This window comes from Hydrogenophaga sp. L99 (genome assembly GCF_058731905.1).
Map to the genome: position 1 here is coordinate 2,116,690 of NZ_CM178972.1, position 55,759 is coordinate 2,172,448.

Consider the following 55,759-nt stretch of genomic DNA (forward strand, 5'->3'; position numbering starts at 1 on the left):
TCGCCCTGAAAGCCGCCTTGGCGGTAGGTCAGCACCAGCGTGTCGCGCCAGCCCAGGGTGCCCGGCTCCACCGGCTGAATCGGCGTGGTCTCGTGAATCACGCGCTGGTCGTCCAGCAACAGCAGCGACCACGGTTCCTGCAGCGTGAAGCGCTGGCCGCTGGGTCCCTCGGCCTCAAACACCCGGCTTTCGCCCCCCTTGATGCGGTGGCGCCCGAGCATGAACACGGCCACCAGATCGACCCCGTCGCGGTGCGCGCCCTCGGGCGTGGGGCGGCCAATGCCGTCGGTGGTGTCGATGCGGAAGCTGTGCGCCTCAACAAACCAGGGCCGGCGCCCGCGCAGCGCAGACACCGCCTCGCCAACTTGCGCCAGCAACCGGCTCCATACCGGCAAGGCCAGCAGCTCGGGCTGCATGGGTTCGAACCAGCGCTGCATGCCGCCGTGCAGGGCGTTGTATTCCAGCGGCTGCCAATGCGCGCGGTGCGGCACTGCGCCCACCTCGGCGCCATCCACCACAAAGCAGCTGTGGCGCCGGCGGCGGTAGCGGCCACCGTCTTTCAGGTAGGCGTCGGGCGGCAGATCGTTCCAGCCAGCGTGCAACGCGTCCAGCTCAGCGGTCGAAGCGGGCAGCCACTGCTGCACATCGGACGCACTCATCAAGGCAAAGCCCCCGGTTTGCAGGGCGCTGGGCACCCCGGACAAGGGCACGTAAGGGGGTTGAAATTCGCTGGTCATGGGCGGGCAGTGTACCGGGCCGGCGCCACCCTCCGGCCCCGCGCAGGCGCATCGTCCGACTGCAGCAAGGGGTTGCGTGCACAGATGCTGCGCTGGATCAAAACGGCGGCGTTCTCTCGGTGTCAAGCTGTGTTTCACCCACACATGTTGATCATGTGGTGACGCACAGGAGATGGCCGTGAACACAATTGAATGGACCGATGCGCTGGTGCTGGATTTCGAACCCATCGATACCCTGCACCACACGTTTGTAGACCTGCTGGCCCGCGCCCAGCAAGCCCGAGACGACGACCTGCCGCAAGCCTGGACGGCGCTGGTAGACCACACCATGGCGCAGTTTGAATGGGAAGACGATTGCATGCAGCGCACCGGTTTTTCGTCGGCAGCCAACCACTCCCTGCAGCACCGGGTGGTGCTCAACCTGCTGCGGGAAGGGTTGGCGAAGGCGCGCAGCGGGCAGCTCGCTGCGGTGCGCGAAATGGCCTTTGAGCTGGCCGCCTGGTTTGCCCGGCACACCCAGGCACAGGACGCCGCCCTGGCCCTGCACCTGCGCCGACACCCGGCGCCGCCTGCGCGCCGTGGCGCCAACCCACGAGCCCCCGCACAGCGCGGCGGCCGGGCGCCACACTGAGCCGCACCGAGGCGGGCGAAAAACCCTGACGGGCATGGGGTAAACCATGTGAAATCAATATTCGGCGGTGGTTATATTGCTCCGATACGAGGAGAGTTCCATGGCCGAAGCCATTCACGCCGCTGCAAACGACCTGCCTGACAGATCCGAGGCGCCAGCGGACACCCCCCAGAACGACAACCCGCCCGCAGAAAGTCCACGCGGGCCCTCGGTGTTTTCGCTGCAGCTGGCCCATTTGAAGCCAGCAGACCCGTTTCAGTGGCTGCAGTTGGGCTGGGCCGATTTCAAACGCTGCCCCCGCATTGGCCTGTTTTACGGCTTGTGCTTTTTCGCCATGGGCCATGCCCTGCTGGCGGTGTTTCAGAGCGCGCCGGCCTATGTGCTGGCGCTGAGCGCCGGGTTCTTGCTGATGGGGCCGTTCCTCTGCCTGGGCCTGTACGACGCCAGCAAGGCCATGCAGACCCATTCACACCGCCCCAGCTTGCGCGCCTCGCTCCAGGCATGGCGGCCCACCAAGGGCACCATGGGCATCTTTGCTGGCGTGTTGCTGATCCTTGAACTGATCTGGGGCCGCGCCTCGCTGGTGGTGTTTGCCGTCACCTTCAACACCATGCCGTCCACCGAAAAGCTGCTGCCGCAGTTGCTCAACCCGGAAAACATCGGGTTTCTGATCACCTACACGGTGGTGGGCGCCTTCTTTGCCGGCCTGATTTTTGTGACCAGCGTGATCTCCATCCCGATGATCATGGACCGCAAGACCGACGCTGTGTCGGCCGGGCTCACCAGCATCCGCGCTTGCCTGCAAAACCCCGGCGTCATGCTGGTTTGGGGTGCGCTGATCACGGTCTTGATCGGCCTGTCCATGCTGCCGGCGTTTCTGGGCCTGATCGTTGTGGGCCCGGTCATTGGACACGCCACCTGGCACGCCTACCGGCACATCGTGCCCCAAAAGACCGAAGACAGCGCCTGACGAACCCAACGCGCTGGCGATCCCGCAGGCATCGCCAGCGCGTTTTCAGGCGTTCACGTTCACCACCAAGCGCCCGCGCACCTGGCCGGCCAAAATGTCGCGGCCCGCAGCCACGGCCTCGGCCAGGCCAATCTCGCGGGTGATCGTTGCGAGCTGCTGGCGGTCCAGCGTGCTGGCCAGCGCGGCCCACGCGGCCTCGCGTTTGCCGATCGGAGCCATGACGCTGTCAATGCCGTACAGCGTGACGCCGCGCAAAATAAACGGTGCCACGCTGGCCGGCAGGTCCATGCCCTGGGCCAGGCCACAGGCAGCCACCGCGCCGCCATAGCGCGTGCTGGCGCAGGCATTGGCCAGGGTGTGGCTGCCGACCGAATCCACCACCCCCATCCAGCGCTCTTTTTGCAGCGGTTTGCCAGGCGCGCTGAGGGCACCGCGGTCGATCACCTCGGCCGCGCCGAGGGACTTCAAATACTCGGCCTCCTGCGGCCGCCCGGTGGACGCCACCACCGTGTGACCCAGCCCGGCCAGCAAAGCAATGGCCACACTGCCCACGCCGCCGTTGGCGCCCGTCACCAGCACCTCGCCGCTGCCCGCAGTCATGCCGTTGTCGGCCCAGTGCCGCTGCAAGGCCGTCACACACAGCATGGCGGTGTAGCCGGCGGTGCCCACCGCCATGGCGTCGCGGGCACTCAGGCCAGCCGGCAAAGGCACCAGCCAGTCGCCTTTGACGCGTGCCATTTGCGCCAGGCCACCCCAGTGGTTTTCACCCACGCCAAAGCCATTGAGCAGCACCTCGTCGCCCACCTTCCAGCGCGGGTGGCTGCTGGCGGTCACGGTGCCGGCAAAGTCGATGCCCGGCACCATGGGGAAGCTGCGCACCACCGGTGACTGGCCGGTGATGGCCAGTCCGTCTTTGTAGTTGAGGGTGGACCAGCCCACCCGCACCGTCACGTCGCCCGTGGCGGGCAACTGAGACTCATCCAGCTCGGTCAGCGCGCAGCGGTAGCCAGCGTCATCGGTTTTGGTGATCAGCAGAGCTTTGAACATGGGTTTCTCCGTTTGAAGGGGTTTCGTTCCACAGCCGCCACAGCAGCCACCAGCCCATGCCGGCGTTGGCCAGGGCCAGCAAGGTCAGCACCACCAGCAAAGCCCCTTCGGGCTCGGCCAGGTGGAGGCCCCAGGCCATGGCCGAGGACAACACGTTGAACGCGATGACCAGCCAGAACAGGGGCTTGCGGGGCTGCCAGAGGCGCTGCACAGAAGGGGCCAAAAATTGCATACCGCATTGTGCCGCGCGGGTGGCCGTGCAGCACCTTCAAGTTGCAGCAACGGGTTTGGGCTCCTGCTCTTGCAACAGCCGCCACATCACCTTGCCGCTGCCGCTCTTGGGCAGAGCCTCGACAAACTGCACCACGCGCGGGCATTTGTACACCGCCATGTTGTCGCGGCACCAGTCCATGATGTCTTGCTCGCTGACCTGGCCGCGGGCGCTGTCACGCAGCACAACCACCGCCTTCACGCTCTCGCCGCGGTAAGCGTCCTGCGTGGAAATGACGCAGGCTTCGGCGATGGCGGGGTGGCGGAACATGAGCGCTTCCACCTCGGCCGGCCACACCTTGAAGCCGCTGGCGTTGATCATGCGCTTGAGGCGGTCGGTGATGAAAAAGTAACCGTCTTCGTCCACCCGGCCCAGGTCCCCCGAGCGGAAATAGCGCTGACCTTCCAAGGTGATGAAGGCCGCTTCGGTGGCGTCAGGCCGCTTCCAGTAGCCCGAAAACACCGAGGGCCCACGGATGATGATTTCGCCCGCCTCGCCCTGGGGCATTTCTTGCAAGGTGTCGGGGTCCACCACGCGCGCGTCCACGCTCATGAACGGTATGCCCAGGCACTGCTGCTTGGGCGCCTCGGGCGGGTTGTTGTGCGAGGGCGCTGCGGTTTCGGTCAGGCCATAGCCTTCAGCGTAGCGCAGGCCGTACTGTTCAAACAGGCGCTGCGCCACCGCCTGGGGCATGGCGGCACCGCCACCACCAATGAGCACCAGGCTGGACAGGTCGTACTGCGCAAAGTTGGGGCTGGCCAGCAGGTCGATCACCATGGTGGGGATGTTGGACCAGTGCGTGACACGCCATTTTGAAATGAGGCGACCGGCCAGCTCGCGGTCCCAGCGCGGCATGACCACCAGCGTGGCGCCGGTGTAAATACCCGCGTGCATGCCCACCACCATGCCGGTGATGTGAAACATGGGCACCACCACGAGCGAGACGTTTTCAGGCGTGCTGCTGCCCCACAGCGAACCGGCCACCGCGTTGTGCATCAGGCTGGCGTGGGTGTGCATGCAGCCCTTGGGCAAGCCGGTGGTGCCGCTGGTGTAGGGCAACACGCTCAGGTCGGTGGGCTGGCGGTTGTGCAGCGGTGGCGCAGCGCTGCCGCTCAGCGCATCGGCCCAGTCCACCACCGTGCCGCCGGGCAGGCTGGGCAGCGGGTGGCGGGCGGCCAGCCACTCGGTCCAGGCGGGGGGAATGTCGGCCTGCGGCCCAATGGCGTCGTGGTAGTGCGCCACCACCAGGTGCTGGAGTTGCTGGGCGGCAGGCAGCTCGGCGTTGGCCTTGAGCAATTCGCCGGCCAGGTCGGCGGCACAAATGGCCACCTTCACGTCCGGGTCGGTGATGTAGTGGCCCAGCTCGGCCGCGCGGTTCATGGGGTTCACCGGCACCACCACGGCGTTGGCGCGCAGGATGGCGAAATGCGCCACCACCCACTGGGGCGCGTTTTGCATCAGCAAGATCACTCGGTCGCCGGCCTGCACACCCTGCGTGTGCAGGTGAGCCGCCAGGCGCTCGGCCTGCGCCAGCAGTTCGCGGTAGGTGGTTACCTGGTCAAAAAACACCAGCGCAGGCTTGTCGGGGTAGCGGCGCGCGCTGACCACCAGGTTGTCCCACAACGAGGTGGCGGGTGGCGTGATGCGGTGCGGCAGGCGCTTGGGCCAAAACCGGTGGTGCGGACGCTCGGCCGGTGGTGCTGCATCGGCGGCGGTGGTGTGGCTGTTCATGGGTTTGTCTCCAGCAGCGGGTCTTGTGCGGCAAAGCATACGAGCCACACGCCAGATGGGACAACACGGCATGTCGCCCGTGGGACCACGCAATGTGGCACGGAACGTGCGAGTACCAACGGGCGAACGTGGACAGGTTTGTAACGCCATAGTGTTATGAATTCATTGCATAACCTGCCCACGTAAACCCCGATGCCTTCGCCCTGGGGGCACGGCTACAGACGCTGAGCGGTCGCAAAGAGCACCCCTGTGGTGCACAAGCGCCGAAATATGTGCATCCAACCAACGTATGGAGAAACCCCTGATGAAGATGACTTCCCTGAACCTGACCGCCCTGGGTCTGAGCGCTGCCGCGGCCTTGGTGAGCCTGCCAGCCCATGCCGGCAAAGACCTCGACGCGATCAAGAAACGCGGTGAACTCATCTGCGGCGCCAGCACCGGTCTGGCGGGTTTCTCGGCTGCCGACAGCCAGGGCAAATACGCCGGTCTGGACGTGGACACCTGCCGTGCCGTGGCCGCCGCCGTGTTGGGTGACCCCAACAAAGCGCGCTTTGTGCCGCTGACCGCACAACAGCGCTTCACCGCCCTGCAGTCGGGTGAGATCGACATGCTGTCGCGCAACACCACCTGGACCATGACCCGTGACGCGTCGCTGGGTCTGCACTTTGCGGGCATCAACTTCTACGACGGCCAGGGTTTCATGGTGCCAAAGAAGCTCAAGGTGACGAGTGCCAAACAGCTCAAGGGCGCCACCGTGTGCGTGGAAGCCGGCACCACCACCGAGCTGAACCTGACCGACTATTCGCGCGCCAACAACCTGAACATCAAGCCCGTGGTGTTCAACAACGCCGAAGCCACCACGGCGGCCTATTTCAGCGGGCGCTGCCAGGCGTTCACCACCGACGCGTCGGGCCTGGCGTCTTACCGCTCCAAGCAGGCCGCCAACCCGGCCGACCACGTGATCCTGCCCGAGCTCATTTCCAAAGAGCCACTGGGCCCCATGGTGCGCCGTGGTGACGACGACTTCTTTGCCATCGTCAAGTGGGTCGGCAACGCCCTGCTGGAAGCCGAAGAGTTTGGCATCACCCAGGCCAACGCCGACAAAATGCGCGCCGAGAGCAAAAACCCCAGCGTGATGCGGCTGCTGGGTGCCGGCAACGAAGACACAGGCAAACTGATCGGCCTGGACAAAGAATGGGCGCTGCGCGCTATCAAGGCCGGCGGCAACTACGGCGAGCAGTTTGAACGCCATGTGGGCCCCAAAACCACCATCGGCCTGCCTCGCGGCATCAACAACCTGTGGAACAAGGGCGGCGTGATGTACGCACCACCGGTCCGCTGATGCTTTGAACCACCAAACCGGGACTGGACTGGCTCCATGTCTCGGTTTTTTTATACCTCTCTATTCCCTTGAAAGGCGGTTGTGAGCACTGTTCCACCTCCTCATGCACGAAAACGCTGGTCTCTCAACAGCCGGGCCACCCGTGGCGTGCTGTTTCAGTTGCTGGCCCTGATCCTGGTGGCGCTGTCCATCTGGTTTCTGTCACACAACACCCAAGTCAACATGGCGGCGCGGGGCATCCCCAGCGGCTTTGACTTTCTGGGCGCGCCTGCCGGCTTTGACATCGGCGAAACCGTTATCCCCTACGACCCGAGCCAGAGCTACGCGGTCGCGATTGGTGTGGGCGTGCTCAACACGCTCAAAGTGGCCATTCTGGGCATCGTGTTCACCACCCTGATCGGCGTGGCCATTGGCGTGGGGCGCTTCTCGCGCAACGGTCTGGTACGCGGCCTCTGCTACGGCTACGTCGAGGTTTTTCGCAACATTCCCGTGCTGCTGCAACTGCTGATGTGGTACCTGTTCATGCTGGAGGTGCTGCCTCCGTCCAACGAAGCCTGGAACGCCTTTGGTGGCTTTTTCCTGAGCAAAGGCGGCTTCTCCATGCCCTGGCCCAGCGCGGGTGTGGGCTGGGGCTGGGTCGTGCTCGGCGCCGTAGCCGGCTTGGTGGCCGCCGGCGTGTGGCGCCGGCGCATGCTGAGCCGGTTTGAACGCACGGGGCAAGAAGGCGACCGCCTGTGGGCACCGCTGGCCCTGGTGCTGGTGCTGGCCGTGGTGGGCTGGTTGCTGGGCGGCATGCCCAGCCAATGGGACCTGCCCGAGCAAATGGCCTTCATGGTGGACGGTGGCGCCAGCGCCACGCCCGAGTTCCTGACCGTGTTGATCGGCCTGGTCACGTACACCGCGGCTTTTGTGGCCGAGGTGGTGCGCGGCGGCATCCAGTCGGTCAGCCGCGGCCAGACCGAAGCGGCCAGCGCGCTGGGGCTCACGCCCAAGCACACCATGCGGCTGGTGGTGTTGCCCCAGGCCATGGGCGTGATCATTCCACCGCTGACCAACCAGTACCTCAACCTGACCAAAAACTCGTCGCTCGCCGTGGCGGTGGGCTACCCCGACGTGGTGTCGGTGGCCAACACCACCATCAACCAGAGCGGCCGTGCGGTCGAGTGCATCGCCATCATCATGCTGGTCTACCTCACCACTTCGCTGAGCACCTCGTTGTTCATGAATTGGTACAACGCCCGCAGCGCGATCAAGGAGCGTTGAAACCATGAACAACCAACCATCCAACGCGGTTTTCACCCCCATCGCGCCCCGCCCATCGCCGGTGCGCACCACCGGTTTGGTGGCCTGGGCCCGGCGCAACCTGTTCAGCAGCATCGGCAACACGCTCACCACGCTGTTTGTGCTGACACTGGGCATTTACGCGCTGCCGGGCATCTTGCAATGGGGCGTGGTGCAAGCCGTTTTTGCCCCCGACGCCAGCGCTTGCCAGGCCGCCCGCGGCACCGGGGCCTGCTGGGGCGTGGTGGCTGAAAAGTACCGCCTCATCCTGCTCGGGCGCTATCCGTTTGAAGAACACTGGCGCCCGGTGCTGGCCACCAGCCTCATGCTGGCCGGGCTGGTGGTGAGCTGCATCCGCGTGTTCTGGAAGCCCTGGCTGGCCATCATGTGGGTGGGCATCATGGCGCTGTTCTTTGCGCTCATGGGCGGCGGCGTCATGGGCCTGTCGTCCGTGCGCACCGACCTGTGGGGCGGCCTGCCGCTCACGGTGCTGCTGGCCACGGTGTCCATCTTTCTGGCCTTTCCGCTGGCCATTGTGGTGGCGCTGGGCCGACGCAGCAACCTGCCCGCCATCCGCTCGGTGTGTGTGGTGTACATCGAGCTGGTGCGCGGCGTGCCGCTGATCTCGGTGCTGTTCATGGCCTCGTTCATTTTCCCGCTGTTCATGCCACAGGGGGTGTCCATTGACGTGCTGACCCGCGTGGTGGTGGGCATCACGCTGTTTGCCGCCGCCTACATGGCCGAGATCATCCGCGGTGGTCTGCAAGCCATACCCAAAGGACAGCTCGAAGCCGCCGACACCCTGGGCCTGAGCTACTGGCAGACGCAGCGCAAGGTGGTGCTGCCCCAGGCGCTGGCCATGGTAGTGCCCAGCATCATGAACAACTTCATCTCGATCTTCAAAGACACCTCGCTGGTCACCATCGTGTCCATGTACGAGCTCACCGGTGCGCTGTCGCTGGCTTTGAATTCCGATGTGGAATGGCGCCCGTTCAAGATCGAAGCCTACCTGTTCATCACCCTCGTCTATTTCGCTTTCTGCTTTGCCATGTCGCGCTACAGCCTGTGGGTTGAAAAGCAATTGAGCAGCAGCAAAGCCCGCTGAAGGCGCCCCAGAAGGAACAACAACATGACCGCATCAACCGCCGCTGAACCCATCATCCGTTTCGACAAAGTCAACAAGTGGTACGGCAACGACTTCCATGTGCTGCGCGACATCGACCTCGATGTCGCCAAAGGCGAACGCATCGTGGTGTGCGGCCCGTCGGGCTCGGGGAAGTCCACCCTGATCCGCTGCATCAACCGCCTGGAAGAGCACCAGCAAGGCCACCTCACCGTGGACGGCATTGAGCTCACCGACGACATCAAGGCCATTGACCAGGTGCGCAAAAACGTGGGCATGGTGTTCCAGCAGTTCAACCTGTTTCCGCACCTGACCGTGCTGGAAAACCTCACGCTCTCGCCCATGTGGGTCGGCAAGGTTCCCAAAAAGGAAGCCGAAGAACGCGCCATGCAGCAACTGCAGCGCGTGCGCATTGCCGAGCAGGCCAGCAAATACCCGCTTCAGCTCTCCGGCGGCCAGCAGCAGCGCGTGGCCATTGCCCGGGCGCTGTGCCTCACGCCCAAGATCATGCTGTTTGACGAGCCCACCTCGGCGCTCGACCCGGAAATGATCAAGGAGGTGCTGGACGTGATGATCGAGCTGGCCAACATGGGCATCACCATGATCTGCGTGACGCATGAGATGGGTTTCGCCAAGGCCGTGGCCGACCGCGTGATCTTCATGGACCAGGGACAGATCGTGGAGCAAAACACGCCGCACGAATTTTTCAACAACCCGCAAAACGAGCGCAGCCGGGACTTTCTCTCAAAGATCCTGGGACACTGAGCGCGGCCGATGCCGCCTAAACATGGCGGTGTCCGGCGGGCGGCTCCACCCCCGGCACCGCTTCGTCGGCACGCTGGTGCAGCGCTTCGATGATGTGGCAATGGTCGTCCGAGCCGTCGCAGCGCTTGCGCAAGGCCAGCAGATCACGCTCCAGCACCCGCAACTCGGCCAGGCGCTGGCGCACATGGCCCAGGTGCGCGTCCAGCGCCGTGCTGGCGGTGGCGCAATCGGCCTTGTTGTTGAGTTCCAGCGCCAACAGGGTGCGCACTTCGTCCAGCGACATGTCCAGCGCGCGGCACTGCCGAATGAAGCGCAAACGGTGAATGTCGGCCTCGCTGTAAAGGCGGTAATCGTTACCGGCGCGGGCTTGCGGCTTCAGCAAGCCCTCGCGCTCGTAGTACCGGATATTGGCCGCGCTCACGCCTGAGCGCTGCGCCGCCTCACCAATGCGGTGCACCGGGGTCACCGGCTGGACTTCCATGTTCATGCTTGACCTTAAAGTGGCTTCAAGGTTTTTAATCATGGCATACCTTGAACCCTTGCACGAAAGACACCCGCCATGGCCTGCGCTTGCCACTCCAGCTGCTCCACCGAAACGCCTGCCAACGCAGCCCCGCCGATTGACCCGCGCTGGCGGCGCGCGCTGTGGATTGCGCTCGTGGTCAACGCGGCCATGTTCGGCGTGGAACTGGTGGCTGGCTTGCAAGCCAATTCGGTGTCGCTCTTGGCCGACGCGGTGGACTTTGCCGGTGATGCCGCCAACTACGCGCTGTCCTTGGCCGTGCTGAGCATGGCCCTGGTTTGGCGCAGCCGCGCGGCTTATGTCAAGGGCGCGACCATGTTCGCCTACGGCCTGTTTGTGCTGGCGCGGGCTGGCTGGCTGCTGCAAAGCGGCAGCGTGCCCGAGCCGCTGACCATGGGCGTGGTGGGGTTGGTGGCCTTGCTGGCCAACGCCGGCGTGGCCGTGCTGCTGTACGCGTTTCGCACGGGCGACGCCAATATGCGCAGCGTGTGGCTGTGCTCGCGCAACGACGCGCTGTCCAACCTGGCGGTCATGGCAGCCGCGCTCGGGGTGTTCGGCACCGGCTCGGCCTGGCCCGACCTGGCGGTGGCCGCAGTCATGGCCGTGCTGGCGCTCACAGCGGGGCTCTCCGTCATGCGCCAGGCGCGGGCCGAGCTGGCCCAGGCTTCATCAACGCGCCCCACACAGGCGCCACAGGCGGTGGGAATCCCCCACGCCGACTGAACTTTCCGCCGGCGCGCTTATCATTCAACGCCATGCGCCACCTGTTGCTCGCCCTCCTCATTGCCCTGCTGCCCTTGCGCGCCTGGGTGGGCGACGCCATGGCGGTGTCCATGATGGGCCACACGGCAACCAGCATGGTGGCAGCAGGGGCGCAGCCCGACTGCCCGGACCACGCGGGCGAGGGGCCTCTGGCCCTGAGCCTGAGCGCGGGGCACGATCTGCATGGCAGCACAGCCGAAGGACAGCAGCCTGACCACCCCCAAGACCACCAGCACAGCGCCTGCGACGTGTGCAACGGCCCCGCGCTGGTCGTCGGACTGCTCTTGTCCGCCACGGTGTCGCAGCACCACACCCTGCTCGCGCTGCCTGCCGAGCGCTTTGCCAGCGTTGCGCTGCAGCAAGGCATCAAGCCACCCATCTCCTGAGCATCCAAGCCCGTAGTGCGTCTGCCGCGGCCCCCTTCGGGCCTGTGCGGCGGGCGCTGGTTTGTTTTGTCAGGAGATCCCCATGCCTGTTTTTAGGCGCCATGTACCCACCCGCACGCCAGCGGGCACTCTTCAACGACCGCCCCTGAAGGCGCCTTTCGCACACCTGTGGTGGGCCGCCCTGCTGTGTGCAGCGCCTGCGCTGGCCCAGCCATCTGCGGCCCTGCGCGCGGCCGACCCCGCCACGCCCGCGCCCGCCAGCGCCGTGCAGGTGCTGCCAACCGCAGCCCCCGCCCAGCCACTGGAGTTGCCCACCGACATCGAGCGCGCTCGGGCCATCTGGCAGCAGGCCAACCAGCGCGTGGCCGAGTTCCCCCGTGGCCACATCGACATCCTTCGCTGGGAGGCCCAAAACCCCGGCGGCACGCCGTCCGCCGAGGCACCGGTGGCTACCGCACCCACGCTCGACGTGGCCGAGGCCGTGCGCATCTCGCTGCGCCACCGCCCGGCCCTGCTGGTCCACGCGGGCATGAGCGAGCCCGAGCAGGGCGAAGTGCAGCGGGCTTACGTGGCCCATGTCCAAGCCGTGCACACCGCCTGGGTGGAGGCCGTCACCGCCCGCCACAGCCTGCGCCTGATGACCGATGCGCTGTCAGCCGCGAGCACCGGCGTGGCCCTGGGGCAGCGCATGGTGCTGGCCGGCAACTGGAGCCAGGCCAAACTGCTGCGCGAACAGGTGCAAGAAGCCGCCGCACACCAGGCGGCCGCGCGGGCCCAGCAAGCAAAACACAGAGCCGACGAACAGCTCGCCCGCCTGTTGGGCCAGTGGGACGGGGCAGCCATAGCCGCCCTGCTGCAGCGCCTGCCGACCAGCTTGCCGGCGTTGCCTGAGCAAGTCACGCCCGGCCCCGGTATCAGCCCGGCCGAGGTGGAAGGCGCTGCGCTGCGCGGTCACCCCACGCTGGCCTGGCAGCTCACCGAAGCGCGCCGCCAGCTCGCCGCAGTGCCCCCCGCGCGGCTGGCCGCCTGGCATGAAGCGGTGAACAAGGTCGTTCAAGCCGACCCCGCAACAGCCCGGGAAGTCCCCTGGACCGCACCGCAGATCGACAACTTGCCGCTGCTGCGCGACCACGCCCTGGAACGCGCGGTGCGCGCAGAGTCCACGCTGCTGCAGGCGGCTGCCGAGCGCCGGTCGATGGCGCGCGAGGCCTGGGCGAATCTGCAAGCCCAGCACGCCAGCGCACGCCACGCGCAAGACGTGGTCAGCCCGCTGCAAACCACGCTGGAGCAAGAAACCCTGCTGCGCTACAACGGCATGCTGCAAAGCACCTGGGACCTGCTGGCCCAGGCCCGCGAGCGGCTGGCCTCGCTGGACGCGGCACATCTGGCCCGCCGTGACTTCTGGCTCGCCCACAACGCCTGGCAAGCCCTGCTCGCCGGGGGCGACTACCAGGGCCCCGGCACTTCGTCTGCCCTCGGCGGCAGCGCCAGCACACCACCCAAAGGACACTGACCATGACGCAAGCCATGAACCGACGCAACTTTTTCGCGGGCGCTGCGGTCACCGCGGTGGCCGCCGCCAGCGTGAGCCGCGTGGCCCTGGCCGCGCTGCCCGAAGCGGTGCAACAAACCAGCGCCGACACCGCAGCCCCCTGGACGCCACCCGGCGTGACCGGAGCCGGCCGGCCCTACAACCCGGTGGTCACGCTCAACGGCTGGACCCTGCCCTGGCGCATGAACAACGGCGTAAAAGAATTCCACCTGGTGGCCGAACCGGTGGTGCGCGAGATGGCACCCGGCTTTCTGGTCAACATGTGGGGCTACAACGGCCAGAGCCCCGGCCCCACCATTGAGGTGGTGGAAGGCGACAAGGTGCGCATTTTTGTGACCAACCGCCTGCCCGAGCCCACCACCATCCACTGGCACGGCCAGCGCCTGCCCAATGGCATGGACGGGGTGAGCGGTCTCAACCAGCCCTACATACCGGCCGGCAAAACCTTTGTGTATGAATTTGAAGCGCGCCGGCCCGGCACCTTCATGTACCACCCGCACGCCGACGAAATGACGCAAATGGCCATGGGCATGATGGGATTCTGGGTCACACACCCGAAGCAGAAACACCCGCTGATTGACGACGTGCAGCGCGACTACTGCTTCCTGCTCAACGCCTTTGACGTGGAACCCGGCAGCATGACGCCGCAGGTCAACACCATGCTGGACTTCAACATCTGGAGCTTCAACAGCCGTGTATTCCCCGGCCTGAGCCCTTTGGTGGCGCGCCTGGGCGAGCGCGTGCGCGTGCGCGTGGGCAACCTCACCATGACCAACCACCCGGTGCACATCCACGGCATTGAATTTGAAGTGACCGGCACCGACGGCGGCCCGGTGCCCAAAACCGCGCGCTGGCCCGAGGTGACCACCGATGTGGCCGTGGGCCAGATGCGGCAGATCGAGTTTTTGGCCGACGAGCCCGGCGACTGGGCCATGCACTGCCACAAGAGCCACCACACCATGGGCGCCATGGGCCACGGCGTGCCCACCATGATCGGCGCTGACCACCGCGGCCTGCTCAAAGGCTTGCAAAAAGCCGTACCCGACTACATGGTGATGGGGGAGCGCGGCATGGCCGACATGAAAGAGATGGAGATGGAGCTGCCCCACAACACCTTCCCCATGATGAGCGGCACCGGGCCTTATGGCCCCATTGGCATGGGCGGCATGTTCACCACGCTCAAGGTGCGCGCCGACCAGAAACCAGGCGACTACACCGACCCCGGCTGGTACCAGCAGCCGCCCGGCACCCGGGCTCGCGAGGTGGCCACGCCCACCGCCCAGGCATCGCCGCCCGCCAGCGCTGCGCCATCAAATCGGTCATCAACCCCAACCGCTCCCATCGGCTCGGCCCGCAAGCCACAAGGCCATGGCGGCCACCACTGAACACAAGGAACCCACCCATGTACACACCAGCACCGACCCGCCGCCGCTTTCAGCAACTGCTGATCGGCCTGCCCTTGTTGCCACTGGCCACCACGGCCTGGCTGCCCACAGCCGCGCAAGCCCACGGCGAGCGCCACGACGGCCACACCAAGGCCGGCCCTGTGGTGAAAGAACAAAAGCCCTGGGGCATTGCGGCCGAGCCCAGCGAAGCGAAACGCACCGTCGAGATCCGCATGACCGACGACATGAAATTCACACCCAGCCACCTGGACGTGCGCGAGGGCGAAACGCTGCGGCTTCGCGCCGTGAACCAGGGCAAGGTGATGCACGAAATCGTCATCGGCACGCGTGAGGAACTGGCCGCGCACGCCGAGATGATGAAAAAGCACCCCGGCATGGAACACGACGAGCCCTACATGGCCCATGTGTCCCCAGGCAAGCGGGGCGACATCGTCTGGACCTTCAACCGCGCCGGTGACTTCGAATTTGCCTGCCTGATCCCCGGCCACTTTGAAGCCGGCATGCGCGGCACCGTGCGCGTGCGCGCGGCCTGAACCCCTTTGCTTGAACCGGAGAAACCCCATGAAACGACGTTCCTTGTTGCGCGCCTCGCCCGCGCTGGCCGCCCTGGCCCTGCTGCCCGCGCTGGGCACCGCCCAAACGGCCCCGGCCCTGCCGGTGCTGCAAGTCTGGAAAGACCCCAACTGCGGCTGCTGCAACGACTGGATCAGCTACCTCAAGCGCGACGGCTTTCAGGTGCAGACCTTTGACACCGGCAACACCGCGGTGCGCAAGCGCCTGGGCCTGCCCGACAAATACGGCTCGTGCCACACGGGTCTAATTGGTGGCTACGTCATTGAAGGGCATGTGAATGCGCGCGAAATTCGCCGTCTGCTGGCCGAAAAGCCCAAGGCCATTGGCTTGTCAGTGCCCGGCATGCCCGTGGGCAGCCCCGGCATGGACGGCCCGGAATACGGCGCCCGCAAAGACCCCTACGACGTGGTGCTGGTGCTGGCCGACGGCAGCAGCCGCGTCTACCAATCGTATTTCCGCGGCTGACCCGATCGTCACCACCCTGCATACAGGAAACCACACCATGCACACACCCAACACCCTGAAAACCGTGAAACACGGCTACCGCGCCACCGCCCTGCTGGCCCTGTTGCTGGGCAGCGGTCTGGCTCTTGCGCAAACGCACAACCACGCGCACGGCACTCCGACAACACCCGCAGCAGCCTCGCCGGCAGCACCCACTGAAACCGCCAGCAGCAGCCTGCCCTGGGCCGAGGCCGAGGTGCGCCGGGTCGATACCGCAGCAGGCAAGATCAGCCTGAAACACGGCGAAATCAAAAACCTGGACATGCCCCCCATGACCATGGTGTTTCAGCTGCAAGACAAAGCCCTCCTGGGCAACCTGAAAGCTGGCGACCGCGTTCGCTTCACGGCCGACAAAGTCAACGGCAGCTACACCGTGCTGGCACTCGAACCCGCGCCTTGAACTTTGTGTGTACCCAAGCATGACAAAGAGGCCACCGATGCCATGCTTGGGTACACATGGGCGGCGGCTGAGCCCAGAACTGGCCCCGCAAGTTCCTCTTCATCTGCTCTTTTACATGGAGGTGTGTCCCTAGACTCGGGTGCTTGAACGGTCGGTATGCGAGACCAACGGCCTCAAGTCTTACACCGAGTTGACGAAACTCAATGAACCATTGAAACGATCGGATGACCCCATGCGCACCAACCTGCCTGTAACCCAGAGCGAATTTGTCATCCCTGAGGGTGTCACCCTCGTTTCGACGACCGACCTGAAAAGCCACATCACCTACTGCAACCCGGCTTTCATTGCGGTGAGCGGTTTCAGCCGCGAAGAACTGATCGGTCAGCCGCACAACCTGGTGCGCCACCCCGACATGCCACCGGAAGCCTACCGGGACATGTGGGCCACATTGGCCAGCGGCTTCCCGTGGTCTGCCCTGGTAAAAAACCGACGCAAAAATGGCGACCACTATTGGGTGGTGGCCAACGCCACGCCCATCATGGAAAACGGCCAGGCGGCCGGCTACATGTCGGTGCGCACCAAACCCACCCGCGAGCAGATTCAAGAAGCCGAAGCCCTCTACGCCCGCATGCGCAGCGAAGCCGAAAGCGGCCATGCCCGAGTGGCTTTGCACCGTGGCCGTGTGGTGCGCACCGGCCTGGTGGGCACACTGCAGCGCGCCAGCCAGCTGACGCTGGGCCGGCGCATTGGCCTAATTTGTGGCGTGCTCGCGCTCGTGGGCATGGCGCTCGGCGCCGGCTTGGCCAGCATGGGCACCCCCGCGTTGCTGGCAGGTGCAGCTGGGATGGTATTGCTGGCCGGAGCGGCAGCTTGGATGCTGCGAGGCCAAATGGTGGGCCCCCTGCACGACGCCGTGCTGTTTGCCAACCTCATGGCGGCGGGCGATCTCTCGGCCCGCTTCAAAGGACAGACCAGCGGCGATTTCGGTGATCTCGGGCGCGCGCTCAACCAGCTCAACGTGAACCTGCAAGCGGTGGTATCGGATGTGCGCCACGAGGTCGAAGGCGTGCAAGTGGCGTCCAATGAAATCGCCAGCGGCAACCAGGACCTGTCCTCACGCACCGAATCTCAGGCCAGCAGCCTGGAAGAAACCGCCGCCTCCATGGAGCAACTCACCAGCACGGTGCAACAAAGTGCGAACACCTCGCGCGAAGCGGCCGTGCTCGCGCAGCGGGCCGCTACCGTGGCCCGCCAGGGAAATGAAGCCATGGGCCAGGTGGTCAGCACCATGGACGACATCAGCCGCTCGTCCAGCCGCATCGGGGAAATCATCCAGGTGATCGACGGCATTTCATTCCAGACCAACATTCTGGCGCTCAACGCTGCGGTGGAAGCGGCCCGGGCCGGCGAACAGGGCCGGGGCTTTGCCGTGGTGGCGGCCGAAGTGCGCAACCTGGCGCAGCGCACGCTGGGCGCAGCGAAAGAGATCAAGGTGCTGATCGACGAGTCGGCCAGCAAAGTGGCCCATGGCAGCCAACTGGTGCACAGCGCCGGCCAGACCATGGGTGACGTGGTGGGTGCCGTCGAACAGGTCAGCGGCCTGATCACGGAAATCACCAGCGCCACCAACGAACAGTCGCTGGGCATCGCTCAGATCAACCAGGCGGTGGGCCAACTCGATTCCGTCACCCAGCAAAACTCGGCCATGGTGGAAGAGCTGGCCGCTGCGGCGGGCTCGCTGCAGTCCCAGGCGCAGGTCATGCACGAGGCCGTGCAGATCTTCCGGCTTGACAAGCGGGCCGTGGCACTGCGCTGAACCCGGGCGAGCGCCAAAACAGGCGCCATGGCGGGCCGTGGGGGCTGTAAGGGCCGTGCTAATGTAGCGACATGCCCCAAAATATTCGCTACACCCTGCTGTCGCTGCGCGATCTGGCGGTGTCCATTGGCCCCGTGGCCCTGCTCACAGCCACCCTGCTGGCCCTCACCTACTGGTGGCTCGACCCCAACCCGCCCAAGCGGGTGGTGCTGGCCACCGGCCCCGCCCAGAGCGCCTACGACGAGTTTGGCAAACGCTACGCCGAAGCCCTGCAGCGCTACGGCATCACCGTCGAGTTGCTGCCGTCTGAAGGCTCTTCGGCCAACCTGGAACTGCTGCGCTCGGGCCAGGCCGACCTGGGTTTTGTGCAAGGTGGTACGGCCGACATTGGCTACGATGACGAAGAATCCATTGCCTCGCTGGGCAGCCTGTTCGTAGAACCCTTGTGGCTGTTTTACCGCGAAGACGCGGCGCAGCGGCTCAACCAAACGCCCACAGTGGCCAACCTGGCCGACCTGCAAGGCTGGCGGGTGAACGTGGGTACGCCAGGCAGTGGCGTGCCCCGGCTGTTTTCCACCCTGCTCGATGTCAACCGCATCGACACCGGCCAGATTCAGCTCAGCGAACTGGAACAAACGCCGGCCACCGTGGCGTTTCTCAATGGCGAGCTGGACGCCGTGGTGTTTGCGTCGGCGCCCGAGTCGTTGATGGTGCAGATGCTGCTTCAAACCCCGGGCATCAAGCTGATGGACTTTGCCCAGAGCGAAGCCTATTCACGCCGCTTTGGTTACCTCACACCGGTGGTCATGCCGCAAGGTGTGGTCGACCTGGCCGCCGACATTCCCACCCGCGACGTGCGCCTGGTGGCGTCCACCACCAGCCTGCTCGCCAGCGCCAAGACACACCCGGCTATCCTGCAGCTGTTTGCCCAAGCATCCACCGGCTTGCATGGCCGCCCGGGCTGGTTCAGCCGAGCCCGCGAATACCCCAGCCTGGAGCACAGCGAGGTGCCCGTGTCACCCGAGGCTGTGCGCGCTATCCAGAACGGCCCGCCGTTTTTGCAGCGCTACCTGCCGTTCTGGATGGCCAACCTGATTGAGCGCATGTGGCTGGCCATGGGTCTGATCATCGCGCTGGCACTGCCCCTGTCCCGCATCGTGCCGCCGCTCTACACCTTCCGCATCCGCTCGCGGGTGTTCCGCTGGTACGCCGAGTTGCGCGACATCGAACAGCGCCACGAAAGCGCCAAAGAAAAAGACGCGACCCCGGTGCAAGCCCTGCTTGAGCAGCTCGACGAGATGGAGACCAAGGTCGAAAAAATCGTGGTCCCGCTGTCGTACACCGACGAACTCTACGCCCTGCGCAATAACATCCACCTGGTCAGAAAGAAGCTGCTGCGCAAGGGATAGCCCTGAGAAGCACCCGCAACAAGGAGCGTGGGGGCTACGTGGCCGCAGCGCAGGGCCGCCCCAAGCAAGGCCAGCCCCCGCGGGGGCAGCGACCCGCGCAGCGGCGGAGCGTGGGGGCTACTGGCTTGCGCTGTTGATCCAGGCCTGCCGTGCCACCGCGTCCAGCGCCTGTTCCACCACGCCATGGTCGGCCACCACGCGCAGGCGGTCTTGGTCCAGCAGCCGCTCCAGCCCGCGCCGCGTCATGGAAAGCGACCGGCCATCTGCACCCGTGAACAAAAACATGGTGCCGTGTGGGCTGGCCCAAGTGATCTGGCAGCGCATCGCCTGGCCGTCCTGCATCACATCCACCCAGGTCCCGACCGGCAAGGCCTGGGCGCTCTGGGGCTTCATCTCGGCCTTGATGTCGGCCCAGTCGCGCTGCATGGGCTGCGTGTCAACGAACGCCGGCTGGGTGTCCATGGCCATGTCGTCCAGGAAACCCGTGTCGCGTGCTTCGTCGGGTTGCATCCAGGGCTCGGGCTCCACGTCAAACTGCCGGCTCGGCAGGACATCGGCCGCTGCGTCGCTGCGCTGCGTTTTGTAGGCGGCCTCGTGCAGGCCCATCAGCGCCTGAAAGAAGGCCTCGGTTTGTTCACGCGGGTAATCGATGGAGTCCAGTCCTTCGCGCAAGGTGCGCAGCACGCCCGGAATGACTTTGATCAGCCGCGGCCGGTTGCGGCTGGCCAATGTAAGCTGGCTGGACCACAACAGGTCGGGCAGGATGTCGGTGTAGCGAAGCGCGGGCGACTCCGTCGGCGACAGCACGCTCGCCGGGTCCTGAGACTCCACGGCTTCCATGCGGGCCGGAGCCACCACCTGGGCCCATGGGCCGCTCAAAAAACGCCGCACCACACCGGGGGCGCGGTCGTAGTCGTTGCGCGCCGTGAATTCGGCCAGCACCCGCTCAGCCAGCAGATTGCGTTGCTCCACCCGCACCAGCGTCTGGACCGCCAGTCCCCGCGCCTGCGCCTGCGCTGGCGCCAGTGCGTTGCGCTGGGATCGGTTCAAGTTTGATAGCAGCGCGGGGAAGCGGCTGGCCAAATCAGGACCCGGTGCTTGCAGCGCCCTAACAATGCCCTGCACCTCGGTGGCAAACGCCGCATAGCCTGGGTCCTGCTCACTGGTGAACGCCAGACTGCGCTCGGTCACGGTGTCCAGCAAACGCCGGGCAGGGTTGTTGCGGTCGGCGAAAAAACGGGGATCGCTGCGGGCCAGTTGCAGCAGAGCGGGCTTCATGCCGGCCAGCAGCTCACGCAGCGGCGCAAGCAGGCGGCTGTCTTCAGCAATTCCGCGCAGCATCAGCGTCACCACCTCGGCCGCCAGCGTGCGCACCATGCCGTTGCCGGTACTGGCCGCCACCGGGTCGCCCGGGTCGTGGTTGCTTTGCTCCAGGTTGCCCACCAGCAGCTGGTGCAGGTGGTCCAGCGTCAGCAAGGCACCGCTACCCAGCACCGAAGCAGACGGCACAGCGTCGGTGCGCCCTGGGACTGCGGTACCTGCACCCGGGGGAAAGCGACTTTCTGGCGCCTGGATCACGTTGTAACCCGCGGGCACAATGCCCCAGCTGTCCAGCAAGATGGTCAGGTGGGTGTACATGCCGTGCAGTTCGTGGCCCAGGGCCACAGCACCCGTTTGCAACCAGCGTGCGCGCACAGCGGGGTCGACATGCAGCCCATTGAGCGCGTCCATCAGGGCCGCGACCACCGCTTCGGTGCGCAGCGGATTGGCTTCCGGGCGCACGCGTTGCAAGCCCTGGGCGCGGCTCATGCGGGCGTTCAGCGCCACCAGGGCTTCGTCGGCCGACATCTTGATGACCTGCTGCACCCGGGCAGAGTCCACCGTTTCCTGCAACTGCTCGTCACCCATGAGCTCCAGCTCGTCAAAGCTCATTGAGCGCGCGGTCCGCGCAGGCGCACTGGCCGCGCTGTGGGCAGCGTCAAGAGACGCGGCAAAGGCTTCAATAAACCGCACCGCGATCAGTTCGCGGTGACTTTCGAGCTGCACGCGGGCTTGCACCAGCAGCTGCTTTTCGTGCAGGTGGCTCACCGCCCCTTCACGCTGCTGCAGGGTTTCATGCAATTTTGACAACCAGCGCGGCACCCACTCGCGCATGTGCGCAAGGGCCTCTGTCAGACAGGCTTCAAAAGCCTGTGGGTTGCTGGGTTCCATGCCGCCAGATGTCTTTCTGCCCCGTGGGGAATAGGTGTCCGATGCAGGCCATTATGGCCAGACGGGACCACCCCAAAGGCATGGAATGGGCATGGAAATGCCCGCTATTTCAGGGCTTTTCAAGCAAGGCTTGCCAGCCTGCAGCACCCAGATCCCGCAGCGTCTGCAGGTTGCGCTCCACGATCTGCTCGGCGTCACCCGCATCAGACGCCACAGCGCGTTCCACGCTGTCTTCGCGCAGCAGGTGCAGCGTGGGGTAAGGCGCGCGGTTGGTGCAGTTGGTCACGTCGTCCGGCGTGGTGCCTTCAAACTGAAACTGCGGGTGGAAACTGGCCACCTGGATGATGCCGTCCAGCTCGTGCTCGGCCACCACGTCGTCCACCACGTTCTGGAAATCGTTGAACACCTCAAAGTCCGGGAACAGCGTGGGGTGGACCAGCAGCGTGGTGTCGATCTCATCGGCCGGCGTGGCCTGCAACAGGTCCAGCTCCCGGTCCAGCTCGTCCAGAAAAGCATCCAGGTGCCGCGCCGAACTCACCACGATGCGCACCTGGTTTTTCACATAAACCGATCGCGCAAAAGGACACAGGTTCAAGCCAATCACGGCCTTCTCGATCCAGTGGCGGGTGTCAGCCACAACTTGCTCGTCGGTCATCAGAAATAGCGTCCATCGAAAGAAGGGGAGTCAAACCAAGAATGCCGCGGGTCCGGCTCCGCCGGCCCGCAGGCATTGCCCCCCAGTGGGGGGTGACGCGCCGCAGGCGCGGCGCGGGGGGCGTCCTTCACCCCAACGCTTTGTAGCGGAAGCGCTTGGGCTTGGCGCCCTCTTCGCCCAGGCGCTTCTTCTTGTCGGCTTCGTATTCCTGGTAGTTGCCGTTGAAAAACACCCACTGGCTGTCGCCTTCGGCGGCCAGAATGTGGGTGGCAATGCGGTCCAGGAACCAGCGGTCGTGGCTGATGACCAGCGCGCAACCGGCGAATTCGAGCAGCGCGTCTTCCAGGGCGCGCAGGGTTTCCACGTCCAGGTCGTTCGAGGGTTCGTCCAGCAGCAGCACGTTGCCGCCTTCGGCCAGGGTCTTGGCCAGGTGCAAGCGCCCGCGTTCACCGCCCGAGAGGCTGCCCACGCGTTTTTGCTGGTCGCCGCCCGAGAAGTTGAAACGCCCGCAATACGCGCGGCTGGGCATCTGGAACTTGCCCACGGTGATCATGTCCAGACCGCCCGAGATGTCTTCCCACACGGTCTTTTCGTTCGCCAGGTCGTCACGGCTCTGGTCCACCACAGCCATTTTCACGGTCTGGCCGATCTTCACTTCGCCACTGTCGGGTTGCTCTTTGCCCGAGATCAGCTTGAACAGCGTGGACTTGCCAGCGCCGTTGGGGCCAATGATGCCGACGATGGCACCCGCAGGAATCTGGAAGCTCAGGTTGTCGATCAGCAAACGATCGCCAAAGCTCTTGGAAACGTTCTTGAATTCGAACACCTCGTTGCCCAGGCGCTCGGCCACGGGAATGAAGATTTCGTTGGTCTCGTTGCGCTTCTGGTAATCGACATCGCTCAGCTCTTCAAAGCGCGCCAGGCGGGCCTTGCTCTTGGCCTGGCGGCCCTTGGGGTTCTGGCGCACCCACTCCAGTTCCTTCTTCATGGCCTTGGTGCGCGCGTCTTCGGTGCGCTGCTCCTGCTCCAGGCGGGCTTCTTTCTGCTCCAGCCAGGTGGAGTAGTTGCCCTTGTAGGGAATGCCGTGGCCACGGTCGAGTTCCAGAATCCACTCGGCCGCGTTGTCCAGGAAGTAGCGGTCGTGGGTGATGGCCACCACAGTGCCCGGGAAACGCTTCAAGAACTGTTCCAGCCACTCCACCGATTCGGCGTCCAAGTGGTTGGTGGGTTCATCGAGCAGCAGCATGTCGGGCTTGGACAGCAGCATGCAGCACAGCGCCACGCGGCGCTTTTCACCGCCCGAGAGCAAACCGACCTTGGCTTCCCAGGGCGGCAGGCGCAGCGCGTCGGCGGCAATTTCCAGCTGGTGCTCGCTGTCGGTACCGGCGGTCGAAATGATCGCTTCAAGCTGAGCCTGTTCGGCGGCCAGGGCGTCAAAGTCGGCGTCTTCTTCGGCGTAGGCTGCGTACACCTCGTCCAGACGTTTTTGCGCAGCGCGCACGCCGCTCATGCTGGCCTCAACGGCTTCACGCACGGTTTGCTCGGGGTCCAGCTTGGGTTCCTGGGGCAGGTAGCCAATGCGGATGCCCGGCATGGGAATCGCTTCGCCTTCGATTTCCTTGTCGATGCCGGCCATGATTTTCAGCAGCGTGGACTTGCCCGAACCGTTGGTGCCGAGCACGCCGATCTTGGCGCCGGGGAAGAAAGAAAGCGAGATGTCTTTGAGAATCTGGCGTTTGGGCGGCACGATTTTGCCGACCTTGTTCATGGAAAAGACGTATTGAGCCATTGCTGTGTTTGCCTGAGAAATGTGCGGCCCGAATGGGCGCTGAACCCAAGATTATCCCAGCATGCGACAATATGGGTTGTTGAGCACTTCAGTTGGCTCAACACCAGCCCTTTGCTGGGGTGCTTGCCAACCACTGGCTGCCACCAAACTCTTGAATCCATCTGCCCCAGACTGGCCAGGCGCTGCTCCTCACACGGAACCGGCAACTGGAGTGGCCGATGCCCCCAGCGCCCTGGACGGGCGCCTCATCAAGCAATGAACTTCGACGATCTGAATCTGGCTCCGGCCATTGTGCAAGCTGTGCGCGAGCACGGCTACGAAACCCCCACCCCCATCCAGGCCGAGGCGATTCCCGCCGTGTTGGCCGGGCGAGACCTACTCGGTGGCGCCCAGACGGGCACCGGCAAAACCGCCGCCTTCACCTTGCCCATGTTGCACCGCCTACAAGCGGGCGAACGCGCCAAGAACCGCTTCGGCGGCGTGGCCATCCGGGCGCTGGTGCTCACCCCCACCCGCGAACTCGCGGCCCAGGTCGAAGAGTCGGCGCGCGTCTACGGCAAACACCTCTCGCTGACCTCCACCGTCATTTTTGGCGGCGTGGGCATGAACCCGCAGATCAACGCCATGAAGCGTGGCGTGGATATTTTGGTGGCGACACCCGGCCGTCTGCTGGATCTTCAGCAACAGGGTTTCCTCGACCTGTCTGGCGTGCAGATGCTGGTGCTGGACGAAGCCGACCGCATGCTCGACATGGGCTTCATCCACGACGTGAAGAAAATCCTGGCCCTGGTGCCGAAGGAAAAGCAGAGCCTGCTGTTCTCTGCCACCTTCAGCGACGAAATTCGCGACCTGGCCAACAACCTGCTCAAAGACCCGCTGAGTATCCAGGTGACCCCGCGCAACACCACGGTGCAGCGCATCACCCAGGTGATCCACCCGGTGGGCCGCGGCAAGAAAAAAGCCTTGCTGGTGCACATCATCAACGAGCACAACTGGAGCCAGGTACTGGTGTTCACCCGCACCAAATTTGGCGCCAACAACGTGGCCGAGTTCCTGACCAAAAACGGCATCCAGGCCATGGCGCTGCACGGCAACAAGAGCCAGGGTGCCCGCACCCAGGCGCTGGCCGGCTTCAAGAGCGGCGATATCCGCGCCCTGGTGGCGACCGACATCGCGGCGCGCGGCATCGACATCGACGAGCTGCCGCACGTCGTGAACTACGAAATCCCGAACGTCAGCGAAGACTATGTGCACCGCATCGGCCGCACGGGTCGCGCGGGCAAGAGCGGTGAAGCCGTCAACCTGGTGAGCCTGGACGAAGAAGGCTTCATGATGGACATCGAGCGCTTCACCAAGCAGCAGATTCCGGTGCAGATCTTCCCCGAATTCATGCCCGAGCCGGGTGAGAAGGCAGAGCCCATTGCCATGGGTCGCCAGACCATCTGGGGTGGCGCCGGCAAGCCGCCGAGCCGCGACGTGATGGCCGCGGCCGCCAAGGCCGCGCGCACGGAAATGCTGCAGCGCGTGCGTGAGAAAAAAGCAAGCGACGCACCGCAAGGCGCCCGCGGGAATGGTGGCGGCAATGGCGGTGGCCAGCGCCAGCGCCCTGCCGGCGACGGCGGCCAAGCCGAAGGCCAGCGCAGCGAAGCACGCCGCCCACAGGGTGGTGGCCAGCGCCCACAAGGCAACGGCGGCGGTGGCAACGGCCAACCACGCAACGCCGCAGGCAACCGGGGCGGTGCACAAGGCCAGCGCCCACCGCGCCAGGCCCAGGGCGACCGCATGGACCGGGGTGACCGCCCCGACCGCGGCGACCGTGGCCCAGCCCGCGGTGAAGGCGGCGCCGAGCGCCAGCCCGGCCCCAACGCCCACCTGGGCAGCTTGCGCATTCGCGAGCCGCGTCCACGCGCAGCAGCCCCTGGCGGCCAGCCCGATCCCCTGCGCACCAGCATCGACTCGTTGGGCAGCCGGGGTGCGCGCAACAACCGCTCGGGCCAGGGCCAAGGCCGTGGCGGCCCAGGCCGCAACAACGACGCACCGCGTGGCGGCCCAGCCGATCCACTGAGGACCAACTACGGCCGGATTCGGTAACTGGTTCCCCCCGCGCCGCCTGCGGCGTCACCCCCTCAAGGGGGCAACACCTGCGGCCGGGCAGAGCCCGTTCCGCGGTGTTCTGGGTGGGGCACTGCGCTCCGCCCCTTGGGCTACATTGGGTCCATGAAAACCGACCCTTCTCTTGAGCCCGCAATTTCCAACAGCGCCCCGTCTGCCCTGGCTGCAAACGGGGCGTTGCCGCATCTGCCGCCACGCTTTGCCACCCTCATGGTCGCCACGGCGAATGTGTTGAACCTGGCGCAGCCGGGGCGGCATTTTTACGACGGGCAAGACCCTTACAGCCAGACCGAGTTTGAGCGCAAAGTCAGCTGGCTGGGCGAGCGCATCAAGGTGCTCAATGCCGACGTGCTGGCGGTGCAAGAGGTCTGGGACGAGGTGGCCCTGCGCGCTGCCATTGCGCGCAGCGGGCTTCAATACAGCGCTGTGAGCGTGCCCGGCGCCGAAAACGGACCCCGCCAACATGGCGCCCAAGGCACGCCCCGTGTGGGCATCGTCACGCGGCTGAAGGTTGAGTCGATCGAATCCCTGGTCGACTTTCCCGCCGCCGCTGTGGTGGATGTGCCGGGCCTGGGCGCGCACACGCGCTTTGAGCGCCCGCCCCTGCTGGCCACGCTGCGCATGAAACACGGCCAGCCGGTGGCCATCATCACCGCGCACCTCAAGTCCAAACGGCCCAAGTTTTTGCAGGACGCCGGCGGCCAGCCCCTGGAAGACCCCGCGGACCCGGCGGTGCAGGCGGTGGCCTCGCTGCGTTCGCTCATCATGCGGGCCAGCGAAGCGCTGGCGCTGCGCCTGAAAGTGGTGGAACTGCTGCACCGCACGCGCCTGCCGTTGGTGCTGATGGGTGACTTGAACGACAGCCCGCACAGCGCCACCACGCAATTGATCGCGGCCACCTCGCAGACGGCCTACGACAAGGGCGCGCGCGACCACGCGCTCTACAGCGCATGGGACGTGCAAGGCGAGGCCGCGCTGCGCCGCGACGTGGCGTATTCCCACATCCACCAGGGCTACCCGGAAGTGCTGGATCAGGTGCTGGTGAGCGAAGAGTTTGTGGCCACCAGCCGCGCCGCTATCGGCGACGTGCGGCGCGTAGAGGTGTTCAACGACCACCTGTTTGAAGGCCGAGACCGCAGCCGCAGCGACCACGGTTTTGTGCGCGCGCTGCTGCGCGTGCGCTTGCCCGAACCCTCGGCGGGCTGATCAGCCCCGCACAAACAGCGTCACCAGCGGCTCATCGCCCACCTGGCGGCTCCAGTGGCCGTGCACGGCCGGGTCAAACGTGGCGCCTTCGGGCAAGGTGTCGGCGGAATAGAAGTGCGCCCCAGGGCCAAAGATGCGCGAACTGCCGTCTTGCAGCCCAATTTCCATCTGCCCTTGCAACACAAACAACCACTGCGGCGCGCCGGTGCAATGAAACTGGCTGCGAAAACCCACCGGGCTTTGCCGCAGCTGGTAGCCACCCGAAGGCATCAGCGGCGACAGCTGGGCCGCCGGCGTGCCTTCGCTCAAGGCCACGGTTTCGTCGCGAAACTTCGCGCGGCCATCGGTGTCGGTGTACAGCACCACTTTGTTGAAAACGCTCATGGCGGGCTCCTGAAGGGAATTCCCGGTTGTACCAGATGGCTGGCCCGCAACCCACCCGCGCGACCCCACAAACACCAACGGCCGGGTGACTGTTGGGTCAACCGGCCGTTGTGAGCGCCGACACCGTTGCCGGTGCGCGCGCTGCGGAGGTGCGAAACGTTCAGTTCATCGCTTTGGCAGGGTAACGGTTGGGGTACAGCTCATTGAGCTTCTGGCCCGACTCGCCACCGGCCACGATGTTGCCCGTGCGCTGCGCTTCACGCAGCTCGGCACGCACCTGCTCGCGGGTCTTGCCCTGGGCCGTGGCCGTGGCCGCTGGGTAGCGGTGTGGGTACAGCTCGTTGAGCTTCTGGCCGGTTTCGCCATCGGCCACGATGTCACCCGTGCGCTGTGCTTCGCTCAACTCGGAACGCACCTGCTCGCGGGTCTTGCCCTGGGCCGTGGCCGTGGCGGGGTAGCGGTTGGGGTACAGCTCATTGAGTTTTTGGCCGGTTTCGCCATCGGCCACGATGTCACCGCTGCGCTGCGCCGCTTGCAGTTCGGCCTGCACGGTGGCGCGGGTCTTGCCCTGGGCCACGGCGGCGGCTGGGTAGCGGTGCGGGTAGAGCTCGTTGAGCTTCAGGCCAGTTTCGCCGTCGGACACGATGTCACCGGTGCGCTGGGCTTCACGCAGTTCGGCGCGCACCTGTTCGCGGGTTTTCGGGGCGTCGGTGTCGGCGGCCAGGGTTTGTCCGGCAGACAAGGCAGCAACAGCAAGTGTGATGGCGGTGAGATAAGAGCGGTTCATGGTGATTTCCTTGAAGTTGAACGAAAAAAGTAAAGGCATCTGGATCGTGCCAAGACAGCGCCGTTGCGTCTTTTCAGTGCCGTTTCGCTTCATTGCACGGTGTTTCACTGTGTCTCGAACGGGCCACTGGGCCTGTCCGCGCATGGGTTTCTGCCTGGCATCGAAGCGTTAAACGGATGTTTTTCGCTGCGATGGGTGGACTTTAAAGTTTCTATTCAAGAAGAAAAACAGGCCGCTAGCCACTGGTGTGTTGCTGTTTCAGCAATAATTGAACCCTTGAAACCCGATAACCCAGACCTATGGACCGCCTGACTTCGATGCGTGTTTTCCAAAAGGTGATCGATGAAGGCGGCTTTGCCGCTGCCGGGCGCGCCCTGGACATCTCACCCGCCGTGGTCACCCGGCTGGTGGCCGACCTGGAGGACCACCTGGGCACCCGCCTGCTGCACCGCACCACGCGGCGCCTGTCGCTCACCGAGGCGGGGGCCGCCTACCTGGACCGGGTGCGCCAGATCCTGCAAGACGTGGACGAGGCCGACGCCCTGGTGAGCTCACAAACCACCGAACTGGCGGGAGTGCTGCGCATCCTGGCGCCGCCGGTGCTGGCCACCCATGTGCTGGCTCCGCTGGTGGCGGGTTTTCGCCAGGCCTACCCCAAAATCGTGCTGGATATCGAGGTGGCGACCTACCGCGAGCCGCCCATTGAAGACTTCGACCTCACCCTAATTGGCGCTGACGCATCGTTTGACGCCAACGTGATCGCGCGGCGCATCAACGTGACCGAAGCGATTTTGGTGGCAGCGCCGAGCTACCTGGCGCGCCAGCCAGCACCGCAGACGCCGAAAGACTTGCTACACCATGCCTGCCTGCGGATCAAGCCCGAGGGCCTGGGCAAGCGGCCCTGGACCCTATTTCGCTCGGACCGCCCCGAAGACAAGGCCGAACTGGATGTGCAACCGGTGCTGTGGGCCAACCACACCGACACCTTGCTGGTGGCCACCCTGGGCGGAGCCGGCATTTCAGCCACGCCGGTCGAGCTGGCCGCACCGCACCTGGCCAGTGGCGCCTTGGTGCGGGTGCTCAGCCCCTGGATTGCCGGGCGGTTCACGCTGTACGCCGCGCTGCCCAGCCGCAAGTTCATGCCGCAGCGAACCCGCGTTTTTCTGGACTATTTGGGCCTGGAGACGCAGCGCTCGGTGCTGCTCGCGCTCGCCGCCTGCGAAGCCTGCTGACGCATCGGTCTGCCGCGCCGTCTCCAAGGCGCTCCGCCGCTCATGCCACGCAGGCGGGTTGCCAGCGCTCCAGCAGTGCCTTCAGGGCATCCCCGCGCACCGGTCGGTTCAACGCACCCACCGACTGCAGGCCGTAGGCCTCGGCCAGCGTGGTGGCCATCTCCAGCACCCGGTGGTCGGTGCTGCTGACCATGGCCAGCGCACCTTCAAACTGCCGCCGCGCCAGTTCTTGCACCAGCTCAACACCGTCCATTTGCGGCATGTTCAGGTCGATCAGCAACAGCAGTGAACGGGTGCTGGCGCCGCTCAGGTGTTCCAGCAAGGCCGCGCCATTGGCGAAGGTTTGCACCGGCACACTGACCAGCCCTTGCAACAGATCTTGGAGCTGCGCGAGGTGCTGGCTGTCGTCGTCCACACACAAGATGCGGGGTTCGCCGGCGGTTCCGGTGTCGGCAGCATCGGCAAAATAGGGTTTCAGCACACCCATGCCCGGACGCAGCTGCCCGGCCAGCGCCGTGAGTTCCTTGGGTCGCCCGGTGCGCCAGGCCAGCTCCATGCGGTCAAACACATCGCCCAGGGCCACCGCCCCCACCGCCCGAGAAGACGATTTCAGCCGGTGCCCCACCAGGCCCGCCCCAGGCCAGTCTTGCCGCGACAGGGCGGCCTCCACTTCGGCGATTCCGGCTTCCAGGTTGGCCATGAACTGCAGTTGCAAGCTCTTGATGGTCTCGGCATCGTTGCCCACCAGGCGAGCCAGGGCACCACCGTCCACCCCGTCGCGCGGCGCGGGCGCAGGGGTTCGACACGCTACGGGTGGGCTGCTGCTCGAAGGCATCCAGTGCTCCAGCAGGGCCCGCAAATCGTTCAGCGCCACCGGCTTGCTGATGTACCCGTCCATACCCACGGCCAGACATCGCTCGGAATCGCTGCGGCTGGCGTTGGCCGTGAGCGCAATGATGGGCAGGCGGTGGTGGGGCAAGGGCCGCGGCACCTCTTCCTGGCGCAGCGCGATGGCCAAAGCGTAGCCGTCCAAGTTCGGCATGAACAGGTCGGTCAGCAACAGGCCATAGCGGTCCGGGCGCTCGCGCCAGCGCTGCAGCGCCGCCTCTCCATCGCCCACCGTTTCCGAGGCAAAGCCCAACACCTCCAGCTGCCGCTGGATCACTTTTTGGTTGACCTCGTTGTCGTCGGCCACCAGCACCAAACGCCCCTGAATGGCGGCCAGCTCCGGGTCCACGGGCGCCTGCTCAGGTAGGGCGCACAACTCCGCGGCAACGCCGGGCTCACACGAACCTTGCCGCGCCAGCAGCGCCACGGCATCGAGCAGCGTGCGCACATGCAGGCCGTCCATGTTCAGGTGAATTTTGTGGGCCAGTGGGACCGGTGCCGCTGGCGGCGCACCGCGCTGCACCACCAACAGCGGGTGCTGCGCCAGTTGCTGCGCCCATGCGGCATCGCTGGCCACCAGGCTTTCGGCAACCAACACCACAGGGGACTCGGCAGGGCGCGGGGCGAGCAACCCCGGCGATGCCGTGCCGCCCCGCTCCACCTGGGCTCCGGCGGCGCTCAGATAGCTGGCCCAGTCGCTGGCCAGCGCCTCATCGTGCAGCAGCAGGTGCACCGTCACACCAGCCAGTTCGGGCATGGGCACCGCCGCAGGCGCATCAAAAACCGGGTGCAGCGGCAGATCGACCGTGAACACCGTGCCCTTGCCCGCCTCGCTCTGCAGCGACATCGTGCCCCCCATGGCCTGCACCAGGCGCTGGCTGATCACCAGCCCCAGCCCCGTGCCCCCGTATTGCCGGTTGGTGGCCAGGTCGCCCTGCACAAAGGCATGAAACACGCGCTGCTGCACCTCGGCCGACATGCCAATGCCGTTGTCGGCCACCACCAGCCGCAGGCTGTTGGGCGCCGCCTGCGTCAGCCGCAGCGACACCCGCCCGGTGTGTTCCAGCCCCGCCGAAAACTTGATGCTGTTGCCCACCAGGTTGATGATGATCTGGCGCAGCCGGGCGCTGTCGCCCAGCACCTGGGGCGGCAGCTGCGGGTCGACAAAGGCGCGCAGCTGCACCTGCCGCATCGAGGCCATGGGCTGAAGGATGTCGCAGGCTTTCTCCACCACCTGCAGCAGCTCCATGGGCTGAGACTCCAGGGTCAGGCGCCCGGCCTCTATTTTGGAAAAATCGAGGATGTCTTCAATCAACCTAAGCAGCGCCTGGCCCGACTCCAGAATGGTCTCGGCCATGTCGTGCTGCTGGGGCGACAAGCGGGTCTGCAGCAGCACCTCGGACAGCCCGATCACGCCGTTCATGGGCGTGCGGATCTCGTGGCTCATGGCCGCCAGAAAGGCGCTCTTGGCGGCGCTGGCGTTTTCCGCCGACTGGCGGGCACGGTCCAGCTCCTGGGTGCGCTGGTCCACCAGATCGTCGAGCTGTGTCCGGTAGCGGTCAAGGTCTTCGCCCATGCGGCGTTTTTCGGTGATGTCCTCTTTGACCGCCAGGTAGTGGGTCACCGCGCCGTCGGGCGAGCGCACCGGCGAGATCACCGCGAACTCGATGTAGAGCGAGCCGTCTTTGCGCCGGTTGTTCAGAAAACCGCGCCACACCTTGCCGGCGGTCAGTGCGCCCCACAGCTTGCGGTAGCGCGAATTGGGCGTCAGCCCCGACTGCAGGATGCGCGAGTTTTGGCCCAGCAACTCCTCAAGGGCATAGCCCGACGACTGAATGGCGGCCCGGTTCACGTATTCGATGTTGGCGGCCAGGTCGGTGATGACGATGGCCTCTGAAGCCTGCTCGGCTGCCAGCGAGAGCTTGCGCAGCATGCTGACCTCGGCCCTGCGCTGGCTCATATCGCGCAGCACCAGAATCTGCCGGCCGTCGTCAAACGCGCGGGTCGTCACTTCAACGTGGCGCACTTGCCCATCGGGGTGCCGGTAAGGCCACTCCATGGCGCCAGACGCCTGCAAGTCGCCCAGCGCCGGGGCAGCATCGGCCAGCCCCCAGCGCAACTCGGCCAACGGGCGGTGCATGAGCGCGGCGCGCGCAAACCCCAGCAGGCGTTCAGCTTCCGGGTTCACATCCACCACGCGCTGCTGCGCGTCCACCATCAGCACGCCGTCAGGCAGCTGCATGAACAGCAGGTCGCGGTAGGTCTGGGCTTCGATCCGGTCGGTGATGTCCAGCATCACCCCTTGCACCACCGGTGCGACGCCTTCAAAGGGGTGCAAGATGCAAACGGCGTCTTGAAAGTGGCGCCAGGCACCAGCTGCGTTGCGCAAGCGGTAAGTCAGCTCAAACGGCCGCCCTGCAGCCACCCCGCGGGCCAGCGCGCCCAACGTTCGGTCGCGGTCTTGCGGGTGCAGGGCCTGCACCCAGGCCTGCGGGTTCGCTTGCCATTCCTCGGGCGTAAAGCCCAGTTCCTGCACCCGCGGGCTCACATGCAGGGTGGTGCTGGCGTCGTCCATGGCGGCGCGGTACACGATGCCGGGCGACTGCTCGGCCAGCTGGCGAAAAGCCTGCTCGCTTTCGCGCACACGGTCTTGCTCGCTGCGTCCAACCAACACGTTTTCGACCGCATGCGCCAGGTCCACTAGCAGCGCGCGTTCGTCGGCGCTCATGGTGCGGGGGTGTGCGTCCATCACGCACAGCGTGCCCACGCGGCGGCCGTCTACCTGCAGCGCCGTGGCAGCCAGAAAACGCACGTGCGGCTCAGACACCACCAACGGGCTGTCGGCCAGCAGAGGGTCCAGGGTGGCGTCAGACACCACCAGCACCCCGTGGCCCTGCAGCGCCCGCGCACAAAAGGACAGCTCGGCGCCCGACAAAGGCCACTCGGCGCCACACACGGTGTGCACCGTTTGGGTGTGGTCGTCACCCAGGCAAATCACCGCCATGGCGCAATGGCAGGCATGGGCGGCCACACGGGCAAGGTCGTTCAGGGCGTGATCGGACGCGGCATCCAATCGGGCGCTGGAGCGCAATGGCTGCAGCCGAGACAGTTCGTCGGCTGGCAGAAAGGGAGATGGCATGAAAAAGTGGGTCGGCAAAAGCGCAAGGCACCCGAAACACGCGGCGGCGCGACGGGTGTGAATGAAGAAAGAAACGCAGTCCCGGGACTTTGAAGGCTACCGGCCCACAGCGATGTAGGGAATTCTGGACAAACCGTGTGGCCGACACCACCCCACCGTGCGTTTATTCACGCCACCACGCAATCTACAGGGCGTCACACCTCATCGGCACTGATGAGACCCTCGCGAATCGCGAGGCGAACCAGCGCCGGCACGTCGGCCACATCCAGTTTCGCCATCAGCCGGCCGCGGTAAGAGTCGACCGTTTTGGACGACAAGTGCAACAGCTCACCGATGGCTGCGCTGGAGCGCCCCCGCACCACCAGCGTGATGATCTGGCGCTCGCGGGCCGAGAGCTGCGCCAGACCCCCGGTGGCCTCGGCCTGCAGGCGGCCCAGCGTGGCCAGCGCCTGCACCCCGGGGCCCAGGTAGCTGGCAGCACGGGCGGCGCCAGCCACCGCGGCCAACACCTCGGCCGCCGGAGACCCTTTGAGCACATAACCCACCGCACCCAGCCGCAAGGCCTCGGCCACATGCAGTGGCTGGCTGGACATGGTCAGCACAATGGTGCGCACCGCGCTGTGGCGCTTGTCCAGCTGCTCCAGCAACTCCAGGCCCGAGCGCTCGCCCAGGTGCAAGTCCAGCAGCAACACACTGGGCGCCAGGCGCTGGATGTCGGCCAGCGCGGTGGTGATGTCGTCCGACTCACCCAGCACGCGGTGCCCCCCATGCTCCAGCACCACGCGCAGACCATCGCGCATGAGCGCGTGGTCGTCCACGATGTAGATGTCGCTCATGGCTCCACCAGCTCCAGCGTCAACGCCACCACGGTGCCGCCTTGCGCACCGCGCTCGACCACCAGGCGCGCGCCAATGGCCGCAGCCCGCTCCCGCATCCCCACCATACCCAGGTGCCCCGGGCGCCCTTGCAGGCTGGCGGGCTCCAGGCCCACACCGTCGTCTTCAATGCGCAGGCTCAGGTGGCCCGGGTCACCGTCCAGCGCCACCCGGATGCATGTGCCCTGGGCATGGCGCAGCGCGTTGCCAATGGCCTCGCGGGCAATCATGAAACTGGCGTATTCCACGGCATCGGGCCAGCGCAGGCCGCGCACCGCAGACCCCAGCTCCAGCGCCACCCGCAAGCCGAGGTCTTGCGCGGGTGACAGGCGCAGTTCGTTGTCCAGCGCAGCGGCCAGGCCCTGGTCCTCCAGCAGCGGGGGCCGCATGTCACGCAGCACATGGCGCACCTCGGCAATGGCGCCGTCCAGCAAGGCCGACACCTGGCTCAAGGGATTGCGGGTCGGTAGGGCGCTGTCAACCACCGCGGCCTGCGCCATCGCCACGTCGAGGTACAGCCGGGCACTGCCCAGTTGCTGGCCCAGTTGGTCGTGCAGCGCCTGGCCAATGCGCCGTGCGGTCTCGCGTTCCTGGGCCATCAGCTGCATCGACAGCTTGGACAAGGCGTTTTGCGACTGCAACAGCGCCTGCTCGGACCGTTTGCGCTCCGAGATGTCGGTGATGTAGACCGACACACCCTCATCAGACGGGAACAAGCGCACCTCCAGCCACAAGCCCCAGGGCGGGTACCAGTCTTCAGCCACCGTGAGCTGCCCGGTTTCGAGGGCGCTCCAGTAAGCGGCCTCAAAAGCGGTGCCCACCGCTTCGGGAAACACGTCCCACAACACTTGGCCCAGCATCTCGCCGGGCGACACACGCCCCGCCAGCAGCGCCACCTTGTTGTTGACATACACCAGGCGCTGGTCGGTGTCGGTGGACATGAACGCGTCGGTGATGCGGCTGAGCACAGCCTGAAGCCGCTGGTGCGCAGCATCGCGTTCGCGCGCCACCCGGTTGCGTTCCATCACATCCTGCGCCAGCACCAGGCGCGCCGGGCGGCCTTCAAAATCAATCTCGCTGGTCAGTATTTCCACCTCCAGCAAACCGCCGTCTTTGGTGCGGTGGGTCCACACGCCCACGTTGAAAATTTCACGCGGGCGGGACTGTTCAATGCCAGCCAACAGCTGTCGCAAGGCGGGCACGCTGTCCGGCGGCCGGATGTTCTCTATCGTCATGCCCAAAAACTCGGACCGTTCATAACCATAGCGCGCCATGGCAGCCTCGTTCACCGCCAAAAAACGCAGGCTGGCACGGTCAAACACCCACATGGGGTGCGGGTTGGCCTCGAAAAGCAGCCGGTACCCGCGTTCGCTGCTTTCCAGCTGACGCTGAGCAGCCACCGTGGCGGTGATGTCGCGCGTGAGGCCAAACAGGCCCGTGACGCCGTTTGCACCGTGCAATGGGCCTTTGGTAGACAGACAAATGCGCTGACCCTGCCGGGTGTCCAGCACCTCCTGAAAGGTCTGCGTGCTGTCCTGCGCCATCACCCGGCGGTCGTTGGCCTGTATGGCCTGCACCTGCTCTGGCGGAAACAAGGCGCGGTCGTCGCGCCCCAGCACGCTGTCGGCCGCCTGCCCGGTCCAGCGCGCGGCCTCGCGGTTGAACAACAGGTAGCGCCCTTCCAGGTCTTTGGCAAAAATCGCCTCGCCCGAACCGTCGGCCACGGCGCTGAGCAGCGCTGCTGTATGGGCCTCACGCCGCAGCGCGGCGGTTTCCAGGGCCGCGGCACGCTGCATCTGGCTGTGCAGGCGCCGCAGCAACACATACAAAAACGCCGTGGTGACGCCCACAAAAAGCCAGCCCTTCCAGGTCTGAGCCCAAAGATGCCAGCTGTGGTCATGAAACAGCAGGTCCACCGCCCGGTCTGACAGCCAGATCCAGAGAAACGCCGCCAGGGCGTAAGCCACGACCACACGGCGAAAGGGACGGAAGGAAGGGGTGCTCATGGGCTGGGAATGCGTCGGTAGGGTGGGCCGTTCGTTGATTGTGCAGGCAGGAAAAACGGGGGCAACCACCACCGGGCAGCCCGGCAACCCATTTTCAAGTCATTCGGCAGACAGGGTGCGCCCTGGATCGTTACAAATGCACAGCAAAAAGGGGATATTTCCCGGCTATGGGAAAAGGTGATGCCATCAGAATGGCTGCAGTCGCACCCGCGCGCTGCACCACCGTCATGCCAGGAGTTGAACCGTGAAAGGTGTCGTATTCACCGAATTTTTGGACATGGTCGAAGACCGCTTCTCGGCAGAGATGGTGGACCACATCATTGTCGACTCGGACTTGCCGTCAGGTGGCGCCTACACCGCCGTCGGCACTTACCCCCACAGCGAAATGGTGTCCATGGTGGTGGCCCTGTCGCAGCGCTCCGGCGTGGCCGTGCGCGATTTGTTGCTCACATTCGGCCAACACCTGTTTAGCCGGTTTGCGCGCGGCTATCCGGGATTTTTCACCCACCAGACCAACGCTTTTGACTTTCTCGCAGGCATTGAGGATGTGATCCATGCCGAAGTGCGCAAGCTCTACCCCGACGCTCAGTTGCCCCGCTTCACGGTAGAGGAGCACACCCCCCAACGCCTTATTTTGGTGTACGACTCGCCGCGCCATTTTGAAGACCTGGCCGAGGGGCTCATGCGGGGCTGCATGGCCCATTTTGGCGAACGCGCCGACCTGTCACGCAGCGCCTTGCAAGAAAACGGTGTGCAGCGCGAGCGCTTTGTGCTCACCCGCACCACCTGACACGCCCATGACCGACGAAAGCGAAAGGCTCACCCGCGCCCTGGCACGCGAACGCACCGCCCGCAAAGAGGCTGAGCGTCTGCTTGAAGAAAAAAGCCTGGCGCTTTACCACACCAACCAGTCCTTGCAGCAACTGGCCGCGGGCCTGGAGCAGCAGGTGGCCGAACGCACCGCCGAGCTGCAAGGGGCGCTGGAGCGCGCCGAAGCTTCAGCCCGATCCAAAAGCGATTTTCTGGCCATGATGAGCCACGAGATTCGCACGCCCATGAACGGCATTCTGGGCATGTCGCAGCTGCTGGAAATGACCCAGCTCGACACCGAGCAGCGCGCCTACCTGAGCACCGTGCGCAGCAGCGGGGACGCCTTGCTGGCGCTCATCAACGACATTCTGGATTTTTCCAAGATCGATGCGGGCAAGCTGGAACTGGAGTCCAAAAGCTTTGACCTGCAACGCGCGCTGGACAACACCCTGGCCCCGTTTCGCCCCCAGATCAGCGACAAAGGGCTGACGCTGCACACCACGTTTGACCCCGCGCTGCCCGCCACCGTCATGGGTGACCGCAACCGGCTGCGTCAAATTGTGTCCAACCTGCTGTCCAACGCGATCAAGTTCACCAGCCAGGGGGCCGTGCACGTGGCGGTGAAACTGCTGCAAACCCATGCCGACGGTGTGCGCCTGGGTTTTTCGGTGCGAGACAGTGGCATCGGCATACCGGCCGACCGCATGGACCGCCTGTTTCAGGCGTTTTCGCAGGTGGACTCGTCCACCACGCGGCGTTTTGGCGGCACCGGCCTGGGGCTGGTGATCTGCGCGCGGCTGTGCGAAGCCATGGGCGGCAGCATCAGCGTGCACAGCCGCGCGGGCGAGGGCTCCACCTTTGAGTTTTCTGTGTTTCTGGGCCACGGCGCCCGGGCGCTGGACACCGCGCCGTCGCCCCTGCTGCCCATGGAGGCGAGCAACGCCCAACACCGCGTGCTGGTCGTGGACGACGATTTCATCAACCGCACGCTGGCGGTGGCCATGCTGGGCAAACTGGGCTTGGTGGCCGATGCCGCCAAAGACGGCCACGAGTCGGTGGCGATGGTGTCGGCCAACGACTACAGCATTGTCCTGATGGACATGCAGATGCCGGGTATGGACGGCGTAGAAGCCACCCAAGCCATTCGCTTGCTGGCCCTGCCGCGCCAGCCCTACATCATTGCGCTCACGGCCAACGCGTTTGAGAGCGACCGCGAGCGCTGCCTGCAAGCGGGGATGGACGACTTTTTGAGCAAACCCTTTCGCCTCAACGCGTTGCGCGAAAAACTGGTGACCCTGCGGCTCCCAGCCTGAAGTGACACGTCAGACCACCCGGTCTTCGGAATGCCCTCAAAATAGCGCCATGAGATTCCTACACACCATGCTGCGCGTGGGCAACCTGCAGCGCTCCATCGACTTCTACACCCAGGTCCTGGGCATGCAATTGCTGCGCACCTCTGAAAACCCGGAGTACAAATACTCGCTGGCATTTCTGGGCTTCGACGGCGGCAACCCCGGCCAGGCCGAGATTGAACTGACCTACAACTGGGGCACCGAAAGCTACGACATGGGCACCGCCTACGGCCACATTGCGCTGGGCGTGCCCGACGCCTACGCCGCCTGCGAAAAGATCAAGGCGGCGGGCGGCAACGTGACCCGTGACGCGGGTCCGGTGAAAGGTGGCAGCACCGTCATCGCGTTTGTGACCGACCCGGACGGCTACAAGATCGAATTAATACAAAGAGAATCAACTACTTACGACGACAGACGCCAGTCGGACGCCAAAAACATCGATCCGCTACGCAGTGCGTAGCAGTTAAGCAACAGAAGCCCGCGCAAGCGGGCGCGCATCCGGTGGTGGAAGACCGCGCAGGACGCTCCACCGCGAATGCGAGCATGCCCGCTCCCAGCTTCGCGAATCCGCAGTCGCATAGCGAGGGACGCCACGTCAACGCGAGAAGAGGTCGCGAATCCTCTCGAATGGAAGGCCGGTTTCCGCCGCACGTCGAACCTTCCGGTCGATCGCGAGGTTGAGCGGCAGTTCTCGGTCAAGCGCGTCGAAGAGATCGAGACCGTCCATGCAGACGACGCGCTTGCCGCGTCCGAAGGCGATCAAGCCGTCTTCGGTAAAGCCGCTGTTGCTGACGAACAGGCCTCGTGCCCACGCGGCCTTCTGCTCCAGCTTTCCTTGGAATGCATGAAGGTCGGCAGCGCTGGTCTTCGCCGATTCCCACTTCGCTTCGAGCAGATAGGTCTCGCCCTGCAAGACGAAGCTGCCGTCGATCTGCTCGCCCTTGTTCCTAAACGGTTCGCGGGCCTCCAACCCATAGAAGTTGAAGGCGTCGCGCAGCCAGACCTCGAACGCATAGCCTCGCGGGTGCGGCTCCATCGAGGAGAGATCAATCAGCCGTTGCTTCAACGCGAGAATCTTCGGCAGGTCGAAGGCGGCCTTGGGCGGCTCGCCAGCGGGAGCCGCATCGGGCTTGCCCTGCATGCGATTCAAAAGCGAGAAGAATCGCCCCTCCGCGTTCGGGACCCACTCCTCGCGCTCGCGATGCTTCCGAATCCCCTCGCGGTAGTCCCACAAGGTCTGCAGCGTCTTGACCGAAGTGGGCACGTCGACCTTGTTCAAGTAGCACCGAAGTCGTTTGGCCTTCGAGGTGCCATGTTCTCGGTAGGTATCGTCGTAGATGTCGACGTTCAGTTCTTCTGCGAAGAACCGGGCCATGCTGTTGTCGGAGAAGTCGAGGACGTAACCGCCGTTCATCTCGAACAAGTCGTCGAGAAACTTTATGTCCAGCGATCGAATATTCGGCATCTAGGCAGCCCCCTTGAGCTTGAAAAGGAATTCGCCCAGCTTTGCCAGAGCGCCGATCGGGGCGATCAGGTTGCCTAGTGCAGACAACGCGGAAACATTGCCTTCGGCGTTCAGGCGCCTGATGGCGTCGCCTACATACAGTTCAAGCTCGGCGACGACAAGAACGGGGTCTGTGGTCTGCTCGTCGATGCGGTAGATCGAAACGTCCTCGATGTCCTCCCCATGCACGCGAAAGAACACCATGCAGGGCGGCACCGCTTGATCCTCAACCCCCAGCGCCTCCATGAACGTTTTGTTGAAGCTACCCCAGTGGGCTTCGATCGCACGGTCATGCAGATAGAAGAGCGTGATGTCTTTGCCAGTCTTCTCATGCAGAAGCCGGAAGCCTTGGGCGTCACTCAGGGCGCGACGCACGACGCCATTGGTCATGTCGTAGAAGACGAAAGCAAAGGCCCTGGCTCGCCCTTCATGCAGATGTTCTTGGCAGATCGCCTCGAACCTATTGATGAAGGCGGTGTAGCCCATGCCGATCCCACGGTCGCCTTCCTGCATTTGGATTGGGTGCATGTCTCCTCCTTTTGATCGAACGCGCTAGCGCATTTCCTAGCCGTTCAGCTGGGCGGCCAACAGGGCTGCCTGCTCGGCAAACTTCTTGGCATTCGTCTTCTGCAACTGCGTCAGGTTATGCAGCTTCCATCGCACGCCCGGCAGATGCTCCAGCTGGTCGATGCCCAACAGCGCCCACTCGGGTGCGCCGGCGACGAGTGACAACAGGAAGCGGCGCTCGTCATCATCGAGCCCCTGCTGGATCTCGCGCACGAGGCGCTCGCGTGCCGCGAGCAATGCGTCCAACGGCACCGGCTCGGCCGTCATGCCCTGGAAGTTGTGCACAAAGTCGTGCCTGATGTCGCGCAGCGGCGGGAACAGCACCTCGTGCACCGGCCGGTTGCTGCTGGCCAGGTAGACCACGAAGGCACGCCGGATTCCGGGCGTGATGCCTTCGTGCGCAAAGAGCTGCATCACATCGAACAGGTCGCGCGGATGCTGTCGGTCCAATGCCGCCACCAGCTTGCCGCCATACACGTCCTCCAGCGACACCACCGGGATCACGAGGTCGGCCATCAGCACATCACGCGCGGTCGGCGTGAGCGAGGCTTGGCGCACCGGCCGCACGGTGCCCCGCATCACGAAGTTCACCTCGATCTTGACCTGTACGGGACCGCGCCGCACCAGCAGCTTGGTCTCCCCCGCTGCTGCCGCCGGCGCGTGCACCTGCAAGCCTCGCTTCTTCAAGCGCTCGGCCGCTTGCCGGACGGCCTCATTGATGCGCGCCAGCGCCTCGTCACGTGGCAGTGTGTGGTCGGGAAAGACCAGATCAAGATCCACCGACAGGCGCGGCATGTCGCGCACGAAGAGGTTGATCGCGGTTCCACCCTTCAGCGCGAACGTGTCGTCCACGAATACCAGTGGTGCAACCTGCGTCAGCAGGCGCGCGGTATCAAGATAGGTCTGATTCATCGTTTAAGCACCAGCAGGCCGTCGGCCGATCGGGACACCCAGGGCCGGTCGCTACCCGTCGGTAGCGTGGCCGGATCAAGCTTGGCTGCCCAGGGCAACGATGCCTCGCGGCCGAGCTGCAGGCACAGCCTCACGGTTTTCACGCTCGTGCAGCGCTGCAGCAGTTCGCGCAGCACGTCGACGCGAAGGCTGTAGGCGCTTTCCACGAGCTCGCGCGCCTCCTGCAACGGCTGGCGGACGCCTACGTCGCTCAGCAACTCCAGCAGTGCGCGCTCCGGCGCCGATACCTGCGGCGCTCCGCTACGCTTCTCGAACGGCCCGGCGTGCAGCAAGGCGCCAGGCTGCTCATCGAAGAGCCGCTTGCGGTGATACTCGGCCGGAAAGCGCTCGGTGAACCATTCGGGCAGGCGCCCGGCCGCCCAGCCGTAAAGCTGCAGCACCGGCTGCTGCGCCACATACTGGCGCACGCCGTACCAGTCCAGTGCCGACTTGCCGCCGACGTGCAAGCCTTTGAGGCGACGCTGCAGCAGGATCAGGCTCGGATGCAGCGCTAGGGTGTCGTTGGGTCGGCAGAAGACCCCGCGCGACAAGCGCGCGAGCCAGCCCGCGCGCACATAGTGCACGGCCAGATCCGCAGAGATGCCCAGCGCCGCCAGGTCGTCCGAGGTCAGCGGCATCCCCGGCGGCAGGCGGGTATAGAGCGCATTTAGCTTGCTCGTTCTAATCGTAGCCATACTGCGATTCAAACACTTTATTCAAACTTCAGTCAACATGAAATGTGATTTTGAATCGCAGCCTGACTACGACAACAGCACATTTTCAAAATCAACAATCCACCCATCGACAACCAAGCAAGAGATCAGCACCAAGCCACCCGACGCTGTGCATCCTTCGCTGGTTGCGATGGAGCCCCTGATTGAGCGGCACTCCACCTCGACCCAGTCGCGCGCAACGCAGCCCCCAGAATGGACCGATCTCTTCGTGCCCTGCACCCCGTGACAGCACGTGGTCGGCCCGCTCCTGCCTGACATCCCGTTACTCCGGTTACTATTTGCCGAGCAAGGGGAACAAAGGAGGAGCACATCAAGTGCTTGCAACAAACACGGCAGCAGAACTGTTTCGGCACCTGAGCGCGGAGAAAGCCGCGCTCTACCGAAGCATCATGGACGTTTTCGCCGCGGCCAAGCGGCAGTACCGCCTCCAGTTGCGGCCGGATGAGGTCCTCGCTGAAGCCAACTGGTCCGGTTCCCCCCCGCGCCTTGAAGAAGTGAGCACCGCCTTGGCCCAACTGGCCGATTGGGGCAACCTCGAATCCCAGCCCGACACCGCGCGCGTATCGTCGCTGAACGACTTCTACCGTGCCCGCTTTCTCTATCGTCTGTCCCACGGAGGCGAGGCGGTGGAAGCGGGTCTGACGGTCTTCTTCCAGACCTTGTACCGTCGCGCAGAGTTGCAGACCGTCGCCCTGGAAGACATCACCAGCCGCCTTCTGGCGTTGCGGCAACTGGTTGACGACACCACGTCACCCGATGGCCCTGACGTTGCCAAGATGCATGAGGTGTTGCGCGATCTGGTTCGCGTTTTTGAGGACCTGGCCGAAAACGCACAAGCCTTCATGGCCGGCGTGGCCCGCAGCCTGGAGCTGCAGCAAGCGGATGCGAATGCGGTCATCACCTACAAGCGGCGCCTGATCGACTACCTTGAACGGTTCATGGGCGATCTGGTCCGCCGTTCAGAGGCCATTGCCCAGCTCATTCAATACCTCTCCTCCCGCATCGATCACATCTTTCTGCAGATTGCCGAGCGCGAGGCCACCGACGCAGCACCGGGTGATGCCCAGGACCAGATCGACGAAAAAATGCGTCGCTGGCAAGGCTGGCGAGAGCGATGGAAAGGACTTCAAGGTTGGTTCCTTTCGACGGGAGCAGAACCTCCTCAAGCGGAACTGCTGCGCGCCCGGGCACGGGCCGCGATCCCCCAGCTGCTGGGTGCCATAGCGGCCATGAACGAACGACGCAGCGGGCGCAGCGACCGTTCTGCAGACTTTCGGATGCTTGCCCAGTGGTTTGCAGCCTGCGAGTCCGAAAGCGAAGCACATCGTCTCGCGCGTGCAGCTTTTGCACTCCAGCCCGCCCGACATTTTTCGCTGAACCCGCAGTCTGAAGACGACATTCCCGCGAGCACCTCCTGGATGGATGCGCCACCTTTGCAGATCAGTCCGCGTTTGCGTGAATACGGCGAAGCAGCTCCCCGTGGCCCGTTGGCACGGGTGCGTGACCGCAGCGCAGAACGGGCGTTAATGGCGCAACAGCTCTCGGAAGAATCACGCCAAGTGGAGGCGGCACGGCAGCGCCTGGCCACCGGTCAGCCGATCAAGCTCTCTGAACTGGGCGATCTGGACACGCACGCATTTGGCTTGTTCCTCAGCCTGCTCGGCGAGGCACTGGCCGAGCAGGCACACCCGGATCAGATTGTTGAACGCCAGACAGGTGACGGACTCCTTCACATACGGATGGAGCCACTGGAAGCGGACAGTCGTGCCCGCATCTCCACCTCCAGCGGTGTGTTCTCGGGTCGCGATCACCTGCTCACGATCTCCCTGACCCAGGAGTCGATGTGAACATTCGCATTGCGCCAAGACAAGATAACCAGCGCATTGGTGATCTCCAAAAGGCGCAGCAGCAGGACGAATTCAGCAGAGGCTGTTGATTTCCACGTAAATCTGACCCCTCTGGACTGAGTTTTTTCATCCAACTTTGACCCCTTGAGTAAGGTCTCCTGCTTGTATTTTGAGCAGGAGGGTTCAAGGAGTGATCAACGTGGGAACACTGGCAAAGATCCGCAGGATGCACCTGCGCGATGGCCTTCCAATCAAAGAGATCGAGCGGCGCACGGGCCTGGCGAGGAACACCGTCAAGGCCTGGCTGCGCAAGGGCGAGATGGTCGAGCCCAAGTACCCGCAGCGGGTGGTGGTGAGCAAGCTCGACGGCTTCACTGAAACGCTGGCAACCTGGCTCAAGGCCGATCAGCACCGCGGCAAACGCGATCGCCGCACCATCAAGGCCATGTACGAAACCTTGGCCGAGCAGGGTTACACCGGCGGCTACGGCCGGGTCGCCGCCTTTGCCCGACGTTGGCGAGAAGATCAATCGGGCAAGGTCAGCAAGGCCGCCTTCGTGCCGCTGAAGTTCGCACTGGGTGATGCCTTTCAGTTTGACTGGAGCACCGAGTACGCCTGGGTGGGCGGGCTGCGTCGGCGCCTGGAGGTGGCGCACACCAAGCTGTGTGGCAGCCGCGCCTTCTGGCTGGTGGCCTATCCGACCCAGAGCCACGAGATGCTGTTCGATGCCCATGCCCGGGCGTTTGCCGCCTTCGGCGGCGTGCCCCAGCGCGGCATCTACGACAACATGAAGACTGCCGTGGACAAGGTCGGCGCGGGCAAGAAGCGCGTGATCAATGCGCGCTTTGAAGCCATGACCGGCCACTACCTGTTCGAGCCGGAGTTCTGCAACGTCGCCAGCGGCTGGGAGAAGGGCATTGTGGAGAAGAACGTGCGTGACCGGCGCAGCAGCATCTGGCACAAGGCGCTCAAACAGCGCTGGCCCAGCATGGAAGCGCTCAACGACTGGCTGGCCCAGGAGTGCCGCGCCGCATGGGCCGAACTCAACCACCCCGAGTGGCCCACCCTGAAGGTGGTCGACGTGCTGCAGGACGAACAACTGCGCCTCATGCCCAACCCCAAACCATTTGACGGCTACGTGGAGGTGCTGGCCCGGGTCTCCAGCACGGCGCTGGTGCACCTGCAGCGCAACCGCTACAGCGTGCCGACCGAACACGCTCACGAGGTGGTCAGCCTGCGCCTATACCCGGACCGCCTGGACGTGGTGGCCGAGAACACCCGCATCGCCAGCCACGCGCGCAGCTTCGAGCGCAGCCTGACCTTCTACGATTGGCGCCACTACGTGAGCCTGATCGAACGCAAGCCCGGGGCGCTGCGCAACGGTGCGCCCTTCGAGACCCTGCCCGAGCCGCTGAAGAAGTTGCAGGCCATTCTGCTGCGCCATGAAGGTGGCGACCGGGTGATGGCGCAGGTGCTGGCGGCCGTGCCGATGCACGGTCTGGAGCCGGTGCTGGTGGCGGCCGAGCTGGCGCTGGAGAGCGGCAAGCCCAGTGGCGAGCATGTGCTCAATGTGCTGGCGCGTTTGAAGACGGGCAGTCAGTTCGCTGACCTTCAGGAGGCCAGGACCCCCTTGACGCTGACGGTGCAGCCACTGGCCAACGTGCAGCGTTACGACCGGCTGCGCTCGCTGGATGGCGACGACGCCCAAGGAGCACAGCCATGAGCCAGACCATCATCACAGCGCTCAAGGCCTTGAAGCTGCACGGCATGGCCGCCAACTACCCCGAGGTGGTCGCGCAGACGCGGCACACCGAGTTCAGCCCGGAGGCGTTCCTGGGCCAGTTGCTGCGCGCCGAACAGGCCGAGCGCTCGGTGCGCTCCATGGCGTATCAGATGGGGGCGGCACGCTTCCCCGCGCACCGCGATCTGGCGGGCTTTGAGTTCGGCCAGGCCGGTGTGGACGAAGCGCTGGTGCGCACGCTGCATGGCGGCCAGTTCATTGACGCGGCCCACAACGCGGTGCTCATCGGCGGGCCGGGCACGGGCAAGACCCACCTGGCCACAGCCATCGGCATCGAGGCCATTCAGAAGCACGGCAAACGGGTGAGGTTCTTCTCGACGGTCGAACTGGTCAATGCACTGGAGCTGGAGAAGAGCCAGGGCAAGGCCGGTCAGATCGCGCACCGGCTGGTCTACACGGACCTCGTGATCTTGGATGAGCTGGGCTACTTGCCGTTCAGCCAGGCCGGCGGTGCCTTGCTGTTCCACCTGCTATCCAAGCTCTACGAGCGCACCAGTGTTCTGATCACGACCAACCTGAGCTTCGGCGAATGGAGCCAGGTGTTTGGCGACGCAAAGATGACGACGGCGCTGCTGGACCGGCTGACCCACCACTGCCACATCGTGGAGACCGGCAATGAAAGCTGGCGGTTCAAACACTCAAGCGCCGCAGCGAAGGCAGGCCCGAAAAAGAAGCCACGAACAGCCCAGAACGCAATGACTGAAAAAGGAGGAACCGATGCACCAGCGGTAGACTTATCCACAGACGCCTAGCTCGGCTACGCCCCAACAGGTGGGGTCAATATTGGATGAAAAGCCGGGGTCAGGATTGCGTGGAAATCAACAGCGTGACGATCAACACGCGCCTACCGCCCGCCAAGCACATCAGGGCGGCGATCTCTGCGATGCGCGTCTTCCCCGCGCTGGTTGGCAAGGCGACGACCAGGTCGTCGGACACATCAGTGGATCGCTTGGCTGCTTCGCGCTGTGATGGCCACAACTCCAGCTCGGCGCTCTTGCGCGCGTACAGCGACGCGATGAAAAGTCGCCGCAACTCGGCGTACCGCTCCTCACCGCCCTCAGGCGGATCGCTCGGAAGCGTCTCGTGCAAGGAGTGCGCCCACAGATCGTCGAGCATGTTCCGGCACAGCCGGACAATCCACCACAGCGACACTGAGGCAGCAGCGTCTGCAAGGTCGAGGGCTGTGTCCAGCAGTTCCTTTGCGGTGTCCAGCAACGACACCTCGCCGGTTTGAAGGGCAAAGTCGAAAAATGCAAGGGCACGGCAAACCACGGTGTTGAGGACGATCGAAATTGCCTCATCGGAATCGATCTCCCCATCCTCCAGCAAGGCGGAGACGTTGGCATCGCCGTTGTCTTCATCCAGCAGTTGGGATTTGACATACGTCCGGAGGCGATCCAGGTCGCGCAGGATCAGCAGGATCAATGCAGCTTCAGCCGCGTTGGCATTGAGATCGGAAACTTGCTGCTCGCCGAACAGCGAGTAGGCGATCGCAGAATAGCCCGCCAGATGGTAGGAAGCGCCCGCAATCGTGCGGTAGAAGCCACGCTCCTCAGCCTCTGGGGCACCATTGCGAACCAGCGATTCAAAGGCATTGCCGGCGCGCTCGAACGCACGCTGACAAAGAGCCGATGTGCCGTCGAGCTCGCGCAGTGACAGCGCCGCGCGCAAGATCGAAAAGCCGTGCTCTGCCAGATCGATGTCAATCTGCTCGCCGAGTGGCGGTGCATCCTCCGGCAGCACCCCCGCTTGACGCATGATCGACCATGCCGCGCCGCGGTCCAGCAGCCGTCCCCAAACACCATCTTGCGTCGCCTTGGTCAGGAAGGCCTGCAGTTCATCACTTGCTTCCAAGATTCATCGCCTCCTCGTAGACTTCGGCAATGAACGCTTGGTGGTCTTCGATGTGAAGGCTGACGACGTGCTGGTTACGGTCATCGCCGGCCTCCTCCAGATTCTTCTGGAGCTTCGCAGCCGGCGCGTTGCCGGACACGGTGAACAGCATGTGGTCGATGCGATTGGCGCGCAGAGCTTTCAGCCCGACCTCGTCGCGGATCGTCCGGCCGAGTTCGATATCATCTTTGTCGGCGCTTTCGAGGAGCCGATTCGCGATGAACAGCAAGGAATCCGGCGTGCAGCGGCCGCCGTACCGGTTCAGGGCTTCACGCGCTTCGGCAATCGTCACGTTGCCAAGGTTCGCTCGGCTTTTCGACTCGCCCTTTAGCAGCCAGAGCTTTTCATCGGGGTCGTAGCCCACGCCGATGAAATCGTCGCCGCGCATTGCGACCTCGCGCCCATCTTTGAATCGCATCCGCCGGACGGGAATACGAAAGCCCATGTCCTCCTCAACCAGTTCAGAGGCCAGGATTTCGCCGAGGTCTCCGGAGCGCGCGCGCTTCGACTGTGGCAGCAGCGCCCTCAGAATTTCGGAGGCGCCGTCGTAGCCAAGGCGGGCGACATCGTCAGCGATCCGGTCAGCCTGGTCGTAGTGCGTCCTGACGGCTTCGCCCAGTTGCGTAAGAACAGCTGCACGGCCGCCATCTTTCTCCGAGTATGTTCGGAACGTTTTCTTCTTGCTTTTGTCCTTGGTGCCAGCACACCATGCCTTGAACAATGCCATGTCTCCTCCTCCGTTTTTGTGAGTTCCGGTCGGGCTGGCTACCCATCGGCCCGTTCCGCTTAACTTCTCGTCCGTCATCCCGTCGCCTGCGCAGGCAGTTCAATTTCATATGCCTGGGCGATTCGGGCTACCAATTCGGCAACAGCAACGTTGCCAAGCTGCAGCGCTTTCGGGTCAATGGAGGGGTCGGCCGCGACGGCAACAAGGAAACGCGTCATGTCGTCGCCGATCTTCTTGTCGAGCGGAATTCGTGTGGCCGGCGCCAGCAGTTGCGAAAGTCGCAGCACGTCGTTGAGGTGCTTGCGCACGTCCTTCGCATCCACCTTGGCGCCCAGCTCTTTCCGCGCAGTCAATTCCAGCCACGCGATGCCCTTGAGCGGGATCAGGCGGTCTTCGCCGACCCAGGGCAGGCCATCGACTTCGCGGCGGCCCGCCATGATGAAGGCGTAGTAGGTCTCGTCCAGCAAAATGGCTGACAAGCTGGACACGGCTTCGTCTAGTGGTATCGGTGTCAGCTGACTGCCTTCGGCCGGTTGCAATCCGTCGGGAGCTCGCGCAAACAATTCGACCATCGCCGGGTAGAGATCATCAGCGGGCTTCTGGAACCGGTAAAAGATGGGTTTTCCTGTGTCGCTGGCCTGGCGAATTTCGTAGCCGCCGTCCTCGACGAATTTCCAGAAGGCCTCACCAAACGCCGGCGTCAGGGCTTCCACATGCAGGACGATGTCCAGGTCTTTGGTGGCGCGGAACTCCAGCCCCGCCTCTTCCATCGTCAGGCTCGCGGCTGTGCCGCCAATCAGGACGTACTGATCGACGTATGCCGCGAAACGCTCCTGGAAAATTTCCAACCCTCTCACCATGGAAGTTGTCCTTTCAGTTCGTCCAGTGCGAGCTGGATTCGGTCATCGGCGTTCTCCTGCAGGCTGAGCGTCAGCGAGAGCGGGTCCACCGTGTTGGCGTCTGGCACCAACGCCGGGCTGTAGCTCCACAGCTGCCATTCTTGGGCGCCCGCTTCGGGCTCAGGCAACTCGCGAACGCCGGCATCCGTCGCAGCCTTCCAGTCGGCGGCGGTTAACGCATACACCGGCCATTTCGGCTCGGTCATCATGGAATAGCGCGCGAGCGCACTCAGACCCGCGAGGCGGCTGAGTCGGTGTGCTGCGACCCCGTGGGCTGCCACCCAGACTGTGCGCCTAACCGGCGTTCGCAGTGCGGGCTTCGCACGCTCCCAGACCTGCTCTGGTGGGAGATCCATTCGCAGCCAGCGCGAGCGGCCGACCGTGTGCACGGCAGCCAGCCCGGCCGCAGTCAGCTCCTTGACCGCGCGCGACAGTGTCATGGGCGTGTAGCCCAGCGCGGCCGCAACCCTGGAAGGCTGCCAATCGGGTTGCCACGGCTGACGCAGCAAAGCGGTGATCAGCATGGCTTGCGCGGATGGGCTCAGCGCCGCTTCCGTGGCCGGAGTGCGCTGCCGAAAATACTCACGCAGATCCAGCCCCAGATCCGGCAGATAGAGTTGGTTGCCCGGCACGATGAACGGGACCTTTTGCTCGATCAAGCGCCGACGCTCATAGGATGCCAGGGCATCGGTGACGTAGACCGCTGGCTGACCGGCCAAGGCCTTGACCTTGTCCAGCCATGTGCGGACGTCGCTGAGGGATTGCTTGGCCTCTCCGCGCCCGATCGCCAACACAACGGGGTGCCCCAGCAGCTCTAGCTCGCTGAACTGGAAGACGTCGCGAAGGAAGTACGGTAGTTCGTTTGCACGCGCCCACGGCTTCACGCGTGACGCATCAATGCCCAGGACCTCTTGGAGGTAGTGCAGAACGGCGGTGACGAGGATCGGCAAGGTTCACTCTATATAACTTTGTTTTTGCACGATAACACAATAGTTGTTATCGTGCAAAATGAAGTTATCATTGCGCTGTCAACTGTTACCCGGCGCTACGCCGAGCCGTCCCACGAAGGAGCCCAACATGATTGGAACAAGGACTCGCTATTCTCTCGCTCAGTTCTTGGAGCTCCAGGAGCCCATGATGTCCGTCGTGCTGCTCAGCAAGTACGGCGTGCAACACCTGTCGTTGTCGCGAGACCAGTTGCTGTATGGGCTCTTGAGCACGATACGCGGGCTTGACGAACGCCCCCTGATGCTTGTGCTGGCCGAAGTCGTGGCCACCAAGGGTGACCTGCGCGCAAGAGTGAGTCCGAAGCACCGATTCGACGAGCGTCTGCACGACCTAACGCAATGCCTGCTCCTGGATGGCTATATTGTGGAAGACGCGAAGCTCGTGCAGGTTGACCCGTCGATTGCAGATGCGGCCCCGCTGGAAGACGACCTGATCATGGCGCTGCAGAACTCGGGAGTACCGCGCGCGCAGGAGATCATCGCAAAGATCGGTGATTCGGCCCATTCCTTTCGCGCGATCCCGCCCGACTACAACGCGGCACTCGTGAACGCCCGTGTCGCACTGGAGACGCTAGCGGCGGACGTTGCCGCCGACGTGGCTTCACACGCGCAAGTTCCCACGTCCTACAACCCGTCGAAATGGGGCGAAGTGCTGGCGTTCCTGCGTACGAGCGGCGAGGTCACGCCCGAAGAAGAAAAGGGCTTGGCAGGTGTATTCGGACTTCTGAGTCCGGGAGCCCATCGCCCGGTAGGTATTCCAGATGATCAGATGACCCGCCTTGGCCGCTCCTTCGCGCTCAACATGTGCTGGTTCCTACTAAAGAACCATCTCGCATCCAAATGACGCTGTGTGCTTGAAGCACCGGCCGAGCGATCAGCGCCTCATTGGTACTAGCATTCCTGCATATTCGCCAATAGTGTGATCTTTACTGTGCAGTGAACATTACCCTTCGCGTCTCGGCGTCCCGCCGCCGGGCTCGCGGGCTGCGCCCCGGGCTTCGTGCCGAATCCCGGCCATCCGGCTTTGATCCCTGACGTCTCCGCGGCATGGCCGCTGCGCACTCCGCTTGCTAGGGCTGTGGTGGCGTGTAGGGGTGGCGGTCTTGCTGTGCCCTTTCAACCTACCACGCCGTTCTCGCCGTCAAAGGCTGCGCGTGCCTTGCACGCTGGCGTCCTGGCGGCCGTCTCTGGCTGCGCCTCCGACCCCTGACTGCTTGCGCTGCGGCGTGGGTGGCCGGTTCCGGGCAATCCCGCCCGATTCCGAACCGGAGCCGATCATGTCGCAGCTGTCTTCCCTGTCGTTCACGTCTTCCATCGATTCCTCCCTGCTCGTTCGCGATGTCGCGGGCAGCTACCGTCCGGCCGAGCCGGCGGAGGTGCTGCAGGCCGCGCTGCGGGTGCTCGCGGGCCAGTTGCGCGGCACCGAGATGCTGTCGTCGCCGCAGGCGGTACGCGATTTCCTGCGCATCAAGCTGGGCACGCTGGAGCACGAGGTGTTCGCTGTGATCCACCTAGACGCCCAACACCGGGTCATCGAGTACGTGGAGATGTTCCGCGGCACCGTGACCCAGACATCGGTCTATCCGCGTGAGGTGGTCAAAGAAGCCATGGCACACAACACGGCGGCCATCGTCCTGGTCCACAACCACCCTTCGGGCGTGGCTGAGCCCTCTCGGGCCGATGAGTATTTGACCCAGACCATCAAGAGCGCGCTATCGCTGGTGGATGTGCGGGTCATCGATCACCTGATCGTGGCCGGGCCGACGATCCTGTCCTTCGCGGAACGCGGGCTGATCTGAGCCTACACAACCGGGAGCCGCACGGGCTCCCGGTTTTTCGTTTCCTGTCCAACAGCGTGCCACCGCACAGTGGCACGAGCATTTCATGACTTCGAAGCCGGAGACGGTGGGGCTTCCCCGCCGGCCTCGCACGGACATCCGCATTGAGCCAGCTACGCTGGAGAACGCCTGACTGGGTTGAAGACGCGATGCATCCCCCCTGCGTCAGACTAGTTGTCGCCTCCTTTTTCACGCGGATGATCCGCGCCAAAGCGACACAACATGCAAAAGAATCAACATTCGCCAGAGTTCATAGAGCAGGCATTGAGCAAGGTCCGCACGCGCGGCTCGCGCACCTTGGAATCGGTGGCCACTGAGCTGAACATGCCACTGGGAACGCTCAAGGGCTGGCTCAAGAGATCGCGCCCTGTGGGGGCAGCGTTGGCGCATGCGCCAACGCTGCCCAGCGATACGCCCGCAGCCCAGTGGAGCCCTGTTCAGCGGCTGTTGGCCTTGAACGAAAGCCACACCCTGGTGGGGCCGGCGCTGCACGCCTGGTGCCGCGAGAAGGGCTTATTCGAGCACCAGCTGATCCAGTGGCGCGAAGCCTTTTGCGCATCGACGCAACCCGCTGCTGCCAGCGCCGCTGAGCAACGCCTGGCCAACACTGCGCTGCGCGAGTTGCAAGGCCGGCACGACCAGCTGGAGCGCGAGGTGCGCCGCAAGGACCGCGCGCTGGCCGAGGCCGCCGCTTTGCTGATCCTTCAAAAAAAGTTCCAGGCCTTGGTTCTGAAATCGCAGGGCGAGGACACATGAGCACCCTCGCACAACGCGCCACCGTGCTGGAGCTGATCGCCGAAGCTTGCATCGCTGGCGCCCGCTTGCACAGGGCCTGCGAGATCATCGGGCTGGCCGCACGCACTGTGCAGCGCTGGGTGGATGCTGGAAAAAATGCGCTGTATGTGGGCGACAGGCGCACCCCTGATCAACGCATTCATAACTGCCCGCCCAACAAACTGAGCGACGCTGAACGCCTGGCGGCTCTGGCTGTGCTCAACAGTGAGGAGTTCAAGGACCTGCCACCCAGCCAGATCGTGCCCCGTCTGGCTGACAAGGGCATGTACGTGGCGAGCGAGTCAACCCTGTACAGGCTGCTGCGTCAGGCTGGGCAACTGGCTCACCGCCGCCTTGAACGCGTGCCGCAAAAGCGCAGCAAACCCCGCGCCTTGGTGGCGAGAAGGCCCGACCAGATCTACTGTTGGGACATCACCTACTTGCCCACCCAGGTGCGCGGCCTGTTCTTCTACCTGTACCTGTTCGTGGACATCTTCAGCCGCAAGGTGGTGGGCTGGCAGGTCTTCGATTGCGAGAGCGCCGAGCGGGCTGCAGCGCTGCTGGAGGACATCTGTCGGCGCCAGGGCGTTGGTGCGGATCAGGTCACAGTGCATTCGGACAACGGCAGTCCGATGAAGGGCGAAACGATGCTGGCCACCATGCAGCGCTTGGGCGTGGCACACAGCCGCAGCCGCCCCGCGGTGAGCAACGACAACCCATACGCCGAATCGCTGTTCAAGACCTTGAAGTACCGCCCGCAGCTGCCGCTCAAGCCGTTTGCCGATCTGATGCAGGCCAGGCGCTGGGTGACCGAGCTGGTGCACTGGTACAACGAGCAGCACAGGCACAGTGCAATCAGCTTCGTGACCCCCGCGCAGCGCCATGCACAGACCGATGAAGCTTTGCTGCACGCACGTGCTGCGGTCTATGAAAAAGCCAGGCAACAACATCCAGCGCGTTGGTCAGGAAACACCCGCAACTGGACCTTCATCGACGAGGTTCACCTAAACCCAGACAGCCCACAAACCAAGGAGTCCGATCAGAAGGCAGCTTGATTTGACAACCTCAGGCGACAACTAGCTTGACAACTTCCGGGTGAGCTATGGCCAGAGCCGGGTGCAGGTGGTGTGGAACCGGGTGATCCTGCCCGACACGTCCTCCCTAACACTGGACAACCTGGTGGGATCCGACCCTGCTGGCCGGGCCGGGCTCGAAGATGGCGTGGACTGGCACTGGGATCGCGTCTTCGCAGGGGCCGCACTGACCTCGCTGCTGGGCATCGGTGCCGAGCTGGCTGCGCCCGAAAACCGACAGGACGGCAACCGCATCGTGATCGCCGGACGCGACAGCCTGCAGGACAGCATGAACCAGATCGGCCAGGAAGTGACTCGACGCAACCTGAACATCCAACCGACACTGACCGCTCGACCGGGTTTTCCCATGCGCGTCATCGTCAACCGAGACCTGGTGCTGCGGCCCTACCAGCCGCTGTTTTTCGTTCGGGGGACGCCGCGATGAGCACGAACCAAAAACTTCGACTGGGGCCTCTGCCCAAGACCGAAAGCGTCAAGCTGACCTTCTCTTGTCCGTCCGAACTGAAAGCCGAGTTGGATCGCTACGCCGCGCTGCATGCGCAGACCTACGGAGAGGCGACTGATGCGCTCACCCTGATTCCGCACATGCTGGCGGCGTTCATGGCCAGGGATCGAGGATTCCGGCGAGGAGATGCCCAACGTAAGACTACTTTGGGGTCGACCAAGTCGGCCGACGCTGGCAGGGCGCCGGAATGAACTGTATGGTGATAGCGTTTGCGCCCACCTGGCTACATCTTGGGTTGGGCCGTAGCCGAAAAGCGCTGATCAAGCGTTTCGCCGAAGTCATCGGTTGCAGCGAGAGCGCGGCACACCACAAAGTCAAGAACGGCGCGTGGGTGGGCAGCAGCTTCATGGTGTTCGATGCGCCCGAGCGCCGCGAGCACCATCCGCAAGGCGGCGCAGCATGACAGACGAAACGATCAACGCCGAACAGTGCGCCGAGCTCCTGCACTGCACCGAGCAACGAATCGAGGAACTGACCCGAACCGGCGAACTACCGGGGATGAAATTTGGTCGTGGCTGGATCTACGTGAAGGCCGACCTGTTGGCCTACATTGCTGACCGCGCCCGGAAGGAGGCTGAAGAGCGGCGCCAGGACCTCAACGCACGAAAGTCGGTGCCGCGCCTGGACATACCGATCAAGCCGCGGCGACAGACGCCTCCACCGCTTCCGGTGCCGGCCAAAGCCTTTGCGCAAGGTCCACGCCCCTGAAGCTGGCGTAGCGCTGGGCCATCACCGAGCCCGGCTTCCATCCCATGATCTTGTTCAGTTCCTCCAGACGGAACATGTCGCGCCCGTCTTTGTCTTTCAGCTCCAGCCATCGGCATGTAGCTTCGTGTCTCAGGTCGTGTTCATGGAGGCCAACGATGTCCATGTACTCGAAAGCGATCCTGAAACGGAATGACAGCCGTTGACTGGTACGCACCAAGCCCTTTTTCCCTTCCTC

Annotated in this window: 53 protein-coding genes and 1 pseudogene (2 of these 54 running past the window's edge); 32 read left to right on the top strand and 22 right to left on the bottom strand. The window is 64.5% G+C overall.

Features of this window, described 5'->3' with window-relative positions; genetic code table 11:
- Positions 1 to 737 carry the 5' portion of a 2OG-Fe dioxygenase family protein gene (locus tag AC4QBL_RS10115; protein ID WP_472907107.1) on the bottom strand. It extends 4 nt beyond the left edge of the window, so the window shows 737 of its 741 coding nt (coding positions 1-737); it begins with the start codon at positions 735 to 737; its stop codon lies beyond the left edge, outside the window.
- 178 nt (positions 738 to 915) lie between these two features.
- Between AC4QBL_RS10115 and AC4QBL_RS10120 the strand changes: the two genes are divergently transcribed.
- Both AC4QBL_RS10120 and AC4QBL_RS10125 read left to right on the top strand, forming a co-directional pair.
- Complete coding sequence (locus AC4QBL_RS10120; protein WP_472907106.1) at positions 916 to 1,368, top strand: bacteriohemerythrin; 453 nt, start codon at positions 916 to 918, stop codon at positions 1,366 to 1,368.
- Between the two features lie 100 nt (positions 1,369 to 1,468).
- Positions 1,469 to 2,338 (top strand): DUF2189 domain-containing protein, encoded by an 870-nt coding sequence (locus AC4QBL_RS10125; RefSeq protein WP_472899822.1) that lies wholly within the window; start codon positions 1,469 to 1,471, stop codon positions 2,336 to 2,338.
- 45 nt (positions 2,339 to 2,383) lie between these two features.
- Here AC4QBL_RS10125 and acuI read toward each other — a convergent pair whose 3' ends face one another.
- From acuI to AC4QBL_RS10140, 3 genes are read right to left on the bottom strand one after another with little or no spacing between them, the layout of a single operon-like run.
- Positions 2,384 to 3,385: an acrylyl-CoA reductase (NADPH) gene (acuI, locus tag AC4QBL_RS10130; RefSeq protein WP_472907105.1), complete on the bottom strand. Its 1,002-nt coding sequence runs from the start codon at positions 3,383 to 3,385 to the stop codon at positions 2,384 to 2,386.
- Positions 3,351 to 3,617, bottom strand: a complete 267-nt coding sequence (locus AC4QBL_RS10135) for a hypothetical protein (RefSeq protein ID WP_472899824.1) — start codon at positions 3,615 to 3,617, stop codon at positions 3,351 to 3,353. The genes acuI and AC4QBL_RS10135 overlap by 35 nt, the downstream gene beginning before the upstream one ends.
- Before the next feature lie 36 nt (positions 3,618 to 3,653).
- Positions 3,654 to 5,387 (bottom strand): long-chain fatty acid--CoA ligase, encoded by a 1,734-nt coding sequence (locus AC4QBL_RS10140; RefSeq protein ID WP_472907104.1) that lies wholly within the window; start codon positions 5,385 to 5,387, stop codon positions 3,654 to 3,656.
- Positions 5,388 to 5,697: 310 nt separating this feature from the next.
- On the opposite strand from AC4QBL_RS10140, the gene AC4QBL_RS10145 reads away from it, so the two are divergent.
- The 4 genes from AC4QBL_RS10145 (at position 5,698) to AC4QBL_RS10160 (ending at position 9,898) form a co-directional block, all read left to right on the top strand.
- A complete protein-coding gene (locus tag AC4QBL_RS10145) occupies positions 5,698 to 6,729 on the top strand; it encodes an amino acid ABC transporter substrate-binding protein (RefSeq protein ID WP_472907174.1) in 1,032 nt (343 codons plus the stop codon).
- An 81-nt stretch (positions 6,730 to 6,810) separates the two neighbouring features.
- On the top strand, positions 6,811 to 7,992 hold the full coding sequence (locus AC4QBL_RS10150) for an amino acid ABC transporter permease (protein ID WP_472907103.1): 1,182 nt from the start codon (positions 6,811 to 6,813) through the stop codon (positions 7,990 to 7,992).
- A gap of 4 nt (positions 7,993 to 7,996) precedes the next feature.
- Positions 7,997 to 9,115, top strand: coding sequence for an amino acid ABC transporter permease (locus AC4QBL_RS10155; RefSeq protein ID WP_472907102.1), 1,119 nt, complete (start codon positions 7,997 to 7,999; stop codon positions 9,113 to 9,115).
- A gap of 24 nt (positions 9,116 to 9,139) precedes the next feature.
- Positions 9,140 to 9,898 (top strand): amino acid ABC transporter ATP-binding protein, encoded by a 759-nt coding sequence (locus AC4QBL_RS10160; protein ID WP_472907101.1) that lies wholly within the window; start codon positions 9,140 to 9,142, stop codon positions 9,896 to 9,898.
- Positions 9,899 to 9,914: 16 nt separating this feature from the next.
- Here the strand turns inward: AC4QBL_RS10160 and AC4QBL_RS10165 are convergent, their stop codons facing one another.
- The gene (locus tag AC4QBL_RS10165; RefSeq protein WP_472907173.1) at positions 9,915 to 10,379 is read right to left on the bottom strand and encodes a Cd(II)/Pb(II)-responsive transcriptional regulator; all 465 of its coding nucleotides are present in this window, start codon (positions 10,377 to 10,379) and stop codon (positions 9,915 to 9,917) included.
- A 78-nt stretch (positions 10,380 to 10,457) separates the two neighbouring features.
- Between AC4QBL_RS10165 and AC4QBL_RS10170 the strand changes: the two genes are divergently transcribed.
- The 9 genes from AC4QBL_RS10170 to AC4QBL_RS10210 all read left to right on the top strand — a co-directional run bounded on the left by AC4QBL_RS10170 (position 10,458) and on the right by AC4QBL_RS10210 (position 19,229).
- Positions 10,458 to 11,144 (top strand): cation efflux transmembrane domain-containing protein, encoded by a 687-nt coding sequence (locus AC4QBL_RS10170; RefSeq protein ID WP_472907100.1) that lies wholly within the window; start codon positions 10,458 to 10,460, stop codon positions 11,142 to 11,144.
- A gap of 32 nt (positions 11,145 to 11,176) precedes the next feature.
- Positions 11,177 to 11,569 carry a hypothetical protein gene (locus AC4QBL_RS10175; protein WP_472907099.1) on the top strand — a complete coding sequence of 131 codons (393 nt, stop codon included), beginning with the start codon at positions 11,177 to 11,179 and terminating at the stop codon, positions 11,567 to 11,569.
- Positions 11,570 to 11,651: 82 nt separating this feature from the next.
- Positions 11,652 to 13,082: a TolC family protein gene (locus tag AC4QBL_RS10180; RefSeq protein WP_472907098.1), complete on the top strand. Its 1,431-nt coding sequence runs from the start codon at positions 11,652 to 11,654 to the stop codon at positions 13,080 to 13,082.
- Between the two features lie 14 nt (positions 13,083 to 13,096).
- Positions 13,097 to 14,506 (top strand): multicopper oxidase family protein, encoded by a 1,410-nt coding sequence (locus AC4QBL_RS10185; RefSeq protein WP_472907172.1) that lies wholly within the window; start codon positions 13,097 to 13,099, stop codon positions 14,504 to 14,506.
- A 17-nt stretch (positions 14,507 to 14,523) separates the two neighbouring features.
- Positions 14,524 to 15,060: a cupredoxin domain-containing protein gene (locus AC4QBL_RS10190; RefSeq protein WP_472907097.1), complete on the top strand. Its 537-nt coding sequence runs from the start codon at positions 14,524 to 14,526 to the stop codon at positions 15,058 to 15,060.
- 28 nt (positions 15,061 to 15,088) lie between these two features.
- Positions 15,089 to 15,565, top strand: coding sequence for a DUF411 domain-containing protein (locus AC4QBL_RS10195; protein ID WP_472899835.1), 477 nt, complete (start codon positions 15,089 to 15,091; stop codon positions 15,563 to 15,565).
- A 37-nt stretch (positions 15,566 to 15,602) separates the two neighbouring features.
- A complete protein-coding gene (locus tag AC4QBL_RS10200; RefSeq protein WP_472899836.1) occupies positions 15,603 to 16,004 on the top strand; it encodes a copper-binding protein in 402 nt (133 codons plus the stop codon).
- Positions 16,005 to 16,236: 232 nt separating this feature from the next.
- Entirely contained in the window at positions 16,237 to 17,820 is a 1,584-nt protein-coding gene (locus AC4QBL_RS10205; RefSeq protein ID WP_472907096.1) for a methyl-accepting chemotaxis protein, read from the top strand.
- Positions 17,821 to 17,891: 71 nt separating this feature from the next.
- The gene (locus tag AC4QBL_RS10210; RefSeq protein WP_472907095.1) at positions 17,892 to 19,229 is read left to right on the top strand and encodes a TAXI family TRAP transporter solute-binding subunit; all 1,338 of its coding nucleotides are present in this window, start codon (positions 17,892 to 17,894) and stop codon (positions 19,227 to 19,229) included.
- A gap of 117 nt (positions 19,230 to 19,346) precedes the next feature.
- Here the strand turns inward: AC4QBL_RS10210 and AC4QBL_RS10215 are convergent, their stop codons facing one another.
- The 3 genes from AC4QBL_RS10215 to ettA form a co-directional block, all read right to left on the bottom strand.
- Positions 19,347 to 21,440 carry a DUF1631 family protein gene (locus tag AC4QBL_RS10215; protein ID WP_472907094.1) on the bottom strand — a complete coding sequence of 698 codons (2,094 nt, stop codon included), beginning with the start codon at positions 21,438 to 21,440 and terminating at the stop codon, positions 19,347 to 19,349.
- Positions 21,441 to 21,549: 109 nt separating this feature from the next.
- Positions 21,550 to 22,095, bottom strand: coding sequence for a DUF1415 domain-containing protein (locus tag AC4QBL_RS10220; RefSeq protein ID WP_472907093.1), 546 nt, complete (start codon positions 22,093 to 22,095; stop codon positions 21,550 to 21,552).
- A 127-nt stretch (positions 22,096 to 22,222) separates the two neighbouring features.
- Positions 22,223 to 23,884, bottom strand: a complete 1,662-nt coding sequence (gene ettA / locus AC4QBL_RS10225) for an energy-dependent translational throttle protein EttA (protein ID WP_305336463.1) — start codon at positions 23,882 to 23,884, stop codon at positions 22,223 to 22,225.
- Positions 23,885 to 24,139: 255 nt separating this feature from the next.
- On the opposite strand from ettA, the gene AC4QBL_RS10230 reads away from it, so the two are divergent.
- The gene (locus AC4QBL_RS10230) at positions 24,140 to 25,975 is read left to right on the top strand and encodes a DEAD/DEAH box helicase (protein WP_472907092.1); all 1,836 of its coding nucleotides are present in this window, start codon (positions 24,140 to 24,142) and stop codon (positions 25,973 to 25,975) included.
- Between the two features lie 231 nt (positions 25,976 to 26,206).
- Positions 26,207 to 27,202, top strand: a complete 996-nt coding sequence (locus AC4QBL_RS10235; protein ID WP_472907171.1) for an endonuclease/exonuclease/phosphatase family protein — start codon at positions 26,207 to 26,209, stop codon at positions 27,200 to 27,202.
- Here the strand turns inward: AC4QBL_RS10235 and AC4QBL_RS10240 are convergent, their stop codons facing one another.
- Positions 27,203 to 27,586 carry a cupin domain-containing protein gene (locus AC4QBL_RS10240; RefSeq protein ID WP_472907091.1) on the bottom strand — a complete coding sequence of 128 codons (384 nt, stop codon included), beginning with the start codon at positions 27,584 to 27,586 and terminating at the stop codon, positions 27,203 to 27,205.
- Between the two features lie 160 nt (positions 27,587 to 27,746).
- Positions 27,747 to 28,373 carry a DUF4148 domain-containing protein gene (locus tag AC4QBL_RS10245; protein WP_472907090.1) on the bottom strand — a complete coding sequence of 209 codons (627 nt, stop codon included), beginning with the start codon at positions 28,371 to 28,373 and terminating at the stop codon, positions 27,747 to 27,749.
- 317 nt (positions 28,374 to 28,690) lie between these two features.
- Between AC4QBL_RS10245 and AC4QBL_RS10250 the strand changes: the two genes are divergently transcribed.
- Entirely contained in the window at positions 28,691 to 29,605 is a 915-nt protein-coding gene (locus AC4QBL_RS10250) for a LysR family transcriptional regulator (protein WP_472899845.1), read from the top strand.
- Positions 29,606 to 29,645: 40 nt separating this feature from the next.
- Here AC4QBL_RS10250 and AC4QBL_RS10255 read toward each other — a convergent pair whose 3' ends face one another.
- The 3 genes from AC4QBL_RS10255 to AC4QBL_RS10265 all read right to left on the bottom strand — a co-directional run bounded on the left by AC4QBL_RS10255 (position 29,646) and on the right by AC4QBL_RS10265 (position 36,513).
- Positions 29,646 to 33,632 (bottom strand): PAS domain S-box protein, encoded by a 3,987-nt coding sequence (locus AC4QBL_RS10255; RefSeq protein ID WP_472907089.1) that lies wholly within the window; start codon positions 33,630 to 33,632, stop codon positions 29,646 to 29,648.
- A 194-nt stretch (positions 33,633 to 33,826) separates the two neighbouring features.
- A complete protein-coding gene (locus AC4QBL_RS10260; protein WP_472907088.1) occupies positions 33,827 to 34,468 on the bottom strand; it encodes a response regulator in 642 nt (213 codons plus the stop codon).
- On the bottom strand, positions 34,465 to 36,513 hold the full coding sequence (locus AC4QBL_RS10265) for a PAS domain-containing sensor histidine kinase (protein WP_472907087.1): 2,049 nt from the start codon (positions 36,511 to 36,513) through the stop codon (positions 34,465 to 34,467). Before AC4QBL_RS10265 ends, AC4QBL_RS10260 begins: the two co-directional genes overlap by 4 nt.
- Before the next feature lie 244 nt (positions 36,514 to 36,757).
- On the opposite strand from AC4QBL_RS10265, the gene AC4QBL_RS10270 reads away from it, so the two are divergent.
- The 3 genes from AC4QBL_RS10270 to gloA are packed head-to-tail and all read left to right on the top strand — an operon-like array spanning position 36,758 to position 39,135.
- Entirely contained in the window at positions 36,758 to 37,303 is a 546-nt protein-coding gene (locus AC4QBL_RS10270) for a heme NO-binding domain-containing protein (RefSeq protein WP_472907086.1), read from the top strand.
- Between the two features lie 7 nt (positions 37,304 to 37,310).
- Positions 37,311 to 38,636, top strand: a complete 1,326-nt coding sequence (locus tag AC4QBL_RS10275) for an ATP-binding protein (protein ID WP_472899850.1) — start codon at positions 37,311 to 37,313, stop codon at positions 38,634 to 38,636.
- A 49-nt stretch (positions 38,637 to 38,685) separates the two neighbouring features.
- Complete coding sequence (gene gloA / locus AC4QBL_RS10280; protein ID WP_472907085.1) at positions 38,686 to 39,135, top strand: lactoylglutathione lyase; 450 nt, start codon at positions 38,686 to 38,688, stop codon at positions 39,133 to 39,135.
- Between the two features lie 135 nt (positions 39,136 to 39,270).
- On the opposite strand, the gene AC4QBL_RS10285 is transcribed toward gloA, so the two are convergent.
- From AC4QBL_RS10285 to AC4QBL_RS10300, 4 genes are read right to left on the bottom strand one after another with little or no spacing between them, the layout of a single operon-like run.
- A complete protein-coding gene (locus AC4QBL_RS10285; RefSeq protein ID WP_066084269.1) occupies positions 39,271 to 40,140 on the bottom strand; it encodes a restriction endonuclease in 870 nt (289 codons plus the stop codon).
- Entirely contained in the window at positions 40,141 to 40,707 is a 567-nt protein-coding gene (locus AC4QBL_RS10290; RefSeq protein ID WP_472907084.1) for a hypothetical protein, read from the bottom strand.
- Positions 40,708 to 40,743: 36 nt separating this feature from the next.
- Positions 40,744 to 41,658 carry a nucleotidyl transferase AbiEii/AbiGii toxin family protein gene (locus tag AC4QBL_RS10295; protein WP_066084266.1) on the bottom strand — a complete coding sequence of 305 codons (915 nt, stop codon included), beginning with the start codon at positions 41,656 to 41,658 and terminating at the stop codon, positions 40,744 to 40,746.
- The gene (locus AC4QBL_RS10300; RefSeq protein ID WP_472907083.1) at positions 41,655 to 42,392 is read right to left on the bottom strand and encodes a type IV toxin-antitoxin system AbiEi family antitoxin domain-containing protein; all 738 of its coding nucleotides are present in this window, start codon (positions 42,390 to 42,392) and stop codon (positions 41,655 to 41,657) included. The genes AC4QBL_RS10295 and AC4QBL_RS10300 overlap by 4 nt, the downstream gene beginning before the upstream one ends.
- A 428-nt stretch (positions 42,393 to 42,820) precedes the next feature.
- Here AC4QBL_RS10300 and AC4QBL_RS10305 point away from each other — a divergent pair, with 428 nt between their 5' ends.
- From AC4QBL_RS10305 to istB, 3 genes are all read left to right on the top strand, one after another.
- Positions 42,821 to 44,278, top strand: coding sequence for a TIGR02677 family protein (locus AC4QBL_RS10305; RefSeq protein WP_492131658.1), 1,458 nt, complete (start codon positions 42,821 to 42,823; stop codon positions 44,276 to 44,278).
- A 199-nt stretch (positions 44,279 to 44,477) separates the two neighbouring features.
- Positions 44,478 to 46,001 carry an IS21 family transposase gene (istA, locus tag AC4QBL_RS10310; RefSeq protein ID WP_472907081.1) on the top strand — a complete coding sequence of 508 codons (1,524 nt, stop codon included), beginning with the start codon at positions 44,478 to 44,480 and terminating at the stop codon, positions 45,999 to 46,001.
- Complete coding sequence (istB, locus tag AC4QBL_RS10315) at positions 45,998 to 46,831, top strand: IS21-like element helper ATPase IstB (protein WP_472907080.1); 834 nt, start codon at positions 45,998 to 46,000, stop codon at positions 46,829 to 46,831. Before istA ends, istB begins: the two co-directional genes overlap by 4 nt.
- A 49-nt stretch (positions 46,832 to 46,880) precedes the next feature.
- Here the strand turns inward: istB and AC4QBL_RS10320 are convergent, their stop codons facing one another.
- From AC4QBL_RS10320 to AC4QBL_RS10335, 4 genes are all read right to left on the bottom strand, one after another.
- Positions 46,881 to 47,933: a hypothetical protein gene (locus AC4QBL_RS10320; protein WP_472907079.1), complete on the bottom strand. Its 1,053-nt coding sequence runs from the start codon at positions 47,931 to 47,933 to the stop codon at positions 46,881 to 46,883.
- On the bottom strand, positions 47,920 to 48,699 hold the full coding sequence (locus AC4QBL_RS10325; protein ID WP_066084224.1) for a Hachiman antiphage defense system protein HamA: 780 nt from the start codon (positions 48,697 to 48,699) through the stop codon (positions 47,920 to 47,922). Before AC4QBL_RS10325 ends, AC4QBL_RS10320 begins: the two co-directional genes overlap by 14 nt.
- 74 nt (positions 48,700 to 48,773) lie before the next feature.
- Positions 48,774 to 49,547 (bottom strand): hypothetical protein, encoded by a 774-nt coding sequence (locus AC4QBL_RS10330; protein ID WP_422291233.1) that lies wholly within the window; start codon positions 49,545 to 49,547, stop codon positions 48,774 to 48,776.
- A 5-nt stretch (positions 49,548 to 49,552) separates the two neighbouring features.
- Positions 49,553 to 50,548 (bottom strand): MarR family transcriptional regulator, encoded by a 996-nt coding sequence (locus tag AC4QBL_RS10335; protein WP_066084218.1) that lies wholly within the window; start codon positions 50,546 to 50,548, stop codon positions 49,553 to 49,555.
- A gap of 187 nt (positions 50,549 to 50,735) precedes the next feature.
- Here AC4QBL_RS10335 and AC4QBL_RS10340 point away from each other — a divergent pair, with 187 nt between their 5' ends.
- The 8 genes and pseudogenes from AC4QBL_RS10340 to AC4QBL_RS10375 all read left to right on the top strand — a co-directional run bounded on the left by AC4QBL_RS10340 (position 50,736) and on the right by AC4QBL_RS10375 (position 55,524).
- On the top strand, positions 50,736 to 51,449 hold the full coding sequence (locus tag AC4QBL_RS10340) for a hypothetical protein (protein WP_472907077.1): 714 nt from the start codon (positions 50,736 to 50,738) through the stop codon (positions 51,447 to 51,449).
- Positions 51,450 to 51,882: 433 nt separating this feature from the next.
- Entirely contained in the window at positions 51,883 to 52,404 is a 522-nt protein-coding gene (radC, locus tag AC4QBL_RS10345) for a RadC family protein (protein WP_422291231.1), read from the top strand.
- Positions 52,405 to 52,665: 261 nt separating this feature from the next.
- On the top strand, positions 52,666 to 53,199 hold the full coding sequence (locus tag AC4QBL_RS10350; protein WP_472900371.1) for a transposase: 534 nt from the start codon (positions 52,666 to 52,668) through the stop codon (positions 53,197 to 53,199).
- Entirely contained in the window at positions 53,196 to 54,272 is a 1,077-nt protein-coding gene (locus AC4QBL_RS10355; protein WP_492131579.1) for an IS3 family transposase, read from the top strand. The genes AC4QBL_RS10350 and AC4QBL_RS10355 overlap by 4 nt, the downstream gene beginning before the upstream one ends.
- A gap of 31 nt (positions 54,273 to 54,303) precedes the next feature.
- Positions 54,304 to 54,735: pseudogene (locus AC4QBL_RS10360) on the top strand (TraB/TrbI/VirB10 family type IV secretion system protein); the annotation flags it as partial.
- Entirely contained in the window at positions 54,732 to 55,007 is a 276-nt protein-coding gene (locus AC4QBL_RS10365) for a DUF2274 domain-containing protein (protein ID WP_472908336.1), read from the top strand. The pseudogene AC4QBL_RS10360 and the gene AC4QBL_RS10365, both read left to right, overlap by 4 nt.
- 44 nt (positions 55,008 to 55,051) lie before the next feature.
- Complete coding sequence (locus tag AC4QBL_RS10370; RefSeq protein ID WP_492131580.1) at positions 55,052 to 55,219, top strand: hypothetical protein; 168 nt, start codon at positions 55,052 to 55,054, stop codon at positions 55,217 to 55,219.
- Positions 55,216 to 55,524: a helix-turn-helix domain-containing protein gene (locus AC4QBL_RS10375; protein ID WP_082321908.1), complete on the top strand. Its 309-nt coding sequence runs from the start codon at positions 55,216 to 55,218 to the stop codon at positions 55,522 to 55,524. The genes AC4QBL_RS10370 and AC4QBL_RS10375 overlap by 4 nt, the downstream gene beginning before the upstream one ends.
- On the opposite strand, the gene AC4QBL_RS10380 is transcribed toward AC4QBL_RS10375, so the two are convergent.
- Positions 55,451 to 55,759, bottom strand: the end of a protein-coding gene (locus AC4QBL_RS10380; RefSeq protein WP_472908338.1) for a tyrosine-type recombinase/integrase. 918 nt of this gene lie beyond the right edge of the window; only the last 309 of its 1,227 coding nucleotides appear in the window; its start codon lies off the right edge, out of view; it ends in the stop codon at positions 55,451 to 55,453. The genes AC4QBL_RS10375 and AC4QBL_RS10380 overlap by 74 nt on opposite strands.

What these genes read in the sequence shown, in the direction of transcription:
- AC4QBL_RS10220 (WP_472907093.1), bottom strand. Translation starts at nt 22,095, where the DNA reads ATGACCGACGAGCAAGTTGTGGCTGACACCCGCCACTGGATCGAGAAG.
- AC4QBL_RS10350 (WP_472900371.1), top strand. Translation starts at nt 52,666, where the DNA reads ATGCAAAAGAATCAACATTCGCCAGAGTTCATAGAGCAGGCATTGAGC.
- AC4QBL_RS10160 (WP_472907101.1), top strand. Translation starts at nt 9,140, where the DNA reads ATGACCGCATCAACCGCCGCTGAACCCATCATCCGTTTCGACAAAGTC.
- AC4QBL_RS10230 (WP_472907092.1), top strand. Translation starts at nt 24,140, where the DNA reads ATGAACTTCGACGATCTGAATCTGGCTCCGGCCATTGTGCAAGCTGTG.
- acuI (WP_472907105.1), bottom strand. Translation starts at nt 3,385, where the DNA reads ATGTTCAAAGCTCTGCTGATCACCAAAACCGATGACGCTGGCTACCGC.
- AC4QBL_RS10135 (WP_472899824.1), bottom strand. Translation starts at nt 3,617, where the DNA reads ATGCAATTTTTGGCCCCTTCTGTGCAGCGCCTCTGGCAGCCCCGCAAG.
- AC4QBL_RS10165 (WP_472907173.1), bottom strand. Translation starts at nt 10,379, where the DNA reads ATGGAAGTCCAGCCGGTGACCCCGGTGCACCGCATTGGTGAGGCGGCG.
- AC4QBL_RS10205 (WP_472907096.1), top strand. Translation starts at nt 16,237, where the DNA reads ATGCGCACCAACCTGCCTGTAACCCAGAGCGAATTTGTCATCCCTGAG.
- AC4QBL_RS10155 (WP_472907102.1), top strand. Translation starts at nt 7,997, where the DNA reads ATGAACAACCAACCATCCAACGCGGTTTTCACCCCCATCGCGCCCCGC.
- AC4QBL_RS10305 (WP_492131658.1), top strand. Translation starts at nt 42,821, where the DNA reads ATGGACGTTTTCGCCGCGGCCAAGCGGCAGTACCGCCTCCAGTTGCGG.
- AC4QBL_RS10215 (WP_472907094.1), bottom strand. Translation starts at nt 21,440, where the DNA reads ATGGAACCCAGCAACCCACAGGCTTTTGAAGCCTGTCTGACAGAGGCC.
- AC4QBL_RS10265 (WP_472907087.1), bottom strand. Translation starts at nt 36,513, where the DNA reads ATGAGCACCCCTTCCTTCCGTCCCTTTCGCCGTGTGGTCGTGGCTTAC.
- istB (WP_472907080.1), top strand. Translation starts at nt 45,998, where the DNA reads ATGAGCCAGACCATCATCACAGCGCTCAAGGCCTTGAAGCTGCACGGC.
- AC4QBL_RS10185 (WP_472907172.1), top strand. Translation starts at nt 13,097, where the DNA reads ATGAACCGACGCAACTTTTTCGCGGGCGCTGCGGTCACCGCGGTGGCC.
- AC4QBL_RS10180 (WP_472907098.1), top strand. Translation starts at nt 11,652, where the DNA reads ATGCCTGTTTTTAGGCGCCATGTACCCACCCGCACGCCAGCGGGCACT.
- AC4QBL_RS10365 (WP_472908336.1), top strand. Translation starts at nt 54,732, where the DNA reads ATGAGCACGAACCAAAAACTTCGACTGGGGCCTCTGCCCAAGACCGAA.
- AC4QBL_RS10145 (WP_472907174.1), top strand. Translation starts at nt 5,698, where the DNA reads ATGACTTCCCTGAACCTGACCGCCCTGGGTCTGAGCGCTGCCGCGGCC.
- AC4QBL_RS10375 (WP_082321908.1), top strand. Translation starts at nt 55,216, where the DNA reads ATGACAGACGAAACGATCAACGCCGAACAGTGCGCCGAGCTCCTGCAC.
- AC4QBL_RS10255 (WP_472907089.1), bottom strand. Translation starts at nt 33,632, where the DNA reads ATGCCATCTCCCTTTCTGCCAGCCGACGAACTGTCTCGGCTGCAGCCA.
- AC4QBL_RS10200 (WP_472899836.1), top strand. Translation starts at nt 15,603, where the DNA reads ATGCACACACCCAACACCCTGAAAACCGTGAAACACGGCTACCGCGCC.
- AC4QBL_RS10240 (WP_472907091.1), bottom strand. Translation starts at nt 27,586, where the DNA reads ATGAGCGTTTTCAACAAAGTGGTGCTGTACACCGACACCGATGGCCGC.
- AC4QBL_RS10190 (WP_472907097.1), top strand. Translation starts at nt 14,524, where the DNA reads ATGTACACACCAGCACCGACCCGCCGCCGCTTTCAGCAACTGCTGATC.
- AC4QBL_RS10325 (WP_066084224.1), bottom strand. Translation starts at nt 48,699, where the DNA reads ATGGCATTGTTCAAGGCATGGTGTGCTGGCACCAAGGACAAAAGCAAG.
- AC4QBL_RS10340 (WP_472907077.1), top strand. Translation starts at nt 50,736, where the DNA reads ATGTCCGTCGTGCTGCTCAGCAAGTACGGCGTGCAACACCTGTCGTTG.
- ettA (WP_305336463.1), bottom strand. Translation starts at nt 23,884, where the DNA reads ATGGCTCAATACGTCTTTTCCATGAACAAGGTCGGCAAAATCGTGCCG.
- AC4QBL_RS10125 (WP_472899822.1), top strand. Translation starts at nt 1,469, where the DNA reads ATGGCCGAAGCCATTCACGCCGCTGCAAACGACCTGCCTGACAGATCC.
- AC4QBL_RS10295 (WP_066084266.1), bottom strand. Translation starts at nt 41,658, where the DNA reads ATGAATCAGACCTATCTTGATACCGCGCGCCTGCTGACGCAGGTTGCA.
- AC4QBL_RS10260 (WP_472907088.1), bottom strand. Translation starts at nt 34,468, where the DNA reads ATGAGCGACATCTACATCGTGGACGACCACGCGCTCATGCGCGATGGT.
- AC4QBL_RS10195 (WP_472899835.1), top strand. Translation starts at nt 15,089, where the DNA reads ATGAAACGACGTTCCTTGTTGCGCGCCTCGCCCGCGCTGGCCGCCCTG.
- radC (WP_422291231.1), top strand. Translation starts at nt 51,883, where the DNA reads ATGTCGCAGCTGTCTTCCCTGTCGTTCACGTCTTCCATCGATTCCTCC.
- AC4QBL_RS10170 (WP_472907100.1), top strand. Translation starts at nt 10,458, where the DNA reads ATGGCCTGCGCTTGCCACTCCAGCTGCTCCACCGAAACGCCTGCCAAC.
- AC4QBL_RS10275 (WP_472899850.1), top strand. Translation starts at nt 37,311, where the DNA reads ATGACCGACGAAAGCGAAAGGCTCACCCGCGCCCTGGCACGCGAACGC.
- AC4QBL_RS10235 (WP_472907171.1), top strand. Translation starts at nt 26,207, where the DNA reads ATGGTCGCCACGGCGAATGTGTTGAACCTGGCGCAGCCGGGGCGGCAT.
- gloA (WP_472907085.1), top strand. Translation starts at nt 38,686, where the DNA reads ATGAGATTCCTACACACCATGCTGCGCGTGGGCAACCTGCAGCGCTCC.
- AC4QBL_RS10245 (WP_472907090.1), bottom strand. Translation starts at nt 28,373, where the DNA reads ATGAACCGCTCTTATCTCACCGCCATCACACTTGCTGTTGCTGCCTTG.
- AC4QBL_RS10290 (WP_472907084.1), bottom strand. Translation starts at nt 40,707, where the DNA reads ATGCACCCAATCCAAATGCAGGAAGGCGACCGTGGGATCGGCATGGGC.
- AC4QBL_RS10175 (WP_472907099.1), top strand. Translation starts at nt 11,177, where the DNA reads ATGCGCCACCTGTTGCTCGCCCTCCTCATTGCCCTGCTGCCCTTGCGC.
- AC4QBL_RS10285 (WP_066084269.1), bottom strand. Translation starts at nt 40,140, where the DNA reads ATGCCGAATATTCGATCGCTGGACATAAAGTTTCTCGACGACTTGTTC.
- AC4QBL_RS10140 (WP_472907104.1), bottom strand. Translation starts at nt 5,387, where the DNA reads ATGAACAGCCACACCACCGCCGCCGATGCAGCACCACCGGCCGAGCGT.
- AC4QBL_RS10355 (WP_492131579.1), top strand. Translation starts at nt 53,196, where the DNA reads ATGAGCACCCTCGCACAACGCGCCACCGTGCTGGAGCTGATCGCCGAA.
- AC4QBL_RS10210 (WP_472907095.1), top strand. Translation starts at nt 17,892, where the DNA reads ATGCCCCAAAATATTCGCTACACCCTGCTGTCGCTGCGCGATCTGGCG.
- AC4QBL_RS10300 (WP_472907083.1), bottom strand. Translation starts at nt 42,392, where the DNA reads ATGGCTACGATTAGAACGAGCAAGCTAAATGCGCTCTATACCCGCCTG.
- AC4QBL_RS10250 (WP_472899845.1), top strand. Translation starts at nt 28,691, where the DNA reads ATGCGTGTTTTCCAAAAGGTGATCGATGAAGGCGGCTTTGCCGCTGCC.